This window comes from Nocardia sp. NPDC050799, from assembly GCF_040654015.1.
GTDB lineage: Bacteria > Actinomycetota > Actinomycetes > Mycobacteriales > Mycobacteriaceae > Nocardia.
The window spans coordinates 22,886-79,303 of sequence record NZ_JBFAHF010000002.1; the positions used below are offsets into that span (position 1 = coordinate 22,886).

General features: G+C 68.0%; 55 protein-coding genes and 1 other RNA gene (1 of these 56 running past the window's edge). 26 read left to right on the plus strand and 30 right to left on the minus strand.

The window, feature by feature from the left end:
• The 3 genes from AB0H42_RS02675 to AB0H42_RS02685 form a co-directional block, all read right to left on the minus strand.
• A partial coding sequence (locus tag AB0H42_RS02675) for a TIR domain-containing protein (RefSeq protein WP_357048770.1) occupies positions 1 to 2,820 on the minus strand: 2,820 nt, incomplete at its 3' end.
• Positions 2,821 to 2,929: 109 nt separating this feature from the next.
• Positions 2,930 to 3,391 carry a DUF4231 domain-containing protein gene (locus tag AB0H42_RS02680; protein WP_357048773.1) on the minus strand — a complete coding sequence of 154 codons (462 nt, stop codon included), beginning with the start codon at positions 3,389 to 3,391 and terminating at the stop codon, positions 2,930 to 2,932.
• 165 nt (positions 3,392 to 3,556) lie between these two features.
• Complete coding sequence (locus AB0H42_RS02685; RefSeq protein WP_357048776.1) at positions 3,557 to 4,444, minus strand: alpha/beta fold hydrolase; 888 nt, start codon at positions 4,442 to 4,444, stop codon at positions 3,557 to 3,559.
• 115 nt (positions 4,445 to 4,559) lie between these two features.
• Here AB0H42_RS02685 and rnpB point away from each other — a divergent pair.
• The 3 genes from rnpB (at position 4,560) to AB0H42_RS02700 (ending at position 6,554) form a co-directional block, all read left to right on the plus strand.
• An RNA gene (gene rnpB, locus AB0H42_RS02690) (RNase P RNA component class A) lies at positions 4,560 to 4,975 on the plus strand.
• A 154-nt stretch (positions 4,976 to 5,129) separates the two neighbouring features.
• Complete coding sequence (locus AB0H42_RS02695) at positions 5,130 to 5,666, plus strand: hypothetical protein (protein WP_357048778.1); 537 nt, start codon at positions 5,130 to 5,132, stop codon at positions 5,664 to 5,666.
• Between the two features lie 57 nt (positions 5,667 to 5,723).
• Entirely contained in the window at positions 5,724 to 6,554 is an 831-nt protein-coding gene (locus AB0H42_RS02700; RefSeq protein ID WP_357049526.1) for an NAD(P)H-binding protein, read from the plus strand.
• 115 nt (positions 6,555 to 6,669) lie between these two features.
• Here the strand turns inward: AB0H42_RS02700 and AB0H42_RS02705 are convergent, their stop codons facing one another.
• Complete coding sequence (locus tag AB0H42_RS02705) at positions 6,670 to 7,059, minus strand: hypothetical protein (RefSeq protein ID WP_357048781.1); 390 nt, start codon at positions 7,057 to 7,059, stop codon at positions 6,670 to 6,672.
• A 422-nt stretch (positions 7,060 to 7,481) separates the two neighbouring features.
• On the opposite strand from AB0H42_RS02705, the gene AB0H42_RS02710 reads away from it, so the two are divergent.
• The gene (locus AB0H42_RS02710; RefSeq protein ID WP_232330454.1) at positions 7,482 to 7,778 is read left to right on the plus strand and encodes a hypothetical protein; all 297 of its coding nucleotides are present in this window, start codon (positions 7,482 to 7,484) and stop codon (positions 7,776 to 7,778) included.
• Positions 7,779 to 7,919: 141 nt separating this feature from the next.
• Here the strand turns inward: AB0H42_RS02710 and AB0H42_RS02715 are convergent, their stop codons facing one another.
• From AB0H42_RS02715 to panB, 4 genes are all read right to left on the minus strand, one after another.
• A complete protein-coding gene (locus AB0H42_RS02715; protein WP_357048784.1) occupies positions 7,920 to 8,801 on the minus strand; it encodes a CHAD domain-containing protein in 882 nt (293 codons plus the stop codon).
• Entirely contained in the window at positions 8,794 to 9,765 is a 972-nt protein-coding gene (gene pip / locus AB0H42_RS02720) for a prolyl aminopeptidase (protein ID WP_357048787.1), read from the minus strand. The genes AB0H42_RS02715 and pip overlap by 8 nt, the downstream gene beginning before the upstream one ends.
• Entirely contained in the window at positions 9,765 to 10,172 is a 408-nt protein-coding gene (locus AB0H42_RS02725; RefSeq protein ID WP_357048790.1) for a hypothetical protein, read from the minus strand. Before AB0H42_RS02725 ends, pip begins: the two co-directional genes overlap by 1 nt.
• 129 nt (positions 10,173 to 10,301) lie before the next feature.
• Positions 10,302 to 11,174, minus strand: a complete 873-nt coding sequence (gene panB / locus AB0H42_RS02730) for a 3-methyl-2-oxobutanoate hydroxymethyltransferase (RefSeq protein ID WP_357048793.1) — start codon at positions 11,172 to 11,174, stop codon at positions 10,302 to 10,304.
• 156 nt (positions 11,175 to 11,330) lie between these two features.
• On the opposite strand from panB, the gene AB0H42_RS02735 reads away from it, so the two are divergent.
• From AB0H42_RS02735 to AB0H42_RS02745, 3 genes are all read left to right on the plus strand, one after another.
• Complete coding sequence (locus AB0H42_RS02735) at positions 11,331 to 12,872, plus strand: alpha/beta hydrolase (RefSeq protein ID WP_357048795.1); 1,542 nt, start codon at positions 11,331 to 11,333, stop codon at positions 12,870 to 12,872.
• 64 nt (positions 12,873 to 12,936) lie between these two features.
• Positions 12,937 to 14,274, plus strand: coding sequence for a type I glutamate--ammonia ligase (gene glnA / locus AB0H42_RS02740; protein ID WP_357048798.1), 1,338 nt, complete (start codon positions 12,937 to 12,939; stop codon positions 14,272 to 14,274).
• Positions 14,275 to 14,542: 268 nt separating this feature from the next.
• Positions 14,543 to 17,554 (plus strand): bifunctional [glutamine synthetase] adenylyltransferase/[glutamine synthetase]-adenylyl-L-tyrosine phosphorylase, encoded by a 3,012-nt coding sequence (locus tag AB0H42_RS02745; RefSeq protein WP_357048800.1) that lies wholly within the window; start codon positions 14,543 to 14,545, stop codon positions 17,552 to 17,554.
• Here AB0H42_RS02745 and AB0H42_RS02750 read toward each other — a convergent pair.
• Complete coding sequence (locus AB0H42_RS02750; RefSeq protein WP_357048804.1) at positions 17,497 to 17,838, minus strand: hypothetical protein; 342 nt, start codon at positions 17,836 to 17,838, stop codon at positions 17,497 to 17,499. The two genes, AB0H42_RS02745 and AB0H42_RS02750, sit on opposite strands and share 58 nt — an antisense overlap.
• Positions 17,839 to 18,057: 219 nt before the next feature.
• Between AB0H42_RS02750 and AB0H42_RS02755 the strand changes: the two genes are divergently transcribed.
• Entirely contained in the window at positions 18,058 to 19,494 is a 1,437-nt protein-coding gene (locus AB0H42_RS02755) for a metallopeptidase (RefSeq protein WP_357048807.1), read from the plus strand.
• A gap of 12 nt (positions 19,495 to 19,506) precedes the next feature.
• Here AB0H42_RS02755 and AB0H42_RS02760 read toward each other — a convergent pair whose 3' ends face one another.
• Together AB0H42_RS02760 and AB0H42_RS02765 are read right to left on the minus strand one after the other, a co-directional pair.
• Positions 19,507 to 20,367, minus strand: coding sequence for a lysophospholipase (locus AB0H42_RS02760; protein WP_357048810.1), 861 nt, complete (start codon positions 20,365 to 20,367; stop codon positions 19,507 to 19,509).
• A gap of 135 nt (positions 20,368 to 20,502) precedes the next feature.
• Positions 20,503 to 21,906, minus strand: coding sequence for a M20/M25/M40 family metallo-hydrolase (locus AB0H42_RS02765; RefSeq protein ID WP_357048813.1), 1,404 nt, complete (start codon positions 21,904 to 21,906; stop codon positions 20,503 to 20,505).
• A gap of 136 nt (positions 21,907 to 22,042) precedes the next feature.
• Here AB0H42_RS02765 and AB0H42_RS02770 point away from each other — a divergent pair, with 136 nt between their 5' ends.
• Positions 22,043 to 22,780, plus strand: a complete 738-nt coding sequence (locus AB0H42_RS02770; protein WP_357048816.1) for a DUF4191 domain-containing protein — start codon at positions 22,043 to 22,045, stop codon at positions 22,778 to 22,780.
• A gap of 143 nt (positions 22,781 to 22,923) precedes the next feature.
• Here AB0H42_RS02770 and AB0H42_RS02775 read toward each other — a convergent pair whose 3' ends face one another.
• A complete protein-coding gene (locus tag AB0H42_RS02775; protein ID WP_357048819.1) occupies positions 22,924 to 23,376 on the minus strand; it encodes an RDD family protein in 453 nt (150 codons plus the stop codon).
• A 495-nt stretch (positions 23,377 to 23,871) separates the two neighbouring features.
• On the opposite strand from AB0H42_RS02775, the gene glnA (AB0H42_RS02780) reads away from it, so the two are divergent.
• Complete coding sequence (gene glnA / locus AB0H42_RS02780; RefSeq protein ID WP_357048822.1) at positions 23,872 to 25,308, plus strand: type I glutamate--ammonia ligase; 1,437 nt, start codon at positions 23,872 to 23,874, stop codon at positions 25,306 to 25,308.
• Here the strand turns inward: glnA (AB0H42_RS02780) and AB0H42_RS02785 are convergent.
• Positions 25,293 to 25,565: a hypothetical protein gene (locus tag AB0H42_RS02785; RefSeq protein ID WP_357049598.1), complete on the minus strand. Its 273-nt coding sequence runs from the start codon at positions 25,563 to 25,565 to the stop codon at positions 25,293 to 25,295. The two genes, glnA (AB0H42_RS02780) and AB0H42_RS02785, sit on opposite strands and share 16 nt — an antisense overlap.
• Here AB0H42_RS02785 and AB0H42_RS02790 point away from each other — a divergent pair.
• On the plus strand, positions 25,552 to 25,887 hold the full coding sequence (locus AB0H42_RS02790) for a hypothetical protein (RefSeq protein ID WP_357049529.1): 336 nt from the start codon (positions 25,552 to 25,554) through the stop codon (positions 25,885 to 25,887). The genes AB0H42_RS02785 and AB0H42_RS02790 overlap by 14 nt on opposite strands.
• A 395-nt stretch (positions 25,888 to 26,282) precedes the next feature.
• Complete coding sequence (locus AB0H42_RS02795) at positions 26,283 to 26,501, plus strand: DUF4287 domain-containing protein (RefSeq protein WP_357048824.1); 219 nt, start codon at positions 26,283 to 26,285, stop codon at positions 26,499 to 26,501.
• 137 nt (positions 26,502 to 26,638) lie between these two features.
• Here the strand turns inward: AB0H42_RS02795 and AB0H42_RS02800 are convergent, their stop codons facing one another.
• Positions 26,639 to 26,929, minus strand: a complete 291-nt coding sequence (locus tag AB0H42_RS02800; RefSeq protein ID WP_357048827.1) for a hypothetical protein — start codon at positions 26,927 to 26,929, stop codon at positions 26,639 to 26,641.
• Positions 26,930 to 27,160: 231 nt separating this feature from the next.
• Positions 27,161 to 28,300 carry a CHAP domain-containing protein gene (locus AB0H42_RS02805; RefSeq protein ID WP_357048830.1) on the minus strand — a complete coding sequence of 380 codons (1,140 nt, stop codon included), beginning with the start codon at positions 28,298 to 28,300 and terminating at the stop codon, positions 27,161 to 27,163.
• 607 nt (positions 28,301 to 28,907) lie between these two features.
• Here AB0H42_RS02805 and AB0H42_RS02810 point away from each other — a divergent pair.
• Positions 28,908 to 29,216, plus strand: a complete 309-nt coding sequence (locus AB0H42_RS02810) for a hypothetical protein (protein WP_357049532.1) — start codon at positions 28,908 to 28,910, stop codon at positions 29,214 to 29,216.
• On the opposite strand, the gene AB0H42_RS02815 is transcribed toward AB0H42_RS02810, so the two are convergent.
• Complete coding sequence (locus AB0H42_RS02815; protein ID WP_357048833.1) at positions 29,198 to 29,560, minus strand: hypothetical protein; 363 nt, start codon at positions 29,558 to 29,560, stop codon at positions 29,198 to 29,200. The genes AB0H42_RS02810 and AB0H42_RS02815 overlap by 19 nt on opposite strands.
• A gap of 254 nt (positions 29,561 to 29,814) precedes the next feature.
• Between AB0H42_RS02815 and AB0H42_RS02820 the strand changes: the two genes are divergently transcribed.
• The 3 genes from AB0H42_RS02820 to AB0H42_RS02830 are packed head-to-tail and all read left to right on the plus strand — an operon-like array spanning position 29,815 to position 31,780.
• Positions 29,815 to 30,177, plus strand: a complete 363-nt coding sequence (locus AB0H42_RS02820) for a GntR family transcriptional regulator (RefSeq protein WP_357048836.1) — start codon at positions 29,815 to 29,817, stop codon at positions 30,175 to 30,177.
• Positions 30,174 to 31,091 (plus strand): ABC transporter ATP-binding protein, encoded by a 918-nt coding sequence (locus AB0H42_RS02825; protein ID WP_357048839.1) that lies wholly within the window; start codon positions 30,174 to 30,176, stop codon positions 31,089 to 31,091. Before AB0H42_RS02820 ends, AB0H42_RS02825 begins: the two co-directional genes overlap by 4 nt.
• A complete protein-coding gene (locus tag AB0H42_RS02830; protein WP_357048842.1) occupies positions 31,088 to 31,780 on the plus strand; it encodes an ABC transporter permease in 693 nt (230 codons plus the stop codon). Before AB0H42_RS02825 ends, AB0H42_RS02830 begins: the two co-directional genes overlap by 4 nt.
• 136 nt (positions 31,781 to 31,916) lie before the next feature.
• On the opposite strand, the gene AB0H42_RS02835 is transcribed toward AB0H42_RS02830, so the two are convergent.
• Entirely contained in the window at positions 31,917 to 32,459 is a 543-nt protein-coding gene (locus AB0H42_RS02835; RefSeq protein WP_357048845.1) for a TetR/AcrR family transcriptional regulator, read from the minus strand.
• Between the two features lie 116 nt (positions 32,460 to 32,575).
• Here AB0H42_RS02835 and AB0H42_RS02840 point away from each other — a divergent pair, with 116 nt between their 5' ends.
• The 9 genes from AB0H42_RS02840 to AB0H42_RS02880 all read left to right on the plus strand — a co-directional run bounded on the left by AB0H42_RS02840 (position 32,576) and on the right by AB0H42_RS02880 (position 40,301).
• On the plus strand, positions 32,576 to 33,247 hold the full coding sequence (locus AB0H42_RS02840; RefSeq protein ID WP_357048848.1) for a class I SAM-dependent methyltransferase: 672 nt from the start codon (positions 32,576 to 32,578) through the stop codon (positions 33,245 to 33,247).
• A gap of 169 nt (positions 33,248 to 33,416) precedes the next feature.
• Complete coding sequence (locus AB0H42_RS02845; RefSeq protein WP_357048851.1) at positions 33,417 to 33,809, plus strand: hypothetical protein; 393 nt, start codon at positions 33,417 to 33,419, stop codon at positions 33,807 to 33,809.
• A gap of 51 nt (positions 33,810 to 33,860) precedes the next feature.
• Entirely contained in the window at positions 33,861 to 34,193 is a 333-nt protein-coding gene (locus AB0H42_RS02850) for a hypothetical protein (protein ID WP_357048854.1), read from the plus strand.
• 69 nt (positions 34,194 to 34,262) lie between these two features.
• Positions 34,263 to 34,574 carry a hypothetical protein gene (locus tag AB0H42_RS02855; protein WP_357048857.1) on the plus strand — a complete coding sequence of 104 codons (312 nt, stop codon included), beginning with the start codon at positions 34,263 to 34,265 and terminating at the stop codon, positions 34,572 to 34,574.
• Between the two features lie 86 nt (positions 34,575 to 34,660).
• On the plus strand, positions 34,661 to 37,021 hold the full coding sequence (locus AB0H42_RS02860) for a hypothetical protein (protein WP_357048860.1): 2,361 nt from the start codon (positions 34,661 to 34,663) through the stop codon (positions 37,019 to 37,021).
• 106 nt (positions 37,022 to 37,127) lie between these two features.
• The gene (locus tag AB0H42_RS02865; RefSeq protein WP_357048863.1) at positions 37,128 to 37,721 is read left to right on the plus strand and encodes a DUF4178 domain-containing protein; all 594 of its coding nucleotides are present in this window, start codon (positions 37,128 to 37,130) and stop codon (positions 37,719 to 37,721) included.
• 52 nt (positions 37,722 to 37,773) lie between these two features.
• The gene (locus AB0H42_RS02870) at positions 37,774 to 38,202 is read left to right on the plus strand and encodes a DUF4247 domain-containing protein (protein WP_357048866.1); all 429 of its coding nucleotides are present in this window, start codon (positions 37,774 to 37,776) and stop codon (positions 38,200 to 38,202) included.
• A gap of 40 nt (positions 38,203 to 38,242) precedes the next feature.
• A complete protein-coding gene (locus AB0H42_RS02875) occupies positions 38,243 to 38,668 on the plus strand; it encodes a DUF350 domain-containing protein (protein WP_030523977.1) in 426 nt (141 codons plus the stop codon).
• Between the two features lies 1 nt (position 38,669).
• A complete protein-coding gene (locus AB0H42_RS02880; RefSeq protein ID WP_357048869.1) occupies positions 38,670 to 40,301 on the plus strand; it encodes a polyamine aminopropyltransferase in 1,632 nt (543 codons plus the stop codon).
• A 29-nt stretch (positions 40,302 to 40,330) separates the two neighbouring features.
• Here AB0H42_RS02880 and AB0H42_RS02885 read toward each other — a convergent pair whose 3' ends face one another.
• The 8 genes from AB0H42_RS02885 to AB0H42_RS02920 all read right to left on the minus strand — a co-directional run bounded on the left by AB0H42_RS02885 (position 40,331) and on the right by AB0H42_RS02920 (position 50,056).
• On the minus strand, positions 40,331 to 41,515 hold the full coding sequence (locus AB0H42_RS02885) for an FAD-dependent monooxygenase (protein ID WP_357048872.1): 1,185 nt from the start codon (positions 41,513 to 41,515) through the stop codon (positions 40,331 to 40,333).
• Between the two features lie 37 nt (positions 41,516 to 41,552).
• A complete protein-coding gene (locus AB0H42_RS02890) occupies positions 41,553 to 43,472 on the minus strand; it encodes a protein kinase (RefSeq protein ID WP_357048875.1) in 1,920 nt (639 codons plus the stop codon).
• Positions 43,473 to 43,569: 97 nt separating this feature from the next.
• A complete protein-coding gene (locus AB0H42_RS02895; RefSeq protein WP_357048878.1) occupies positions 43,570 to 43,830 on the minus strand; it encodes a hypothetical protein in 261 nt (86 codons plus the stop codon).
• Between the two features lie 9 nt (positions 43,831 to 43,839).
• Positions 43,840 to 45,150, minus strand: coding sequence for a S8 family serine peptidase (locus tag AB0H42_RS02900; RefSeq protein WP_357048880.1), 1,311 nt, complete (start codon positions 45,148 to 45,150; stop codon positions 43,840 to 43,842).
• Positions 45,151 to 45,392: 242 nt separating this feature from the next.
• Positions 45,393 to 46,703, minus strand: a complete 1,311-nt coding sequence (locus AB0H42_RS02905; protein ID WP_357048883.1) for an AAA domain-containing protein — start codon at positions 46,701 to 46,703, stop codon at positions 45,393 to 45,395.
• Entirely contained in the window at positions 46,700 to 48,178 is a 1,479-nt protein-coding gene (locus AB0H42_RS02910; RefSeq protein ID WP_357048886.1) for a hypothetical protein, read from the minus strand. Before AB0H42_RS02910 ends, AB0H42_RS02905 begins: the two co-directional genes overlap by 4 nt.
• Entirely contained in the window at positions 48,175 to 49,272 is a 1,098-nt protein-coding gene (locus tag AB0H42_RS02915; protein ID WP_357048889.1) for a hypothetical protein, read from the minus strand. Before AB0H42_RS02915 ends, AB0H42_RS02910 begins: the two co-directional genes overlap by 4 nt.
• A gap of 1 nt (position 49,273) precedes the next feature.
• The gene (locus AB0H42_RS02920) at positions 49,274 to 50,056 is read right to left on the minus strand and encodes a hypothetical protein (protein WP_357048892.1); all 783 of its coding nucleotides are present in this window, start codon (positions 50,054 to 50,056) and stop codon (positions 49,274 to 49,276) included.
• A 36-nt stretch (positions 50,057 to 50,092) separates the two neighbouring features.
• On the opposite strand from AB0H42_RS02920, the gene AB0H42_RS02925 reads away from it, so the two are divergent.
• On the plus strand, positions 50,093 to 50,251 hold the full coding sequence (locus tag AB0H42_RS02925; RefSeq protein ID WP_357048895.1) for a hypothetical protein: 159 nt from the start codon (positions 50,093 to 50,095) through the stop codon (positions 50,249 to 50,251).
• A gap of 131 nt (positions 50,252 to 50,382) precedes the next feature.
• Here the strand turns inward: AB0H42_RS02925 and AB0H42_RS02930 are convergent, their stop codons facing one another.
• From AB0H42_RS02930 to AB0H42_RS02950, 5 genes are all read right to left on the minus strand, one after another.
• Entirely contained in the window at positions 50,383 to 51,624 is a 1,242-nt protein-coding gene (locus AB0H42_RS02930; protein ID WP_357048897.1) for a cation:proton antiporter, read from the minus strand.
• A 27-nt stretch (positions 51,625 to 51,651) separates the two neighbouring features.
• On the minus strand, positions 51,652 to 52,944 hold the full coding sequence (locus AB0H42_RS02935) for a cytochrome P450 (protein ID WP_357048900.1): 1,293 nt from the start codon (positions 52,942 to 52,944) through the stop codon (positions 51,652 to 51,654).
• 372 nt (positions 52,945 to 53,316) lie between these two features.
• Positions 53,317 to 53,910, minus strand: coding sequence for a hypothetical protein (locus tag AB0H42_RS02940; RefSeq protein WP_357048903.1), 594 nt, complete (start codon positions 53,908 to 53,910; stop codon positions 53,317 to 53,319).
• 47 nt (positions 53,911 to 53,957) lie between these two features.
• Entirely contained in the window at positions 53,958 to 55,454 is a 1,497-nt protein-coding gene (locus AB0H42_RS02945) for an NAD(P)/FAD-dependent oxidoreductase (protein WP_357048906.1), read from the minus strand.
• Between the two features lie 463 nt (positions 55,455 to 55,917).
• On the minus strand, positions 55,918 to 56,418 hold the final stretch of the coding sequence (locus AB0H42_RS02950) for a hypothetical protein (protein ID WP_357048909.1). Its footprint extends 594 nt past the window's final position; the window shows 501 of its 1,095 coding nt (coding positions 595-1,095); its start codon lies off the right edge, out of view — the gene reads right to left on this strand; it ends in the stop codon at positions 55,918 to 55,920.

Sequence of the window (56,418 nt, forward strand, 5' to 3'; positions counted from 1 at the left end):
TTGTTCTGCACCGTCGGCTCGTACGATCCGCACATTCCCCTTGAAATCACCGACGACCGCGGTCGAACCGTCCGCGCTGACCCCCACACCGGTGATCCAGCCGTCCAGCAGGAAGGTTTGTTCTGCACCGTCGGCTCGTACGATCCGCACATTCCCCTTGAAATCACCGACGACCGCGGTCGAACCGTCCGCGCTGACCCCCACACCGGTGATGTTGGCGGGCAGGAGCGAAGAGTGTCCGGAATCGTCGGCTCTCACAATCCGCACATTTCCCATGGCGTCACCGACCACAACAGTCGAACCGTCCGCACTGGCCTCGGCCTCCGCGACCTGGTTAGGCATGTGGAAGGACCGTTCGGGAGCACCGGTCCGTATGACTCGCACATTCCCTATCTTGTCGCCGATCACAACAGTCGAACCGTCTTCACTGACACTTCGAACAGTGATGTCGCCGGGCAGGAACGAAAATTGTTCGGGAGCGCCGGCTCGTACGATCCGCACGTTCCCGCCGTTCTCGGGGATCACAACTGCCGGATCGTGAATCCTGCTACCGAGTCGACCCGGCTGTGGGAGATCCGGACCCAACTCGATGATGTCACGAAGCCGGTACTGCGCGTTGAGCAGCGCGTGCTGGGTGGCCGGGCTGGAGCCCAGAGCATCAGCGGCGAGGATTTGCCGGACGCCACGCACGGTACCTCCAGGTCTGTCGCCGACGAGCATGGGTGTGCCCTCGGAGATGAGGCGGGTGGCGATCGCTTCGCGGGCACGGGCATCGGCCCGCCGGCCGGCCTCGGCCTGTAAGAGAAAGCCGGTCCCGGCGAGTACCGCGGCGAGTGCTGTCACCACCATGAGAACGACCAGGGCCCGGGCGCGGCGGCGTAGTGCCTCGGCGTGCTCGCGGGCGCGGGCGAGCTTGGATGCGGTTCGCTGGTTCTCGTGCCGGCGTGAGGCGGTGAGGTACTCGGTGACGCCGGCGAGGCGGTCGCGGTAGCCGGGGCGGCCGGCGAGGGCTTGCGCGCCGCTCAAGCGGGTCCCGGTCAGCAGCCAGGCGTCGGCTCGGTGGTGACGTTCCCAGTCGGCGGCAGCGTTTTCGAGGGTGTCGGCGGTGCGAAGGTCGTCGGCCTGTTCGCGTAGCCAGGCCGCGAGGTCGTCCCATCGGCGCAACAGACTTTCCAGCGCGACCTCGACGGTGACACTCCTGCCGTCGTGGCCCTTGACGAGCAGACGCCGGTCGACGAACCGGTCGATCAGCGGTCGCGCCGCGGCGGGCAGATCGTCGTAGCGGGCGATGCGGCGCAGCGGTTGGTCGGTATCGGGGGCAACGGTCGCCAACCAGGGGACGAATGCCGTCCGTAATAGATCCAGCTGTTGTTCGCGGGTGGCGGTATCGGGGTTGAGGATCTTGTCGATCTCGGTGGATACCACATCGGCGACGCCGCCGATACCACGGTAGTGCTCGAGGGTGAGCCGGCCGGTGTGGCCGTAGTCGCGGTGCAGGGTGGCCAGGGTCAATGCCAGCAGCGGAAGTGTGTCGGCCCCGTCGTGGCAGTCGGACAGCAGTCGGTCGATCAGCTCGTCGGTGAACTCGACGCGGTGGCCGGCGGCCGAGGCACGTGCGGCGGGTCCGGTGATGATGTCGCGGAACCGATGCCGCGGCATCGGTGTGAGCTCGTCGAACAGTTCGGTGCCGATGCCGGCCAGTTGCGGTGCCGACTGCAAAACCTCATAGCGGTCGGTGCGGATGGTAGCGGCCACGATCAGCGGCACCCGTTCGCCGATCGTCGCGGTGAGCACCGCCGACAGCAGATCCAGCAGCTGCCGTCCCTCCGGCCCTGCATCCGCGGCGAACAGTTCTTCGGCCTGATCGACCGGCAGCAGCAGAGTCGGTGCGGCGGAATTCGAGTCGGGTAGGCGCCGGGACGCCACGACGTGGATCTCGGCCAGCCACTCGCGCAAGACGTCGGCATCGCCCCGTAGCAGGACCTTCTTGATGTCACCGAGTGCTGGCAACGGAAGTCCCAGACCGGCACGGGTGGCGTGCACGGTGGCGGCAAGCCCTAGTGATCCGGTTATCGCGAATCGTTCCGGCCGGACGATGTCGAGCATTGTGAACTCGTGGTCCTCGCGCGCGAGACGTGGTATCAGCCCGGCCCGCAAGAACGACGATTTACCGGTGCCCGAAGGTCCGAGAACGACGAAAAGCCTGCGACTGCCGGTGACTCGTATCCCGCGCAGCCGATCCAACGCGTGGAGCAGTTCGGTGTCGCGGCCGAAGTACACGGCCGCGTCCACTGGATCCAGTGGACGCCAGCCCCGATACGGGGACCGGTCGAGGTTGTTCGGCGGTGGCCACGGGAAGTGGATCGCGGCGATTCCCGCTTGTTGTAACCCATCGAGCAGTCGGGTCAGTCCCGCTGTGCGCAGCACCACCGGTTCGAGGCGGCCCGGCAATCGGATCTTGGTCGACGGACCGGAGCCGTACAGGTCGCTGCGCTGCCATTCCCGAGTGATATCTCCCTCGCCCACCGGCCCCAGCCGCGCGACGAAGATCCGTTTTCCGAGCATTTCCGCGGTCCGGTACTCGACCTGGCATTCTCGCGAATTCAGCCAATGCGCCGATACGAGGCACAGTACGGCCTCGCAGCGGGTAACCGCCGCGCGCAATTCCGCTTTCCACTGCCGTCCCGCCGCTATCCCCGTCGTCGGGTCCACATCCAGGAACACTTCGCGGTCCAGCGCCGGAGCCTGCTCGGCCAGCCACTGTTTCAACGCGATCGCCACCGCACTGTCCTTGCTGGAATGACTCAGGAAAATACGCATCGATGCCGATCCCCTCCGATGTAGAATCACGCAGGAGCCCGGGAATTTCCGCCTGTCCTATTGCTCGGTCCGCAGCCGACGATTGCTGTGCGTGGCGGAATTGTCCGCGCTACGCCGGTAGTTGCTTCGCCTCCTCCATTGGTTGATCACTTTGGGTCGCCCAGGTGGCATTCTCCTCGGCCATGACCGACTCGATGCGTTCGGCCAGCCTGATATGACGATCCGGCGAACCATAGGGGCCGGCTTGGGCGAGGTACAGGAAGCTCTCGTGTTTGAGCTGCTCCGCGGCCGAACGATACAGCAGCCAGTTGCTGTGCCACTGGAACAGCTGTTGCGCTCCCTCGGCCACCAGCACTGCCGCGGCAGCACTCGCGGTCACCCAACCCGGCACGCCGACCCCGGCGATGACAGGCACGATCGCGCCCACCACGATCTGGCCCAGCTTCACCCGTTTGTACATGGTTTGCGCATGTCGGCTTTTCGTCCGATACCACCGCAGCTGGTCTTCCAACCGCTGCCAGACCAGATCGGCAGTACCGGGACTCCCCGGAGGCTCGCTTGCATCCGCCACGCCCCAGATGTATCACGGAAACCGTTCCGGCACAGGCTTTGCGGCGAATGCATCCCACTCGGGTGCGTTTATTGCCCAGCAGATGTTCCCGGGCCGGCGGTCGACCGCCGGCCCGGGAACATCTACGCGGGTACCGGACAGGCGCAGTAGAGCCGGTACCGGCGGTCAGGGACGCAGCACCGAGATCAAGAACTCGGTCTGGTCGTAGACGGTCTGTTCGAAGAGTTCGTCGAAGTACAGATCGAAATGACCTGCGGGATACCGCTTCACCACCGCGTGTTTGGTCTTCTCGGCGGCCCGCAGCGCGGGTTTCACCGGGGTGATCGAATCCTTGTCGCACAGCGCGTACAGCACCGGCATCTTCAATTCCTTCACATGCCGGGCGGGACGGGCGAACAGGATCGAGAAGGCCGCGCGGGCCGCGATCTTGGGCCGGTAGTTCGCGCTCTCCTCGGCCAACCGGCCGAATCCGGCGGGTACATCCGAACCGGTCATCATCGCCGTGGCACGTTTACGTCCGGCCAGCCGGATCTGCACCGGCTTGCGCAAGATCGTGCCGAACACCAGGTCCGACGCCGCCAGGAAGCCCACCTTTACGAAACTCAGCAGTCCCTTCGCCAGTGCGGAGGAGACTCCGCTGACGAAGGGGACCTGCGCCACCACCGCCGCGATATAGGCGTCGTCCGGGGCGACGGCCAGGGCGTGGCCGCCGCCCAGCGAGGTGCCCCACAGGGCGATGCGGGTGGCGTCGAAACCGCGCATCGTCCGGGCATAGGCCACCGCGGCGATCCAATCCTCGCGCTGCCGGGCGAGATTCACCACCTGCCGGGGATCGCCGTCGCTGGCCCCGAAATGCCGGTAATCAAAGACCAGCACCCCCATTCCCGCCGCGGCGAACCGCCGCGCGAACCGATCCAGTCCCATTTCCCGGTTGGCCCCCAACCCGTGCCCCATCACGACGATGGGGCGTGGTTTGGGTGGGCCGGCCGGTAGGTACAACCAGCCGGCACATTTCTGACCTCCCGACGGGAAGCCGACCTCGACACGCTCCATGATCATCGACCGTACCGAGTCATCGGTCCGGACGAGTCATCCAGCCTTGGCAGGAGCGCGCGGCGACCGGGGGCGGGCGGCGGTCGACTGCCACCGAGTATCCTGATGCGGCGGATGAGTCGGCCGGGCGGTCGCGGCGCCGGGAACGGACACCCAAGTGGTGTCACGCTCGGCGCCGAGGAAAGTCCGGACTCCACAGAGCAGGGCGGTTGCTAACGGCAACCCGGGGTGACCCGCGGGACAGTGCCACAGAAAACAGACCGCCCACGGCTCGTGAGGGCCGTGCGGTAAGGGTGAAACGGTGCGGTAAGAGCGCACCAGCGCCCCGGGTGACCGGGGCGGCTCGGTAAACCCCGCCCGGAGCAAGGTCGAAGATCGCACCTCGCGGTGCGGTTGCGCAGGTGTTCGAGGGCTGCTCGCCCGAGCCTGCGGGTGGACCGCTCGAGGTACCCGGCGACGGTGTGCCCAGATGGATGGCCGCCCCCCGGTGCGAACCGGGGACAGGATCCGGCTTACTGGCCGGCTCGTCCGCACCCGTCCGCCCCGCCCCGGCAGCGCGTGCCGGATTCGCGCGGTCGTTCCCGACGGTGGCAGCGGGGAACTGGACGGAGGGGGAACCGGGCGTACGATCTTTGTTTCACAGCGGGGGCCACCGAGTGCCCCGTGCCGGCACCAGGGAAACACGATGAGAGCCAGACAATTCGCCGCCGCCGCAGTCGGGGCCGCCGTGTGCGCACTGTCGGCCTGCGCAGCCGATGACGCATCGACCGGCCAGGCCCCGCCCATGACCATCGTCGCCAGCGAGGAGACCTCGGCGGCGAGCGTGCCCCCCGCAACGAAAACACGCGGGCTGTACGATCCGGCCGAAACCGCGGTCGGCCAGTCCGGTTTGGCGGCGTTCATCGTGTCGGTGGAGGAGGTGAACTCGCAGGAGGGGCCGGTGACCGTGTTCACCCTGCAGATCGAGAACATCACCGACGATGTGTGGAACGGCAAGAACTGGACGACGCCGACCGTGGTGTACGGCGACGCGGGCACCGCGGCTCCCCACGTCAAGTCACCGCCGGAAGGATTCGGTGACGGCGTGCAGGGCTTGATCCCGCCCGGCAGCCGCCAGACGGTGAAACATGCGTACAAAGTGACCAAGGCGCAGCTGAATCCGGCGGTGGTGACCGCGGGCAGTGTGCTGTGGGAGGGCGACTTCTCGAAGTTCCACCGGTGAGCCCGTCTCGGCGGACGCCGGGTCGATGATCACCCCAGGTTCAGAGCGGAGATGAGTATGGCGATTCTGGTGACCGGTGCCACCGGGAACATCGGCCGCAAGGTCGTCGATCAGCTGCTGATACGAGGTGCGACCGATATCCGCGCGCTCACCGTCGACCCGGCGAAGGCCGCATTGCCGCCCGGCGTCGAAGCGGTTCGTGGATACCTGCGCCGGCCCGAAACGCTGCCCGCCGCGTTCGATGGGGTGGATCGCATGTACCTGGCATCGATCCAGGACGGGGTGGACGAGGTGGTCGAAGTCGCCCGCGCCGCCGGGGTGCGCCATATCGTCGATCTATCCGGCGAACCGGACAGTTGGTGGGGGGCGATCGCGACGGCGGTCGAAGCGAGCGGGATCGCCTGGACCCATCTGTGGCCCGGTGATTTCATGGAGAACACGGGAATGTGGGCGCAGCAGATCCGGGAGACCGGCGCGGTGCGCGAACCCGACCCCGGGGCCGGTAGCACGCCGATCGCGATGGACGATATCGCGGCGGTCGCCGCGGTCGCGCTCACAGAGGACGGTCACCGTGGGCGGGCGTACGAGCTGACCGGCCCGGAGAAACTGAGCCGAGCCGAACTGGTGCGGGAGATCGCCGCAGCGCTGGGCCGCACGATCGATTTCGTGCGTGTCACTCCCGAGGAGACCGTGCGTGCGCTGGGCCCGGCGATGGGGGACAACGCGCAATGGTATGTCGAGAATGTCCTCATCGGGCTGGATGGGCACACGTTGCCGCCGAACCGGGTGGTCGAAGAAATAATCGGTCGTCCGGCGACGACCTTCGCACAATGGGCCGCGCGATATGCGACCGAATTGTTCGGCGAGGACAGCGCCCGCGGGCGCTGATCGGAAAAACCACCGTTTCGCCCGGGCCGCTCGATTCGTGCCACTCATCCTTTTCCGGTGAATTCCGCGGCGGGTCGCGACGACGAAATTCACCGGGGTGCGGATCGGCGTGTGGCTATCGCCCCGAGCACATGACGGCGACCATCTGATACACGGCCTGTGTCTCGGCGTCGGTCGCTTCGGTACCGCCGGCTGCGAGCCGGCCGGACAGCGCGGAGACCACCTCGTCCTGCGGTTCGCCGGAGCGGATCTCGGCGCAGGTTTCGGTGAAGATCGCGGTGATCGCCGTATCGTCGCGGCCTTCGGCGAGACCGGGGAAGGCACCGCGGAAGCTGATCGCGAAGGAACCGGCCTTGACCTGGTCTATCTGCGCGGTATCGGGAGTCGCGGCGGTCGTTGCAGGGGATGCCGTTGGGGTCGATTCGGCGCCGTCGTTTCCGCAGGCGGTGACGGCGGGCAGGACCGCGAAGAGGACGGCGGTGAGTAAGGACAGAGGTCTGTGCACGTGCCGGATGGTAACTCCGCGAGATGGACACCGTCCCCCGCCCGGCGGGGGACGACGTTCATCCAGCGGCTACTCAGGCCGAGGGACCGATCACGAACATCTGCGCGAGGGAGGCAGCCTGCTGCGGACCGACGAGGGGGAGCAGATAGTCATAGATGAGAGTGGACATACGTGAGGAAACTCCAGCTCGGATGTAGTCGGATGCTTACGGTTCGCCACAGTATCAGTTGCCAGGTGGGCACGATCTTTTCCGGCGGGATTCGTGCAGAACTGGCATAAATGGTGATCGCCGTCATAAAGTATGCGGGGTCGGCAGGCTCGCCCGGTGCCCTGGAGTTCGCGGAACGAGCCGATTCATACCTATCGGAAGACAGGTCACAACACATATGCGGGTAGCACGTACCTTGGCAACCGGAGCTTTGATGGCCGGGGCCGCATCTGTTCTCGCTACCGTGGGCGCCGGCTCGGCCGGTGCCGTCGCGGTGACACCGCTGCCCGGTGGAGTGCGGGTGGACCTCAGCCCGGCGGATACCCGCTGGGTGGATCAGAACAATATCGGGCAGATGGTGGCGGGTGTTCCGCATCCGTCGGCTCCGTCGTTCGGTCAGGCGCTGGACGCGGCCGCGGCCGTTTCCTCCACCTACCCGAACGGCCGGGTGACTTTCACGGTGTTCGGTCCGCTGCACGAACTGAGCGGCTCGATGCTGGCGTTGCAGTAGTCCGTACGGATTTCCGTACTGTCGGGCCGGTACCGGGGCAACCCGGTACCGGCCCGGCTCGTTTCCGGCCGGGGCGCGACGGTGGCCGGCTGAGCCACGCCCTCGAAACCCGCTCTGCCACTCCGCTGTCGGAACCGGGCCTCAGGCCGTGTCGATGGCTGCGGCCGCCGCGGGATACTGCGCCAGGTGGCGACCGGCCGCGGTGTCCTCGGCATCGGCCAGTGTCTCGAACAGGGCGGTGTCCTCGCCCGCGGCGCGGGCTTCGGCGGCGCGGGCGCGCAGCGCATCGTAGGATTCGACCGCGTCCCGGTGATCGCCCAGCACGGTCTGCAGGTGTTTGGCGCGTTTGCCCAGGTCCGCGGCGGTATCGCCGAGGACCGCGGTGGCGGCTTCGCAGGAATACCGTAAACGCTTGGCACTTTTACGGATATCGTGCAGCAGTTCGACCCGGTCGGCGGGTGCCACGGTCGGCTCGGACCGCACCAGGCCCCGCACCCGTTTCCGGTCCTTGCGCAGTACCGTCTCGAACATTTCGCCGGCCGGTATCGCGTCGACCGATTCGCGCAACGGCGGAGCGTCGCGCCATTTCTTCAGTTCCCGCCGCATGGCGCGGTAGCGGTCGCTGTCCAGTGCCGTCAGGACCTCGCCGTGCGCGGCGGCGTACCGGTCGCGTTCGGCGCGGACCAGGCGGTCGCGGGTGGGTTCGAGGGCGGCCGATCCGGGATCGGCGTAGCGGTCGAGCAGCGCGATGAAACGTTCGGCGCGGACCTCCGCGTCGCGCGCCACTCCCAGCAGCCCGGCCAGCCAGGCGAGTTCGGTGCGCATCCGGCTGTCGGCGTCCGGGTCGATCAGCTTCTTGTAGGAGCGCAGCACACTGCGCAACCGGCGGGTCGCGACCCGCATCTGATGGACCGAATCGTCGGCGTCGGCCCGCACCTCCGGTTCGGCGGTGAGCAGGCGTTCGATATCGGCGCGTAGCGCGTCGGTGAGGGCGTCGGCCGCCGAGACCTGTTCGTCATTCATGGTGTTCCACCGTTGCGAAGGTACCGGTCGCCTCGACCAGATGATGGGTGATACCGGGTTCTGCGGCGGAATGCGCGGCGTCGTCGACGATGTGCAGGCGCGACCCCGGCCAGGCGCGGTGCAGATCCCACGCGCTGACCGCGGGGCAGACGATATCGTGGCGGCCCTGCACGATGACCGCGGGAATATGGGTGATCGCGCCGATATCGCGGAGCAGCTGGGCCTCCTCGAGGAAGCCGCCGTGCCGGAAGTAGTGGTTCTCGATCCGGGCGAAGGCGAGGGCGAACCGGGTATCGGAGGTTTCGGCCATCCGCTCGGGGTCGGGGCGCAGCGTACTGGTGGCGCTCTCCCAGGCGGTCCACGCGAGAGCCGCCGTGGTGACGACCTCCGGATCCGCGGAAGCGAACAACCGGTGGTAGGCCTCCACCAGGTCGCCGCCGCGCTCGGCCGCCGGAACCGGGGCGAGGAATTTTGCCCACTCGTCCGGGTAGACGTAACCGGCGCTGCCGTTGTAGTACCAGTCGATTTCCTTGCGGCGCAGCAGGAAAATCCCCCGCAGCACCAGTTCGGTGACCCGCTGCGGATATCGCTGCGCGTAGGCGAGCGCCAGGGTCGAACCCCAGGAACCACCGAAGACCAGCCACCGCTCGATACCGAGTGCGGTGCGCAGCGCTTCGATATCGGCGATGAGATGGGCGGTGGTGTTGACCGAGAGGTCGGCCCCGTCGGCGATATGCGGGGTCGAGTGGCCGCAGCCGCGCTGATCGAACAGCACGATCCGGTAGCGGTCCGGGTCGAAGAACCGGCGGTTGTGCGGGATGGTGCCGCCGCCCGGACCGCCGTGCAGGAACACCGCGGGTTTCCCGACCGGGTTACCGCTGGTCTCCCAGTACACCGCCTGGCCGTCGCCGACCTCGAGCATGCCTCGTTCGTAGGGTTCGATCGGCGGGTACGGCGGACGCATCAGAATGCCAGGCCGGAGGCCAGGTCGGGGAGTTCGAGTGCCTGGACGGCCTCGTCGTGCACATCGGAGCAGGCCTTGACGGTCACCCGGTCCACCACCGCCTTGTCGGCCAGGACCTGGGCGTTGATGCCGCCGTTGGTGAGCGCCCATTCGTGCACCATGGCGTTGAGGCCGATCCGGCCCAGCGTCGGGCCCTGGACCCGCCAGTTGGACAGCTCAGGGCGCATCATGTCGCACAGGTTCTGGGCCGCCCTGTCGGAGACCTCGAGCGGGGTGGCGGGTGCGGCACTGCTCGTGGTCGCCGAGGGGGTGGCGGAAGAGGTGGAGGCGGCCGGAGAGGTGTCCTCCGAACCCGTCTGCACACCGCCGCACGCGGTGAGCAGCGCCGCCCCGCACACTCCCGCCACCGTGAGGGCACCCCGTGTTGTCCAAGCGCGTCGCCGCATCAGTACCTCAGAACTCGAGAGTCGAAACCGTCGACACCGAGTTTGCCATCCCGCGCCGGACTGGGGACCCGTCACGAGCCCGGACCGGGGTCAGAAACTGTGTTCCGGACCCGGGAACGTGCCGCGGCGTACCTCCTCGGCATAGGCGGCGGCCGCCCCGCGCAGTTCGTCGCCGACCGCGGCGAACCGTTTGACGAACTTCGCGGTCTTCCCGCTGGTGAACCCGGCCATGTCCTGCCAGACGAGCACCTGGGCGTCGCAGTCCGCGCCGGCGCCGATACCGACGGTCGGAATGGTGAGCTTGCGGGTGACCTGACCCGCCACCTCGGCCGGGACCATTTCCATCACCACCGAGAACGCGCCTGCGGCCTGGACCGCGATCGCGTCGGCCAGCAGTCCCTCGGCGCCCTCGCCGCGGCCCTGGACGCGATAGCCGCCCAGGGTGTTGACGCTCTGCGGGGTGAAACCGATATGCGCCATCACCGGGATACCGGCGGCGGTGAGCAACCTGATCTGGTCGGCGACGCGCTCGCCGCCTTCCAGCTTCACCGCGTGCGCGCCCCCCTCCTTCATGAACCGGGTGGCCGTGGCGAGGGCCTGCTCGGGGGAGCCCTCATAGGTACCGAACGGCAGGTCGGCCACCACCAGGGCGTGCGGGGCGCCGCGCGCCACGCCGCGCACCAGCGGGATCAATTCGTCGGTGGTGATGGGCACGGTGGTCTCGTATCCGTACACCACATTGGCGGCAGAATCGCCGATCAGCAGTACGGGGATGCCGGCCTCGTCGAAGAGGCGGGCGCTGGAATAGTCGTAGGCGGTGAGCATCGCCCAGCGTTCACCGGTCGCCTTCATCTGTTGCAGATGCTGGACGCGGGTGGGCCGCCGGGCCGGTTTCGCCACCGCGGTGGCACCGTAGGCGGGTGTTTCCGAGGTGGAATCGGGCGTGCCTGATGATTCGGACATCATCGTCCCTTTCGTCTCCTCGAGGCCCTGATCGGGTCCCCGGGTCTGGTTGACGTCCTCCAGTGTGCACCCGCGGCCGAGCCCGGATTAAGCCCGCGACCAGGTGCGGTTGGTCACATCCCCGGGACCGGGCCGGGTCCGGCTAGCATGGCGGCGGTGCGGAGCGGGTGTGGAGTGCCGGCGGGTGTGCTGGCGGTGCTGGCTGTAGCGACGGTGCTGGTCGCGGGATGCGCGGACGAGGCCCGGGAACAACCGGACCCGCCCGCGCCGATCCCCGCCGAGCTGAGTCGTTTCTACGGCCAGACCCCGGCCTGGGAGCCGTGTGCCGGCTACACCGACCCGGGGGAAGCGCTGCCGCCGGCGGCGCAGTGCGCCCGGATCGAGGTTCCCGTCGACTACGCCGACCCCGCCGGCCCGACCGCGCAGCTCGCGGTGTCCAGGATGCGCGCGAGCGGCGACAAGATCGGTTCGCTGCTGATCAACCCGGGCGGTCCGGGTATGTCCGGGCTGTCCACGGTGATGCTGGCCGGTGGGACCGAGCTGGCCGATCGGTTCGACCGGGTGGGGTTCGATCCGCGCGGGGTCGGCGCCTCCACGCCCGCGGTCGACTGCCTGACCCCGCAGGAAGCCGATGCCGAGCGGGCCGAACTGCCGGAGCCCAACACGCCGGAGGGGATCGCCGAGGCCGAGACCGAGAACCGGGAATACGCCGACCGCTGCGTGACCCGCACCGGTACGGAATTACTCGCCCATGTCGGCACCCGCGAGGTGGTCCAGGATATGGACATCATGCGGGCGGTGCTGGGTGATCGGAAGCTGACCTATCTCGGTTATTCCTACGGCACCCGGCTGGGGACCGCGTACGCGGAAAAGTTCCCGGGCAATGTCCGTGCCATGGTCCTCGACGGCGCCATCGATCCCTCGCAGGACCCGGTCGCCGAATCGCTACGCCAGGCAGCGGGATTCCAGAAGGCCTTCGACGCGTATGCCGCGGATTGCGCCCAATCACCGGACTGCCCGCTCGGTACCGATCCGGCGCGGGCGGTGCCGCGGTTCCGGGCCCTGGTGGATCCGCTGTGGAACGCGCCCGCCGCCACCACCGACCCCCGTGGCCTCGGCTACGACGACGCGATCACCGGGGTGCAGCAGACCCTGTACGGCGAGGATTTCTGGCCGGTGCTCACCATCGGGCTCACCGAGTTGGCCCAGGGCCGCGGCGATACGCTGCTACAGCTCGCCGATATGTACAACGGCCGCCGCGACGACGGCACCTACAGCAATCTCACCGACGCCTTCGACGCGATCCGCTGCGTGGACGACCCGCGGGTCACCGATCGCGCGGTCGCCGGCCGGCAGGACACCGAATACCGCCGGGCCGCCCCGTTCCTGGACGACGGCCGTGGCACCGGAGCGGCGCCGCTGGAACTGTGCGCGCAGTGGCCGGTGCCGAACACCAGCCGGCCGCACGATATCTCCGTCGAGGGACTGCCCCGGCTGGTGGTGGTGTCCACCACCGGCGATCCGGCCACGCCGTACCAGGCGGGCGTCGACCTCGCCGACCAGCTCGGTGCGGCACTGATCACCCACGAGGGCGACAGCCATACGGTGGTCTTCAACGGCGGCGCCACCTGCGTGGACGATGCGGTCGTGCGCTATCTGGTGGACCTCGAGCCCCCCGCCGAGGGCCTCCGCTGTTGATCCGACACACAGCGCGGCGCGTCATGTAACACGGATTTAACGCCGGGTGCCTACTCTCGCGGTCATGGATCGCCAGAAGGAATTCGTGCTGCGGACGCTCGAAGAGCGGGACATCCGCTTCGTGCGTCTCTGGTTCACCGACGTACTGGGCTATCTCAAGTCCGTCGCCATCGCGCCCGCCGAGCTCGAAGGAGCTTTCGAAGAGGGCATCGGATTCGACGGATCGGCGATCGAAGGGTTCGCCCGGATCTCCGAGGCCGATATGGTGGCCCGGCCCGATCCGTCGACCTTCCAGGTGCTGCCGTGGTCCTCCAGCAAAGGCCACCAGCATTCCGCCCGGATGTTCTGCGACATCACCATGCCCGACGGGTCGCCGTCGTGGGCCGATCCGCGCCATGTGCTGCGGCGTCAGCTCAACAAGGCGGGGGATGTCGGCTTCAGCTGCTATGTGCATCCGGAGATCGAATTCTTCCTGCTGAAGAACCAGCCCGACGGCGTCGACCCGGTCCCCGCCGACAGCGGCGGCTTCTTCGACCAGGCGGTTCACGATTCCGCGCCGAACTTCCGGCGCCACGCCATCGATGCGCTCGAATCCATGGGTATTTCGGTGGAGTTCAGCCACCACGAGGGCGCGCCCGGCCAGCAGGAGATCGACCTGCGCTACGCCGACGCCCTGTCGATGGCCGACAATGTGATGACCTTCCGCTATCTGATCAAGGAAGTGGCCATCGACGAGGGCGTGCGCGCCACGTTCATGCCCAAACCGTTCGCCCGGTACCCGGGCTCGGCCATGCACACGCATATGAGCCTGTTCGAGGGCGAGGCGAACGCGTTCTCCGATCCGGACGATCCGGACAACCTGTCCGCGACGGCGCGCGCGTTCATCGCGGGCATCCTCGAACACGCGCACGAGATCAGCGCCATCACCAACCAGTGGGTGAACTCCTACAAGCGGCTCATCCACGGCGGCGAGGCGCCGACCGCGGCCTCGTGGGGCCGGTCCAACCGTTCGGCGCTGGTCCGGGTGCCCATGTACACCCCGAACAAGTCGTCGTCGCGGCGCGTCGAGATCCGCAGCCCCGATTCCGCCTGCAACCCGTACCTGACCTTCGCGGTCCTGCTCGCGGCCGGCCTGCGCGGTGTCGAGAAGGGCTACACGCTGCCGCCGGAGGCCGAGGACGACGTCTGGTCGCTCACCGCCGCCGAACGGCGTGCCATGGGCTTCAAGGAACTGCCCGGGACCCTGGACGAGGCACTGCACGCGATGGAGCGTTCGGAGCTGGTCGCCGAAACGCTCGGTGAGCATGTATTCGACTTCTTCCTGCGCAACAAGCGGCGCGAATGGTCGGATTACCGTGCCCAGGTGACGCCGTTCGAGCTGCGCGAATACCTCGGTCTCTGATTTCGTCCCTCGTCCGCCCGGTGGCCCCCCGCGGTCGCCCGGCGGGCGGGAGACCCGCGATCCGCTCGGGGCCGCAGGGTGTCGACGCGGACGCCGGTGACGCCGCGGTTCGGCCGGCGACGGTCACGGCCGCATTCTCCGGTTCGGTAACGGGTCGGCCCACCGCCCGGACCGGCCGGTTCCGTGACTCCGCGCCGGTGTGGCCGGCGACCGCGCGCGACCGAGGGGTCCGGCACATTCCGGCCCCGGTTATCGGTACCTTGAGCTCATGGTCCGCCCACCGTCCGCCCGGTCCGCCGTCCCCGGCGTCGGCCGCCTGGGATTGCTCGAACCGTCGGCCGCCGATTCGCTGAAAACGCTCGGCTGGGACAATATCGAGAGCATTCCGGTGCTGTGGTCGCTGTCGCGGTCACCGGACGCCGACCTCGCGCTGAACACGCTGATCAGGTTGTCCGAGGCGCTCGGGAACGAGTGGGCCGAGCTGGATTCGGCGATCCGGGCCGAGACGATGCTGCGCGGCCGGCTGTTCGCGCTGCTGGGTTCCTCCACCGCGCTGGGCGATCATCTGGTGGCCGATCCGGGGGCCTGGGTGCTGTTGCGCCGGGAGGAGTTACCCGACCGCGACGAGCTGATCGCCGATCTGCTCGCGGTCGTCGGCGGCGAACCCGAGTCCGGGCCCAATGCCGCGCCGATGCTGTACCGGGCCACCGAATCCGGACCGGAAGTGGTCGCGGCGCTGCGCAAGCGGTACCGCGATCAGCTGATGCTGCTGGCCGCCGTCGATCTGGCCGCCACCGTCGAGGACGAGCCGGTGATCCCCTACGAGCTGGTGGGTCGCCAGCTCACCGCGCTCGCCGACGCCGCGCTCACCGCCGCGCTGGCGGTGGCGGTGGCCCGGGTGTGCCGGGACGAGCCGTGCCCGGTGCGGCTGGCCGTGATCGCCATGGGTAAGAGCGGCGCGTGCGAACTCAACTACGTCAGCGATGTCGATATCGTCTTCGTCGCCGAACCCGCCGATGCCGTCGCCACCCGCCTGGCCGCCGAACTGATGACCGTGGGTTCCTCGGCCTTCTTCGAGGTCGACGCCGCGCTGCGGCCCGAGGGCAAGGCCGGCGCCCTGGTGCGCACGCTCGATTCCCATCTGGCCTACTACCAGCGCTGGGCGCGGACCTGGGAGTTCCAGGCGCTGCTCAAGGCCCGGCCGATGACCGGCGATCTGGACCTCGGCGAACAGTACCGGTCGGCCACCGACGCGCTGGTGTGGACGGCCTCCGAGCGGCCGGACTTCGTCCCGGATGTGCAGGCGATGCGCCGCCGGGTGGAGGATCTGGTGCCCGCCGACCTGCGCGAGCGCGAACTCAAACTCGGCAGCGGCAGCCTGCGCGATGTGGAGTTCGCGGTGCAGCTGCTGCAACTCGTGCACGGCCGGGTCGATCCGAAACTGCACGTCCAGGGCACCGTGGAAGCCCTCGCGGCGCTCGCCGCGCGCGGATACGTGGGCCGCGAGGACGCCGCCAACCTCACGGCCTCCTATGAATTCCTGCGTCTGCTCGAACACCGGCTGCAGTTGCAGCGGCTCAAACGCACCCATACGTTGCCCGCCGCCGACGACGAGGAAGGTATGCGCTGGCTGGCCCGCGCCGCGCATATCCGCCCGGACGGTAGACGTGATGCCGCGGGAGTGTTGCAGGCCGAGCTGCGTCGGCAGACGGGCCGGATCCGCCGGTTGCACACCAAACTCTTCTACCGGCCGCTGCTGGAATCGGTGGCCCGGCTGGACTCCGACGCGCTGCGCCTGAGCCCGGACGCCGCCGTCCGGCAGCTCGCGGCGCTCGGGTACGCCTCGCCCGAGCACGCGCTCAGCCATCTGCGCGCATTGACCAGCGGTGTCTCGCGAAAGGGCCGGATCCAGGCGGTACTGCTGCCGACCCTGCTGGAGTGGCTCGGTGAGACTCCCGACCCCGACGCCGGACTGCTCGCCTACCGGCGGGTGTCGGAAGGGCTGGCGGACCAGGACTGGTATCTGCGGGTGCTCCGCGACGAGGGTGCGGTCGGGCAGCGGCTGATGATGGTGCTGGGTTCCTCGGCGTATCTGCCGGACCTGCTGATCAACGCCCCCGAAACCATCCGCATGTACGCCGACGGTCCGCACGGACCGCTACTGCTGCGCACCCAGCCGGTGGAGGTGGCAGGCGGCATCCTCACCGCCGCCGACCGCTACACCGACCCCAAGCGGGCCGTGGCCACCGCACGTTCCCTGCGCCGGCACGAACTCGCCCGGGTGGCGTCGGCGGACCTGCTGGGCCTGCTGGACGTGCCACAGGTCTGTGCCGCCCTGTCCGCGGTGTGGGTGGCGGTGCTCGAGGCTTCGTTGCGCGCGGTGATCCGGGCGAGCGTCGCCGAACGGGGCGCACCCGCGCCCGCCGATTTCGCGGTGATCGGGATGGGCCGGCTAGGCGGCCGGGAACTCGGCTACGGCTCCGATGCCGATGTGCTGTTCGTCTGTGATCCGCGGCCCGGCGAGGACGAGCACGTCGCCGTGAAATGGGCCAACAGTATCGCCGAGCAGGTACAGAAACTGCTCGGCGCCCCCAGCACCGATCCGCCGCTGCAGGTCGATGCGGGCCTGCGGCCGGAAGGGCGCAGCGGCGCGCTCGTGCGCACCCTCGCCGCCTACGACGCCTACTACCACCAGTGGGCGCAGCCGTGGGAGGTGCAGGCGCTGCTGCGCGCCCACCAGGTCGCCGGCGATCAGCAACTGGGCCTGCGTTTCCTGCACACGATCGACGGGGTGCGCTACCCGGCGGGCGGTGTGTCCGCCGACGCGGTCCGCGAGATCCGCCGCATCAAGGCCCGGGTCGATTCCGAACGGCTGCCCCGCGGCGCCGACCCGGCCACCCACACCAAACTGGGTCGCGGTGGCCTCGCCGATATCGAATGGACCGTCCAGCTGCTGCAATTGCGGCACGCGCACGAGATCCCGGCCCTGCACAACACCTCGACGCTGGAATCGCTCGATGTGATCGAACAGGCGGAGCTGCTGAGCCCGATGGACACCGACCTGTTGCGTCAGTCCTGGATCACCGCGACCGCGGCCCGCAACGCGCTGGTTCTGGTGCGCGGTAAACCCTCCGACCAGTTGCCCGGTCCGGGCACCACGCTGTCGGCGGTGGCCCGGGTCGCGGGCTGGCCTACCGACGACGGCGGTGAGTTCCTCGACAACTACCTGCGGATCACCCGCCGGGCCCGAGCTGTGGTGGAGCGGGTCTTCGGCGTCTGACCAGCGTCCGGAGCGGTCAGGGCCCGGAACCGGGTGACGAGTTCCGCCAGCGCCCGGCGGTCCTCCCGATCGGCCGGGCGGTAACCGCCCTGCGCGGTGATCGTCACCCGGGTGTCCTTTCCGATCCCGAGTTCGGACCAGCACCAGGGGAGCACCGGCAGGTTCACCGAGCGGTCGTTGGCGGCGACGGTGACCCGCGAGCTACCGCCCGGTAGGCAGAACGCCAGTTCCTCGGCGGCCGCGGCCGTCAACGGGCCGGGCGAGCGGAATTCCTCGATGTACACCGGGCCTCCTCGGGACGGGTGGAGTTCAGTGTAGGACCGGACCGGGTGCCAACGGCCCTCCCGACGACTCCTATACCGCAGAGTGACCGAGCCGCCCGTACTTCAGCGCTGTACGCCGTTGCCCGCCTTGTGATTCGATATTCCTCGGCGCGGTCGCGGCGGTATCGCGATCGGGCGGCGCCGGGCCCGCGGGTCCGGGGCAGGAACGGGGAGGCGGAAATGGCCAGGACACGGTGGTCACGGCTGGTCGTCGCGGTGGCGGCGGTATTGACGGTTTCGGCGTTGTCGGCGTGCTCGCAGGCGAATTCGACACAGCGGGAGGCCGAGAATCCGTGGCAGATCACGGGGGCTACGACCAGCACGGGGCCCAGCGGTCCCCGGGAGGGCGTACCCGACACCGACCGGCAGGCCGAAAACGGTGACGGCGGCGAAATGGACCGGCTCGCGCTCAACGCGGTCGCCGATATCGAGGAATTCTGGACGGAGAACTATTCGGCCACCTTCCCGGGCGAGTTCCGCCCGGTATCGGAACTCATCTCCTGGGATGCCACTGCCCCCGAACGCGATTCGGTCGAGTTCTGCACGGTCAGCACCCACGAACTGGTGAACGCCGCCTATTGCGGAACGGACGAGACCATCGGCTGGGACCGCGGTGTACTGCTGCCGGAACTGGTCGAGCAGTTCGGCGACATGGCCGTGGTGATGGTGCTCGCCCACGAATACGGGCACGCCCTGCAGATACCCGCCGGGATCGCGACCGAGGACTCCCCGGGGCTGGTCACCGAACAGCAGGCCGATTGCCTGGCCGGCGTCTTCCTGCGGCATGTGGCCGAGGGCGATTCCCGGCATTTCACGCTCAACACCACCGAGGGTCTCAACGGTGTCCTGGGCGCCACCGTCGCGGTCCGCGACCGGGATCCCGACGACCCGGACAATGTGCACGGCAGCGCCTTCGAGCGGGTCACGGCGGTCCAGATGGGCTATACGAACGGCGCCGAGGCGTGCGCGCAGATCGACGAGCAGGAGATCGAGGAGCGCCGGTCCGGCCTCCCGGTGACCTTCGAGGAACCCGGAGAGGAGTACCTGCAGCTGGAGGTCACCGAGGATTCCCTCGCGGATATGGCCGCCGCGCTCGCGGCGATCCTGCCGGTCACCGGTTCACCCGAATACGACTACGACGGAGTGCCGGCCCGCTGCTCCGATACCACCCGCACCGTACCCGTCGCGTACTGCCCGGTCACCGATGTGATCGGCACGGATGTCGATGCGCTCGCCGAGCGCGCAGGCGAAACCGGCGGCGAGGACGGACCGCTGTCGGCCATCGTCGCCGGCGACTACAACGCCTTCGTGGTGTTCGTCTCCCGCTACACCCTCGCCTACCAGAACGACAAACAGCTCTCCCTGGTCGGCGCCGAGACGGCGGGATTGCGTACCGCCTGTCTTTCGGGTGTGGTCACCACGGCGCTGAGTAGGGAGAACAGCAATCCGCGCCTGTCCGCGGGCGATCTGGACGAGGCGGTCTCGGGTCTGCTCGCCGACGGACTGGCCGCCAGTGATGTCAACGGCGATGTGGTCCCCGAGGGCTATCTACGGCTGGACGCGTTCCGGCTGGGTGTGCTCGGAGGCGAGAACGCCTGCCTCGCGGAATACGAGTAGACGCACCGGCGCTCACCCTCTGGCGACCCGCGCATCCAGCCAGGCGACCACATCGGCGAGTACCTGGTCGCGTTCGGGCTCGTTGAAGATCTCGTGGTAGAGCCCGTCGTAGCGGCGGACGGTGAGATCGGTGGTGCCCGCGCGCTGTTCGATCCGGTCCGTACTCGCCGGGGCGGCGATGGCGTCGCCGGTTCCGTGCAGCGCGAGCGTCGGAACCCGTAACTCAGGCAGACGGTCGAGCACGGCCCCGGCGGCCGTGAGGATCTCGGTCGCCGTGCGGGCGGGCAGTTTCCCGCGGAACACCAGCGCGTCGCTGTCGTAGGCCGCCACGACCGCCGGATCGCGGCTGATCTGGGACGAATCGAGTTTCAGCACGCCGAGATTCGGTGCCAGCCGGGTGAGCACCGGGGCCAGCAGCCGCTGCGCCGGATTCCCGGCGGCGATGAGCAACGGCGGCGCCGAGACCACCACCCCGGCCACATCCAGCGGCGCCCTGGTCGCCAGGTACAGGGTGATCAGGGCACCCATGGAATGGCCGATCACGAACGCCGGTACGCCGGGGTGTTCCGTGCGCGCCAGATCGAGGAGAGCCGCCACATTGTCGGCGGCGTTGCCGATCGACCCGATATTGGCGCGCGAGCCCGCGTCGGCGGATTCCCCGTGCCCCACATGGTCGAACGCGTACACCGCGAACCCGGCGGTCGCCAGGGTCCGCGCGACATACTCGTAGCGGCCCGAATGCTCGGCCACACCGTGCACGAGGACGATCACCCCGCGCGCCGCCGTCGCGGGCGCCCAGGAACGCCGGCTCAGCCGGTGCCCGGCGTGCTCGAACTCCCCACGCTCTACCCGTATGTCCTGGTCGCTGGTCACAAGGCCTCCCTCGAGGTCGGTACGTGCGGTCGGCGGCGGCCGTAGCGGAGGCGAAGGTATCGCCTCATGGGGTCTCCTTCGGAGTTGGTGCGTGTCGTCGGCGGCGGCCGTAGCGAAGGTGGAGGTGTCGCCCCCTCAGCCGGCCTGTTCCGGCTCGGCGAGCGCGGTGAGCAGGCGCCGGTTGAAGTCGATGAGGCGAGCGTAGTTCACCCGGGACAGCCGCTCGTCGTTTCCGTGTATCCGTTCCAGATCCGCGGCCGTGAGCCGGATCGGGGCGAAATTGCAGCGGGTGGCGGCCAGATCGTCGTAGTGGCGGGAGTCGGTGGCGCCGGGAACCAGGCCGGTGGTCACCGCGACGCCGGGCACCACCTGCTCGGTGAGGCGCGCGATCAGGTCGAACTGTGGACCGGGGCCGGTCGCGGGGGAGGGTTCCGACGCCGCCCCCACCAGTTCGATCCGCACCCGGGGGTCGCGGACGGTCCGGCGGCAGTGCGCGAGTACCGAGTCGACCGTATCGCCGGGCAGGATCCGGAAGTTGATCAGCGCTTCGGCCTGCTGCGGCAGTACATTCGCCTTCACTCCGCCGCGGATCACCGTCGGTGCCGTGGTGGTCCGCACCAGCGCCTCCGTCTGCGGTGCCGCGGCCATGATCCGGGTGATCACCGGCGCCGCCAGCGTCGCGAACCCGAGCAGCCGGCGTTTGGTGGCGGGGAGATGCGGGCGCAGGCGGGCGAGCATATCGGTGACCACGGGAGTCACCCGTAAGGGCATCGGATCGTCTTGGATCCGGCTCACGGCGCGGGCCAGCCGCCCGACCGCGGTCCGCCGGCCCGGCATGGACGAATGCCCGCCCGTCTCCGATACGGACAACCGGACCGTGGCATAGCCCTTCTCACCGACCATGATCGTGGCCACCGGGACGGTCACCTCGCCCACGATCCCCTCGGTGACCACCCCGCCCTCGTCCAGCAGCAGGTCGGCGTGGCCGCCCAGCTCCCGGAGCCGGGCGGCCATCCGCACGGCGCCCCGGTCGCCGAACACCTCTTCGTCGTGGCCGAACGCCAGATGAACGGTGTGCCGGGGCCGCACCCCGTCGGCGAGGGCGGATTCGACCGCCTCCAGGATGGCCAGCACCCGGCTCTTGTCGTCGATCGCGCCGCGGCCCCAGATGAACTCCGCGTCCACGACGCCCGCGAACGGTGGATGGGTCCAGGGGGCCGGATCGTCCGCGGGCACCACGTCCTGATGCGCGAGCAGGATCGCGGCCGTTCGTGAGGGATCCACGCCCGGCCAGGTGTAGAGCCGGCTGTGCCCGAAAAGCTCGAGGTCGAGTGCGGCGTGCACCCGGGGAAACGACCGCTCCAGGTGCTCGGCGAGGCGCCGGAATTCCGCATCGGCCGCCGGGCCGGAGCCGTCGAGGCCCGGCTCGGCCTCCTCCCGGGACACCGTGACGCAGCGCAGTGCGGCGGCCAGGCGCTCCGCCGTCGCGTCGTCGACCGGTGCGCCGGCCGCCGGATCGGCCTCCAGTTCGGTGGACATCCCTGCATTCTCCTCGCCCGCGCAACCCCCGGCCCGGACCGTCCGGCGGTGCGATGCCGGTTTCCGGGCGCGGCCGCCTGTGGCCGGAGTCCGTCCCGTGGCCGGAGGTCGCGGGCCGGGCATTATTCTGGGAGCCATGGCAGCAGGCAAGCCCGACAAAGAGGCGAAGGCCGCGGCGAAAGCGGCGCGCAAAGCACAGTCGAAGGAACGTCGTCAGCAGATCTGGCAGGCGTTCCAGATGCAGCGCAAAGAGGACAAGCTGCTGCTGCCGCTGATGATCGGCGCGGTGGTCGTCACCACACTGGTGCTGGTCGGGATCGGCTTCCTCTTCGGTGTGCAGTGGTTCCTGCTGCCCTTGGGTCTGCTGCTCGGGCTGCTGTTCGCCTTCATCATCTTCGGCCGTCGTGTGCAGAAATCCGTCTACGGAAAAGCTGAGGGCCAGGCCGGTGCCGCCGCGTGGGTGCTGGACAACCTGCAGGGCAAATGGCGGGTCAGCAACGGTATCGCCGCCACCACCCAGCTCGACGCCGTGCACCGGGTGATCGGTCTGCCCGGGGTGATCTTGGTCGGAGAGGGATCACCGCAACGGCTGCGGTCGCTGCTGGCCCAGGAGAAGAAGCGCACCGCCCGGCTCATCGGTGACACCCCGATCTACGACGTGGTGATCGGCAACGAGGAGGGGCAGGTCCCGCTGAAGGAACTCCAGCGTTACCTGACCAAACTCCCGCGCAATATCGACACCAAGCGGATGGATCAGATCGAGGGCCGGCTCAGTGCCCTCAGCTCGCGCAGCGGGGGTCCGGCCATGCCCAAGGGGCCGATGCCGACGAACGCCAAGATGCGGGGCATGCAGCGCACCATCCGCCGCCGCTGACCCGGTGCGGCCGGTGGCTCAGCGTCGCCACAGCCAGAGCACCCGGTCGTAGGCGAGCAGGTGGTAGGCCGGCACGGAGACCGAGCAGTACCGGATTCAGTGACGCCGCGCGGGGGCATAACCGGGCGTCACGTGGTAAGAGGTCAGCGAGAACGCACCACCGCGGTGCCGGTCGCGCGATCGTGCATCCCGCGTCCGTCCGCGTCGGTGAACAGCGCGGGGATCACGAACACCAGCAGCACCTGGCGGCCGAGCGCCCGCAGGAACCCGACCGGTGCCTCGGCATCGACCCGGGCCACGCGGATGCGCAGGAAATACTGCCCGGGGGTGAATCCGAACAGCGTCACCGCCGCCACCCCGATCACGAACCAGAGCCCCAGGTTCACCGATGAGGCCGGCATACCCTGCGCGATCAACGCCGAGATACCGACCGCGATGAGCCAGTCCACCAGCATCGCGACCACGCGGCGGAACATCCCCGGTAACGACCCGGCGCCCTCCCGCGGCAGACCCAGGCCCGACCCGGCGTAATCGTCGCTGCCGGTACCGGGGGCGACAGGAGGTCCGGAGAGCCAGGAACCGGTGATACGTGCCATGCAACCCAGAATAGGCGTACCTCCGCGTGCGCTCCGGCCTGCGCTCCTGCGTACCTCCGCGTGCGCTCCGGCCTGCGCTCCTGCGTACCTCCGCGTGCGCTCCGGCCTGCGCTCCTGCGTACCTCCGCGTGCGCTCCGGCCTGCGCTGCCGCGTACCTCCGCGTGCGCTTCGGGCGTGTGCTGTCGTCGTATACCTGGGCATCCACTCGCCGGGCGCGGATCGTGGATAGGCTTCGCCTCGACCGCGCCTGCGGCGGTGTGCGGCGCCCGAGTGACGGCGGCCTCCGTTACATGGGGTTCTCGCGGGATTCCGGGCATAAAGGGCAGCCCGGACCGAACCCGCAGTTCGTGGCGTGGCCGAGGACACGCCGCCGACCCGACGTGTAACACTGGCGAAACACACTCTTGACTGGCGGGAAACACCCTGTCCATAGCGTCGGGTCGCGACGCCCCGCACTCGATACTGGCTGGGAATCTATCCGTAAGGAGAACCAAGTGACGTTCAGCACGGCCGACGAGGTCATCAAGTACATCGCGGATTCGGAGGTCGAATATGTCGACATCCGCTTCAGCGATCTGCCCGGTGTGCAGCAGCACTTCTCCATCCCGGCGAAGGCCTTCACGACCGATCTCGCCGAAGAGGGCCTGGCCTTCGACGGTTCTTCGGTACGCGGTTTCCAGTCCATCGACGAGTCCGACATGCTGCTGCTGCCCGACTACAGCACCGCGCAGCTCGACCCGTTCCGTGCGGCGAAGACGCTCAATATGAACTTCTTCGTGCACGACCCCTTCACCCGTGAGGCGTACTCGCGCGACCCGCGCAATATCGCCCGCAAGGCGGAGGAGTACCTGCGCTCGACCGGTATCGCCGATACCGCGTTCTTCGGCGCCGAGGCCGAGTTCTACATCTTCGACTCGGTGCGCTACGACTCCGCCATGAACGGCGCCTTCTATCAGGTCGAGTCGATCTCCGGCTCTTGGAACACCGGTGCGGCGACCAACCCCGACGGCAGCCCGAACCGCGGATACAAGGTTCGTAACAAGGGCGGGTACTTCCCGGTCGCCCCCTACGACCACTATGTCGACCTGCGCGACAAGATCTCCACCAACCTGCAGAACGCCGGTTTCGAGCTGGAGCGTGGTCACCACGAGGTCGGCACCGCCGGTCAGGCCGAGATCAACTACAAGTTCAACACCCTGCTGAGCGCGGCCGACGACCTGCAGCTGTTCAAGTACATCGTCAAGAACACCGCGTGGGCCGAGGGCAAGACCGTCACCTTCATGCCGAAGCCGCTGTTCGGTGACAACGGCTCGGGTATGCACGCACACCAGTCGCTGTGGAAGGACGGCAAGCCGCTGTTCCACGACGAGGCCGGCTACGGCGGCCTGTCGGATCTGGCCCGCCACTACATCGGCGGCATCCTGCACCACGCGCCGTCGCTGCTGGCGTTCACCAACCCCACCGTGAACTCCTACCACCGCCTGGTCCCGGGCTACGAGGCCCCGATCAACCTGGTGTACTCGCAGCGCAACCGCTCCGCGGCGGTCCGCATCCCGGTCACCGGCAACAACCCGAAGGCCAAGCGCATCGAGTTCCGCGCGCCGGACTCTTCGGGCAACCCGTACCTGGCCTTCGCCGCCATGCTGATGGCCGGCCTGGACGGTATCAAGAAGAAGATCGAGCCGCTGGCCCCCGTCGACAAGGACCTCTACGAGCTCCCGCCGGAGGAGGCCAAGAACATCCCGCAGGCCCCCACCAGCCTGGCCTCGGTCATCGACCGCCTCGAGGCCGATCACGAATACCTCACCGAAGGCAATGTCTTCACCGAGGATCTGATCGACACCTGGATCAGCATCAAGCGTGAGCAGGAGATCGCCCCGGTGAACCTGCGGCCGCACCCGTACGAGTTCGAGCTCTACTTCGACGTGTAAGCCGCTATAGCGGTCCGACCTGCGGCGGAGCATTTACGAACCACCTTCCGTCCGCAATAGGTCCGCAACAGCTGTAGCCGAGTCCACCCCTCCGCGATCACTCCACCGATTGCGGTCCGGGTGGACTCGTCGGCGTCCGGCCACAAACCACACATGGAGGTCTCCGAGGTGGTCTCCGCGCCGGTATGACGCAGCCGGGTGTGCACCGTCTCGATATCGGCGCCCTTCACGATCAGCGGCGACGTGAAATCGGCCACTGGCTACAGTGCGGCCTTGCTGCACACGGCCGAGGTCCCCGCGACAACCACGACCCCACTGCTCAATCACTGGATGTCGACCACGATCGCGTCGGTCATCGCCGACTACGCCGAACAGATAGACAACGGCCGGTACCCCGGTGACGAGGAATGGCTCGAACTCGATGCGCCCCTCATGGACCACCTCATCCAAGTCGCCCGAGTGCGGGGTGTGAACACCGACTTGCCCCAACTCGTCAAATCGCTCACGGACAGAGGCATCGAGGCCGGCCACGGCAGAGACAGCTTCGCAAGCCTGATAGAGGTCATCACCGGCTCCTGAGCCGTCGCCCGGACGGGCACCTCGACAAAGGTCGGGTCGTCCTCGCCGGTGTTGCCGATCCGGTGTGCCGTCCGGAGCGTCACGTCGACGGTGCCACCGGCTCGTGGACCGGTTGTGCGATGCGGAAGTCGCTCACCGCTGTTCGCGTAACGACGCTCCGCCCGGTTTCACTACCGCGGACAGCTCGTCGGGTACGTCCCGCACCGGAAAGCGCGGTCGGTATCGACATTGTCGACCTGATCTCGGCGTGCGTGAGCGTGAGATACGCCCAGTGTGTGTAGATCCGGCCGGTAACGATCGGTGGGTGATGTGCGACACACAGTCGGCGCGGGCGATGAGATCTCGACGAGCCTCCCGTCTCACTACCGAGTTCGTAATCAGCAAGGAGATCGAAGATGGCGACCACTCCGAAGGGACCCGCGTCCTACTTCCCGTCCATCGAGGCCGAATACGGCCGCAGTATCGAGAAGTGGAAGACGGTCCTTCGTGCGGCGGGGTCGACTTCGCACAAGGAACTCGTCGAATTGCTGAAGTCCGAGCACGGTTTCGGGCACGGGCACGCGAACGCACTCGTCCAGCATCATCTCCATCCCGGGAAATGGGCCGCTGCCTGACCTGATTCGTTCAGGTCCCGGTAGGAGCACCGACACGCACGAGGGGTGCTGCGGATCGATCCGCATCGTCGTCGGATGCTCCTGCCGGAACGGCCTCGGTCTCGAATTCGCGTGCGCCCGCGACAGTCACGCCGCGCTCAGGACTCCGGCGGGAGTATCGGTGGGCTGAACACCTCTTCCAGCGGGATGGGGCCGGTGTAGCGGCGGCAGTTGCAGCCGACCCATTCGCGCATGCCGTGCATACCTCTGCGGGAGAATTCGGCGTGGCATTTCCCGGTCTCGCGGTCGTGCAACGCCAGGTCGTGCCCGCAGCCGCAGCGCGCCGTGAGTTTCGGTGTCGAGCCGGACCGTCGCCGTGGCCCCAATCGGCCGCCTATCCAGCCGATCGCGACGAGGCCGGCGCCGACCGCAAGGCTCAGTGGATCCATGCAAGAAGTATACGTATACGCATAGAGCGGTGTGCCGGAAGTTCGAGGGTTGGTCTACGACCTGCGCTCACTTCTCGCGGTCGGCACGAAGTTGTGTGACGGCGGGGGCCGTGGTGATCCCGGCCCGGGCTCCTGCGCGACTACCTTCCGTGCAAGTCACGTCGACCGAGATCGGCGTATATCACTGAGGCTCGGATAGGTTGCGAAGGCGCGGTGAATTCGGTCCCGGGCCTACACCCGCATATCTGACCCAGCGGGTGCTCCTGTGGGCGGCGGTTTGATGATTCCGAAAATATTGCCCGCACTGATCGAGCGTTCTTTTCGCAGGACCCCGTCCGGGCCGTTCGGGTTCGTGGTGTTGCCTTCGATGGTGTGGATGGTTCCGCCGCTGACCGATTCCACGATCCCGATGTGTTGAGGGGTGCCGTCGAAATCCCAGTCGAACACGATCAAATCCCCCGGCTGCGCCTGCGTGACGCTGTCCCTCTTCAGACCCATACCGATGGCGTCGTTCCAGATATCGGGCACGAAATTCTTATTGGTCCAGTTCACGTCATACCCCGCCTGGTCCCACACCCAGCTGGTGAATGACGCGCACCATAGGCTGTCGATGTTGTACGGGGCGTTCACCCGGTTCCCGGAGCCCTCGGTGAGCCCGAGCTGACTCCGCGCCACCTCGAGGGTGCTGCCTACCGGATCGTTCGGGTTGGTGATCGCGTAGCTGGCTTTGCTGGGTGAGGCCTGGAAGGCGGTGGCGGTCACGGAACCGACACCGCCGCCGTTGGTGCGATAGCCCGCCGGGACGGTCGGCGCCGACCCATCGATCTGGCGGGCGTGGGTGTCGATGGTGTTCGCCGCGTTGTCGACTTCCTCGTGCACCCGGTCGACCGAGTTCAGCAGGGAGCGCAGCAGTGCGAACTCCTCGCCCCGAGGTAGGCGGTAGACGCCGTCCTCGCCTTTTGTCGGGTCGGGTGTGTCGGCGAGGTCGGCGCGAAGCTCTCCGACGATCGACATGATGTTCTGATACGTATCGTTCGAGGTCGAGAACGCGGCCACCTGAGAGTCGTTGATGCTCGCGTTCTGCTGGTCGAGGGTCCTCCGCAACGTCCGCGCGTCCTCTTGCCGACCTTTGTACTTGTCGATCATGACGGACTCTTGCTTCGGATCGTCCAAGTCGTCCTCACCCGGGAGCCCTTTGTCGTCGAGCCATTTGGCGAAATCCGGTGCGCTGCCCGGATCTCCCGAAGCCAATAGCAGTATCGACCGATTGATGTTCTCCTCGACTGCGCCGATGAGGGGGTGCAGGCGCTCGGCGCCCGCGGGACGAGGCAGGGGGTCGATCTCGAGCTGTTCGACGGTGGTCGGACTCATCGGATACTTCTCTCTGCGCCGGCCGTACAGCCACGACAACGAATACACGGTGTGAACCGGCTCCGGACAACCCTGCCCGGCTCGGAGCCGCACCTCAGTGCGTTATAGCACGATTTACGGACATTCCCGGCACCGAGAAAGCCCCTCGCACACCCACGTGACGCCCGCGCACGCTACCCCAACTTCGAACAGCGGGCGGCGAATCCGATCGGCGGGTGAGCCGGACCGGCACATGGTCTTGGGCCTGGTGTCGGGCAATCCGGCCCGAGAGGTCTCGTGAAGCAGCAGGCACACTGGAAGCCATGGCCGGTGCGGGGGTGCCGTGCTCGAACAGCCGACAGGCGGCGAGTTCGGCGGGGTGTTCAACGGCCATGTCACCCGGCCCCACACGGTGTCGTCCGGGAAATCGCGTACAACCCCGCGTGGCGGATCGACCCGGACGGGTCTGTCGTATCGAGTTGACGCCGGTGACAGCCGGAGCATGCGGTCGTCCCGGGTCGGTAAGGTGATCCGGATCGACTCCGGCATATGCGTCCGCGCCGTAGTCTTCCGGGTACCGCGGCACCGGTCACGGTGCACATCGGCATGAGGAATCGGAGTGGTGCATATGGTGATTCGGGAACGATCGGGTGCGGCCGCGGTCGATACCGCGCCGGTCTACGGCGAACCGTTCGAGACTGCGGACGGTGCCATCGTCATCACCGTCTCGTGCCGCGGTAGCTTTCCCGGATCACCCATGCGACCTGCGGGAATCTTCGTGGTTCGCGACAGCGCCGCCACCTGGGTTCCCGCAGTGGACGTCAACCGGATCGCGCTGCTGGGTGAATGGATCGGGTTGCTCGCCGCCGTGATCGCCGCTCTCGCGGTGTTGCGGCGACCGCCGTGGCCGGACCTTTCCTACCGGCGCACCAACTGAATCGGCGCGGCGGCTCGGCTCCGCCGCCCGCGTGAGTCGCTGTAGATCGCCTCGGCACGGTCTGCTACAGCGGCCGGAACCCATCTACCGGAACAGACGACGACACCCGGCGGCAGCACCCGAACCCGTGCAGTGCGGACCCCGGTTACGCGACCGCACCGACCGGCTCGGCGTGTCGCGGTGAGCAGGGCTATCGCCCGCGGTCCGACGCCGTGCAGCGGAAGCAACTCGTCGAGGCGTTCGGGTAGATCGTCGATCGTCCGGTATCCCGCGCCGATCAACGCGCCTGTCGCCGGTCTGCCGATCTTCGCCCCGTCGAAGACAGCTCCACGATCCTCGGTCACGCGGGCGAATCTACGCCGCTGTGCCGGTGGCACGCCCGAATTACGCCACCGCATCGCGGGTGCGCCGTGACGAGCCGCGGGGATCGGGCTACCTGTGCCCGGTGTGGGACCGCGAGCGCAGAAGCCACCGTGCGATATACGCGATCGCCCCACTGTGCCTCCACCTCCGACTCCCGTCTTGCGGAGTACCTGTCGCAGGCTCTATGGTTCATTACATGAGTAATGAACCACTCAACCAGGGAAGGTGAGGATCCGTGCTCGCGGACGGTAAGCCGCTCTTCCTGCAGATCGCGGAGATGGTCGAGAACTCGATCATCGACGGGTCGCTTCCCGAGGAGGCGCAGGCGCCGTCGTCGAACGAGCTCGCGGCCTTCCATCGGATCAACCCGGCGACAGCGGCCAAAGGCCTGAACCAACTGGTGTCGGACGGGATTCTGTACAAGAAACGAGGGATCGGCATGTTCGTCACCGCGGGTGCGCGCGGTGCGTTGCGACTGCGGCGCACGGAGCGATTCGCCCAGCAGTACATCGACCCGCTCATCGCCGAAGCCGACAAGCTCGGTATGGGCATCGACGAACTCAAGACCCTGCTCGACCAACGGGAGGGGACCCGATGACCACCACCTTCATCGATCCGGCACTCGACAACGCGGTACTCGCCCGGGCCCGCGGGGTGACCATGCGCTTCGGTTCGGTCACCGCGCTCGACGATGTGACCTTCGATCTGCGCGAGAAAACCGTCTACGGTCTGCTCGGCCGCAACGGTGCCGGGAAGACGACGCTCATGCAGGTGCTCACCGGCCAGATATTCCAAACCTCGGGAGAGGTCCGGATCAACGGCGCGGTGCCGCACGAGAACGCCGAAGTGCTGCGCTCGGTGTCCTTCATCAAGGAGAGCCAGGCCTATCCGGCCGATTACAAGGTCAAGCATGTGCTGAGCGCGGCCCGGCACCTGCTCCCGAACTGGGACGAGGATTTCGCCCGCGAGCTGGTACGCGATTTCGATCTGCCGACCGACCGCAAAGTGAAGAAGCTCTCCCGCGGCATGACCTCCGCGCTCGGCGTGATCGTCGGTCTCGCCTCCCGCGCCCCGCTGACCTTCTTCGACGAACCGTACCTCGGCCTGGACGCCGTGGCCCGGCAGCTCTTCTACGACCGGCTGCTCGCCGACTACACCGAATACCCCCGCACGGTAGTGCTTTCCACACATCTGATCGACGAGGTCGCCGACCTGCTCGAGCACGTGCTGCTCATCGACCGCGGCCGGCTCATCGCCGACGCCTCCGCCGACGAAATGCGGGACGGCGCGCTCACGGTCTCCGGACCGACCTCCGATATCGATCGTTTCGTCGCGGGCAGATCGGAACTGCGCCGCGAATCACTGGGTACCCAGAGCCGGGTGCTGCTGCGCACCAGCGACAACGCCACCGACACCCGGAACGCGAAAATACTGGGTCTGCTGGTGGAACCGGTCTCGTTGCAGCAATTCATCGTCGAAACCACACCCTTGCACGGCAAGGAAAACTCATGATCGCCCGCGCTCTCGCTGTGTCCCGGATCCACACGGTGGCCTGGCCGCTGCTGATCGCCTGGCCGCTGGGAATCCTCCTCGCCGCCTTCGCGATCCCGTGGGTGATCTTCGCCCTCATCGACGCCACCGACGCGAACACGACCGGCAGTATCTACTCCATCCTCGGCGTGACCATGGCCTTCTACATGGGTGCGATGACGCAGACCTTCCCCTTCGCCCTCGGCCTCGGCGTCACCCGCCGTGACTTCTTCAACGCCACCGCCCTGGTCGGTGCCGTGCAGGTATTCGGAACTGCCCTGCTGCTGTGGGTGCTGGCCATTGTCGAGGACCACACCGACGGGTGGGGTGTGCGGATGGAAATGTTCGGTCTGCCAGGTAATTTCACCGACAACCGGCTGACCCAGTTCGCCACCTACGCGGCATTCCTGGGGTTGGTCGCCTGTGTCAGTCTGTTCCTCGGCGCGGTCTACCAGCGCTGGCGGGTCACCGGCCTCTACACGGCCGGTGCGGGTTTCCTGCTCCTCGGTGGGCTCGCCGCCATCCTGGTGACCTGGCAGCGGTGGTGGCCCGCGGTAGGCGCCTGGTTCGTCGACACGCCCCGGGCGGTGCCGATGGTAGCGCTGCCGACCGCGGTCGCCCTGGCCGCGCTGATCGGTGCCCGGGTCACGATCCGCCGCGCCACGGCCTGACCGAGACGGGGATGAGGCGGGCGCGGTCGGCTCGGGAGCGTGGAGGAGCCGACCGGACCCTGCCCTGGTGATCCCCTCGCCGGAACGGGTCCCGACCGCCACTGCGGCCCGGACCCGTTTCTTGTTGCCGGCCCGATCACGAAAGCGAGCCCGGCGGCCGATTCAGGTAGTGCGATTCGAAATGCCGCCACGCCGCATCGGGTGCGACGGGAGCCGCGGGATCGGTGACCGCGGTGAGCAACCCGACCAGGGCCCACGACAGGGTCGTCACGGCGAGATCGTCGACCTCCGCGCCGGGCCGCCCGGCGAAATGTTCCCGCAGGATCGTGGCGACACTGTGCCGATAGCCGCGCAGCGCGGTACTGGATGCCTTGGGGCCGATCAGCGGCTGATACACCTGCGGGTATCCGGCGGCGAGCGCCAGCATTACCCGGACCGGCGCCCACCGCCCCCGATCAGGTGAGCGGGCGATCTCCGCACGGAGATGCTCGGCGCAACTCACCACCAGCAGATCGTCCTTGTCGCGGTAGTGGGCGTAGAAAGTGGACCGCCCGACATCGGCCCGCGCGATCACGTCGCTGACGGTGATGCGGTCGTAGGGCTGTTCGATCATCAGTTCGATGAGCGCCCGGTGCAGAGCGTTACGGGTCCGGCGGACCCGGCGGTCCGGTTCCTCCACGGCCTCTCCTCTCTGCCCGGTACGGATCGGACAGTATTCGCGGATCTGTGCGGAAACGGACGGATCCCCCGGTTCTGATCCTGGTCGACGCCGGGGCGACCGCGGACGATGAAACCATGACTTCTTCCACTACACCGGCCCGCACACCCATGTTTGTCGACGACCCAGGGACCGGCCTGGTCATCGCGGGTATGCGCCGCTACAACCTGTTCACCGCAGTATGGTTTCTCGGTCGGCATCGCGGACTGCTCGCCGAACTGGCCCGGACGAGCGGAGCGGGTCCAGGAGACGACGCCGTCGATATCGGCTGTGGGCCGGGTAAACTCGTCCGCGCCCTCGGCGCCCGGGTGGGATCGCGGGGCAGCGTGGCCGGAATCGACCCGTCCGCCTCGGCCGTCACCTACAACCAGCGTCACGACGACCGTTCGAATCACCGGTATATCCAGGCCCCGGCGCAGGATCTACCGCTGCCGGATGCTTCGGTCGACGTGGTGACGTGTACCTTCGTCATGCATCACATTCCCGAGGAGCACCGTGCGGCAGCGATCTCCGAGATGTGGCGGGTTTTGCGGCCGGGGGGCCGCTTGCTGCTCGCCGACGCTCACCCGACCCGGTGGATGCGGTTCCTGTTCAGCCGATCCGCACGTCGGCACGGCGACGGCGACCCCTTCGACGCGATCGACATCCGCCGCTACACGCCACTATTGCGCTCGGTCGGGTTCGTGCATGTCGGTCATGTCTCCAGTGGTTATATGACCGGGATCACGACTGCGACCAGACCGGATTGACAACGGTTGTCGACTTCTTATCCGTGTGAACGGTTCGGCCGGACGAGTGGTGTGCGCAGGGATCGGATAGTGAGCGCTCATCGCGCAGTGACCCGACCACTACCTGCCATCGATGGGTGAGATGTGGCCATGGGACACACGGAAGACCTCCCAGTGGTGAGAATCCTGGGTGGAATATGAAAGGTTTGATCTCCGACTGGTCGATGCGGGAGGAGGCGTTGTGTCGAACGGCTGGGGTCGCGCGCATATGCTGCATCCCGACACTGCCGCTGCGCTCGATTCTGCCAGGATCTTCGTCCATGCCGTCGATGACATGTTCGACGAAGTCGGCAAGATCCGCGCACGCCGCCCATCGCCCAGCGGGCGAGTGATCCCCGAGGTGGACGGGGAGGGTCGGTTGGTCGGCCTCTATATTGCTCCCGGTACTATTGCCGCCTCCGACCGGGGCGGGTTGATCTCGGAGATCATGTCGGCAGTCGAGGACAGCACGGTGGACGCTTTCCGGCAGCGGCAGAACGTGGTTCAGGAAACAACATGGCCGATGCCGCCCCGCCGGCCCTGACATGGCGCGGCGTGTGGTGGTGTCGATCACGAGGTCGTGAGAGGTCCGTGCATGTCGAGGCATGGTGAGTCCGAGCCGGTCCCGGTCCGGCATCCCGCCAGCTACGAAGTTTTCAATCCCGACTACTCCGTCGGCGTCGCGTGTGACCGGAGCGGTCTGATCGTCGGCTTGCACCTGGATGACGAGGTGTGGGAGAACACCGATGAGTGGCTGGCTCGCGAAATCGTCAGGGTCGCCAGGCTGGCCCACCTGAAATCACAGGTCGGCCGCCGCTCGGAGTTGATGGCCACTGCTGTCGGTGCACGCCTTGCCGATAGGATGAGTCTCCCTACTCAGATGGATTACGAACTGCTGGAGAAGTCCGAGTTCGATGTCGAGCCCTGAGCCCTCGCCATGTATGGGAATGGCCGAAAATGGGAGACAACCAGTCGGCATCGGAGAGGGTTCGTCGCTATGGCCAAGAAAGTTGCTCAAGACACCGACACGATGCGTCGGCAGGGCGGGGGCAACCACGCAGTCGGTGATGTCAACTACCAGCGCGCGCCGGGCGACCCCGAGTGGGAAGGTGGCCTCGAGTCCCGATACGGCAAGGCGGCCAATGCGTTCAATGTGTATGCGCGTGAGCATGTACGGGGGCGGGAAGCGGGCTTCAATACGGCGGGTGACAAGCGCTACGGTATCGGTGATGTGTCCATCTCGGGGGCCGGACACTTCGAAGCGTCTGATGCAGCGGGCGGTTCCGGGGTCGACTCTGCTTCGGCCTGACTGCGGATCTGAGATATGAAAATGGGCGGCTCATCCGTGCCGAAACACGGTTTCGACCATGTCTTATGTGATCGAGGTGAGGCCTGATGAGTGAGCCCAAGAGTGTTCTCAATCCAGGCGACAGCCTGGAAGAAGGCCAGTGGCTGACCTCTGTCAACGGTCAGTACAAGATGGGTGTCCAGGACGGCAAAATGGTCGTGTTGGACACCACGACGAACAGCGTCGTCTCAACGATTTCGAGCGGTAACTCGACTGGTAACCGGATCGAATTCGAGGAGGAGCACGGTTCTTGGTACACGCTCGGGGCCGGCCAGGCGGGTAACCACACGCTGGAGTTGCAGGACGGCGAAGATCGTGTTTGGGGAGCCGGCACCGATAACGGAACTCAGGGTAGTACCGCCGGCCGGGATTGGGATGACGACGATGATGAGAAGCCGGCCCAGTTCGTTCTAACGAACGACGGTCGCCTGGTTGCCGTCAAAAATCCGGTTGCCGATGGTTGGGACGGCAACCTCTCACTAACGGGCGATAATGTCGTTTGGTCCGACGGGGCCAATCAGGAGGAAATCGATCGGAGAACTTTCCTCGGTGACTCGGACTTCCAATCGAAGGAGCCTGGCAAGGGGGATAAGTTCACCAAATTCCCGTTGGAGTTCAGGGATATACCCGGGGATGTCTCCGATGAGCTGAAGGGCTGCATAGACACAGCGAACTTTCAGCTCCGCTATCTCATGGACCAGATGGGTTCGGTGGATTCCGACGATACCGATAACCCGAAGTTTCTCCAGTATCTGCGTAACCCGGATCAAAAGAAGCCGGATGGAAACGATGTTAAGCTGGATGACAATCTGGCCTCGGATTTCTTCGGTCCTCTGGCCAATGGTGTAGATGCGTCCGGGGAGGCTTCCGATGCGTACGATAACGCATCGATCGCGGCTGCTGCGCTGGAAGAGCAATGGATGGGCCTGGATTCCAAGCTCGAGGAGTTGACCGGGACGGTGACCAGGCTCAACGGTAACGTGTACCGGGACATGTACGACCATATCCAGACTGCACACGAAGATATTTGGGAACAGACCACCAAAGGCGTGACGGCCTATTTCGGCAGCTCTCTGGAAACGCAGTATGCAAAAGGCGGAATTCAGAATCTCGCAGAGGAAGGGCCGATCTACAAGATCGTTCGAGACGCTGTCGTCTACTGTGCGAAGAAAGTGTGGGATTTCGCTGAGACGGTGGCGGATCTCGATTATCCTATCGCTCCTGTCCAGTCGCAATATGAAGGGTTTGCCAACACCCCGGCGAATACGCCCGCCAATACTCCGGCGAATACTCCTGCCAACACGCCGGCGAATACTCCCGCCAACACTCCCGCCAACACGCCGGCGAATACTCCCGCCAACACACCCGCCAACACGCCGGTGAACACTCCGGTCAATACGCCGGTGAACACTCCGGTCAATACGCCGGTGAACACTCCCGCCAATACGCCCGCGAATACTCCGGTCAATACCGAGGATGCGCTGAAGGATTTGAACAACCAGTACGACAAGATCCTGGGCGACTCGACCAAGGACAAAACGGACGGTTCCGATACCACCGGTACCGATGGGGAGCAGTCACCGTCCGGTGTGACCGGGCAAAACGTGTCCGGCGGCCAGAACACCGGTGGCGCCACCCAGGCCCAGCCCGCTGTCCAGGCCCCCCCGCCGACCGCCGCTCCGGATATGAGCGGGCTCTTGATGGCGACCATGATGCCGAAAGTGTTCGAGAGCATGGGCGCGGACCAGCAGGGCAAAGACGGCAAGGACAAGGACGGCAAGGACAAGGACAAGGACGATCCCCGCGGCCAGGGTCGCGAGGTTCCCGCTCCCGGCCAGCCGTCGCCGGGTGTTGCTCCCGGAGCGACCGATCAGGGGCCCGGTGTGCAGCAGGTCATCGCGCCCACCGATACCGGTGCTCCGCCGGTGGTGACCACGCCCGGCGCGATGGTCGACTACAAGATGCCCGACGGTAAGACCACGATTCAGGTGCCACAGGCGGTTTCCGACGCGCTGACCCGACAGCAGGGGAACCCGGCGCTCAACGCGTTCACCGCTTACGAGGGCACGCAGGCCTCGCAGGACATGGGCGGTACCTGGGAAGCCGTTCAGGGAGATTTGAAGACGGGTGACGTGATCAGGTGGGAGAACCACAGTGCCGTCGTGATCAACGACGGGACGGGTCCGCAGTACTGGAAGGACGGGGTTCTCACCCGGCTGGACCAGAACGGCGATCTCGACAACCTGGGTCACGGCAAGTTCGTGCAGTTCCTCCGCCCACAAGGCCTGGGAGAGGCGGACGTGCAGGCTCCCGGCACGCCGACGGAGTTGCCGGAACCGAAGGTCACCCTCGAGACGCCGCAGGCGCCACCCGCGGTCCAGGCACCGCAGGAGCCCAAGCAGGCGTGATCCGATCGGCCGAGCGCGTCATTCGCGCTCGGCCGACCGCAACGCCGCGGTGGCGGGTGTTAGTCTCCGCTGAAATCATCAGAGGGAGGCCGCCATCAACGCGCTGTTGCTCGTCCTGCTCGTCGTCGCGCTAGTCGTGGCGGGGATCGCGTTGTTCCTGTTGGTACGGAAGAAGAACGAGCCTGCCGTCGCGGCCGGTCCCGTGGATCCGTTCGCCGACAAGGATTCCGATGCGTTGCGCGGTGATCCGCGGGCGCTGAAGGCGGGAGATATTGTCGACATCTTCGGCGAGACCTACACCGTCCGTGGCTCGCTACGCCTGAAAGAGGGCGGCTACCAGTGGAGTGAGCATCTGCTGGATACCGCGAGTGGTACCCGCAAATGGTTGTCGGTGGAAGAGGACCCCGATCTCGAGCTGGTGCTGTGGACCGAGACACCGGGAGTCCCGGCGGCGGGCGGGGAAGAGATCGAGCACGACGGGAAGACGTTCCGGCTCGACGAGTCGGGGCGCGCCCAGTACGTCGGCGAGGCGACCACCGGCCTCACCCCTTCGGGCACTGTCGCCTATCACGACTACGCCGCCGCGGACGGCACCCGGCTCTCGTTCGAGGATTTCGGCGAATCGGGCAAAAAGGAAGCCGCGATCGGACAGGTGCTGTATCGGAGTGCGATTATGATCTACCCGCAGTCGCCGAACTGAGCGATAGCTGCGGCACCGGAGGGACTGTGCGCCGGACGGGGGAAGGTTTGCTGTGAGTCGTAAGTCCTGGGTGGTCGCGGTGCTCTGCGCCGTCCTCGTCGTCGTGCTGTCCGGATGCGGATCCGATGACGATGACGACGACAACGGTGTCCGGGCCTACATCACGTCACACTATGCGCGTGCCCCGAAACTCGACGAAGCGAACAACGGGCTGGCGTACACGGCGGGCAAATCGCCGACGGCGATTGCCGACGAGATCACCAAAGCCGCGCGACCGCTGGACCGGCGTACTGCGGGCGCTACCACCTACCTGCAGTATCGCAACGATATCGTCGCGATCTCGCCGAACGGGTCCGGCGCGAAGATCCTGCTCGACGACTACCGGACCGGGCACCGCCGCCACCACAGCGCGATCGCCGTCTTCGGCTGGCCCAGCGACAACACCGGCTTCCGTGGCGGCGGCTCCGGCGACGGAAAGTAACCGCCGCCCGCCCGTCCGGATCCATTCCCAGGAGGAAACAATGCTCGAAGACCTGCCCGCGAACGCCGGCGCCGCGGCCGCCTACTCCGGCCTCGGGATCGTCCTGATGGTGCTGGGGTTCGTCCTGGTGGATGTGCTCACCCCCGGTAACCTGCGTCACCAGATCTGGGTGGAGCGCAACCGTAACGCCGCGCTGCTGGTCGCCGCGAATATGCTGGGTGTGGGCATTATCGTCGCCACCGCCATCTGGACCTCCGACGGCGCGATCGGGCAGGCGCTGGTCACCAGCGCGGTGTACGGGGTCATCGGGCTGGTGGCGATGGCGCTGGCGTTTCTGCTGCTGGAGTTCACCACGCCGGGCGAGTTCCGGGGCGTGGTGAACGAGCACGAACTGCACCCGGGTGTGTGGGTGAGTGCGGCGGTGCACATCGCGGTGGCCGCGGTGGTCGCGTCCGCGCTGACCTGAGTTGCCACCGAACGAATCCCCGGCCGACACCGTAGCGCCGGGACTCCCGCCGGTCGAGGACGCGTTCCGCGCCCGGCCGGCGGAACCGGCGGCGGGTGCGCCGCCCGTCCCCGGACGGTTCGCGCGATCAGCCCTGCTCACCACGGTTTTCGTCTGCGCCGCGTGCGGACTGGTGTACGAACTGTCCCTGGTGACGCTGGGCAGCTATCTGATCGGCGATACCGCCACTCAGGCATCGATCACGCTCAGCGTGATGGTCTGCGCGATGGGGGTCGGCGCCCTGGCCGCGAAACCGTTGCGACAGCGGGCCGCCGCTGCCTTCGTAGTCGTGGAGCTGGCGCTCGCGCTGGTGGGCGGCCTCTCGGTGCTGGGCCTGTACGCCGCCTACGCCTGGCTCGACCTGTACACGGCGGCGCTGGTGGCGGCGTCGTGTTTGATCGGGGCCCTGGTGGGTGCCGAGATCCCGCTGCTGATGGAGATGCTGCAGCGGATCCGCAAACAGGAGGCGGGCAGCGCGGTCGCCGACCTGTTCGCCGCCGACTATGTGGGCGCCCTCCTCGGCGGTTTGGCGTTCCCGTTCCTGCTACTGCCGGTGTTCGGGCAGATCCGCGGCAGTCTCATCGTCGGAGTGGTGAACGCGGTGGCCGGGCTGGTGCTGGTGCTCATCTGGTTCCGCGCCGATCTGTCCCGGCCGGTGCAGGCGGCTCTCGGCGCGGTGACCCTGCTGGTGGCGGCGGTACTGGTCGGCAGCTATGTCTACGCCGATCGATTCGAGGCCACCGCCCAGCAGGCCCTGTTCGCGTATCCGATCGTCTGGCAGCGGCAGACCGAATACCAGAAGATCGTGCTCACCGAATCGGTGTCGCCGTTCGGAACCCGGGACACTCGGTTGTTCCTCAACGGTGATCTGCAGTTCTCGTCGGTGGACGAGTACCGGTACCACGAGGCGATGGTGCATCCGACCCTGGCCGGGCCGCGCCGCGAGGTGCTGGTGATCGGCGGCGGCGACGGGCTGGCACTGCGGGAGATCCTCGAATATCCCGACGTGGAGTCGGTGACGCTGGTCGAACTGGATCCGGCCGTGATCGAGCTCGCCCGAACCGATCGGCGGCTCACCGAACTCAACCGCAATTCTTTCGCCGATCCGCGGGTGCGGGTGGTCACGGCGGACGCGTTCTCCTGGTTGCGGACCGCCGGCGCCGACTACGACGCGGTGATCGTCGATCTGCCCGATCCGGATCAGACCTCTATCGCCAAGCTCTATTCCACCGAGTTCTACGCGATGACGGCCCGGGTGCTGGCCCCCGGCGGCACCATGGTGGTGCAGGCGGGTTCGCCGTTCTTCGCCCCGCATTCGTACTGGTGTATCGCGGCCACTGTCCGCACCTCGGGTCTGAACATCCTGCCGTACCACGTGGACGTCCCGAGTTTCGGTGACTGGGGTTTCGTCCAGGCCACCCGTGACCCCGAGCCGCGGCTCGCGCTGGACCCCCCGGCGCCGCTGCGGTCGATGGACGAGCTGAGTCTGCGGGCCGCGACGATCTTCGCGCCGGATCGCCGGGACACCGGCGAGCAGCCGTCGACACTCATGCATCCGACAATTCTCGAACTGGCGCGTAAGGAATGGGTCTGACGTCCTCCTTTGTCTGAAGGAGAGGATTCTTACCAGCGCTCTGTCGGGGGCTCCCAGCCGGGCGGTGCCCAGGACAGCACCGGTCCCAGCGCCCGCAGCGCGGCGGCGTCCGGGGCCAGGCGCAGCACGGTGTTGCGTACCGGCGTCACCGCCGGCAGCGCCAGTTGCAGCGCGGCGCCCAGCCGGTGCGACAGCCGGGCCAGCGGTTGCACGCGGGCCCGGCGGATCCGGTCGTATTCGGTGAGGGCCCCGGGGATATCGGGGGTCCGGTCGAGCACGGCCGCCAGGGTGACTGCGTCCTCGACGGCGAGATTCGCGCCCTGGCCCAGGTTCGGGGTCATGGCGTGGGCGGCGTCGCCCAGCAACGCCACCCGTTCCCGCACGTAGGTCTCCAGCGGCGGCAGTTCGTAGATATCGTGCCGCAGGATCGCCGCCGGGTCGGCCGCTGCCAGCAGCGCCGGAATCGGGTCGTGCCAGCTGCCGAACCGGCGGCGCAGTTCGTCGAGTTCCCGGCCGGGTTCACGCTGCCCGGCCGGCAGGTTCGCGGTGCCGAACATGTAGACACGTCCGTCGCGCAGCGGCGCGATACCGAAACGCTGCCCGCGGCCCAGGGTCTCGCCACCGGCGAGTACCGGTTCGGCCGGGGTGACAATGGTCCGCCAAGCGGTGTACCCGGCATACGCCGGGCGCCGGGCGCGCGGCCACAGGGTGGCGCGGAGCGTGCTGTTGATCCCGTCGGCACCGAGTACGAGGTCGGCCTCGGCGGTCCCGTCGCTGTGCCGCACCCGCACGCCACGACCGGTGAACTCGACGGCCTCCACCGCACACCCGAACCGCAGGAGGCCGGTGTACAGCGCGGTGCGCAGGATATCCGACAGCTGGTTCCGGTGGATCACCACCAGGTCCCCGTAACGGTCGCGGAGGGCGGCGATATCGGTGCGGGACAACCAGCGCCCGGCGGTATCGCGCATCCCGCCCTCGGTCGCCGCCAGTGACTGTTCGCGGATCGCGGCGCCGACACCGAGCACATCGAGACCACGCAGACCGTTGGGCCACAGGCTCAGTCCTGAACCGGCCGGTTCCGCCCCGGCGGCCCGTTCCAGGACCTCGACTTGCCAGCCGCGCTGCCGCAACGCGATGGCGGCCGTGAGCCCCGCGACGCCGGCACCGACGACCACCGCCCGGCGCTCGGCACTTACCGGTTCCGCGCTCATCGCTACCTCCGGTTTCGAACTCCGCTGCTCGCGACGATTATTGCCGGGGCCCGGTGGCGGCCGGGCCGGGGGTGGAGGTGGCGGGAGGCGAGGCGGGGGCGGTGGCGGGAACGTGGCCGGAGGAAGTGGAGATCGCGCTGCCCCGGGTCCGGGGCTGCTCGGTGGTGGCGCTGCTCGCGGCGGCGCTCGTCTCGTCGCCGGTACCGGTGGTTTCCGGCGGGGTCGCCGTCGTGGTCTCGCCGGCGGAGGGAGTGGTGGTGCTGGTCCCGGGGCCGGTGGTCGTGGTGGGGGAGGTCGACGTGCCGGTCGGTTCGGCGGTGGTGGTGGTCGGCGGCGCGGCGACACTCGTGGTCGGCAGCGGAGGTTCGGGAGGTGTGGGCTGTTGCTGGTCCACCGGGTCGCCCGCGGGTGCGGTGGGTGCCGGCTCCGCGACCGTGGTTCCCGGCCCGGCCGGGGGGTCGGACGGAACCACCGGCATCGAATGAGTTGCCGAAGGAGGCGGCTCTTGTCCGGGGAGCCCCGGCGCGGGGGTGGGCGTGATCTCGGCTGCCCGATTGCCGGGCACCGCGGTGGCCGGCACGTCAGACGGTGCCGTGGGTACCGGTGCGTCGGTGACCGTGGTGGTGTCCTCCCTGGTCAACGCCAGTGCCGACACGCTCACGACCGCTGTCACGAGCGCGGCCACCGCGGCCGCGGTCCTGGCCCGGGCATGAGATCGCGTCGCGGGCGGGATGTCGTTCGGCGTACCGAGGGTGGATGGGCGGTCGGGGGGTGGGGATGCGGCGGGTGAGAAACCGGGGGCGGGTGGGTGGTTGCCCGGTGAGAAACCGGTGCCGGGAGGGTTTTTACCGGGCGAGAAACCGGCCCCGGGAGGGTTGTTGCCCGGCGCGAAGTCGGCGAGTGGGTCGTCACCCGGCGAGCGGCCGGCGAGTGGGGTGGCGGCGGGCGGGAAGAGAGCGGGTGGCGTGGCAGCGGGGGCGGTGGCCGGTCCGCTGTCCAGCGACCAGAGGGGACTCGGTGGGTCGTCGACCGGCGAATTGTCCCTTCGCGAATCGACGCCCGGTGAATCGCTGTCCACCGCATTGTCGTCCGGCGGGTCGTCCCCCGCCGGGATGACGGCGGCCGGCGTGCCCGTTCGCGGGGCGTCGACCGGTACCAGTGCCTGCTGCGCCGCTGCCGCCAATTCCCCGGCCGACCCGTAGCGTTGGTCCGGATCCTTCGCCAACCCGCGCGCGACCACCACGTCGAAGGCGGGCGGCAGACCGGCGGCCGAGGGCAGCGGCGGACGTTCGGTGAGATGGGCGGTGATCTGCCGTTCCACGCTCTCGCCGGTATACGGTTTCGTGCCGGCCAGGCATTCGTAGAGGACGCAGGCCAGGGAGTACACATCCGAGCGCGCGTCGACCTGGTCCAGGGTGAGCCGTTCCGGCGCCATATAGGCGAGCGTGCCGATCATCGTGCCGGCGCGGGTGAGGGTGGTGTCCTGACTGCCGCGGGCGATTCCGAAATCGATGAGGTAGGCGAAACCTTCCGCGGTGATCAGGATGTTCGACGGTTTCACGTCCCGGTGTACCACCCCGCTCGAGTGTGCGGCATCGAGGGCCGCGGCGATCTGGGCGACCACGGCGACGGCTTCGGCGGCGGGCAGCGCTCCCTTGTCCGCGAGTAGTGAGGCCAGATTGGGGGCCTCCACCAGGCGCATCTCCAGGAACAGGCGGCCGTCGATCTCGCCGAAATCGTGGATGGGCACGATATGCGGTTCGTGCAGCCGGGCCACCAGCTGGGCTTCGCGCTGGAACCGCCGGCGATAGACGGTGTCCTGCGCGAATTCCCGCGACAGCACCTTTACCGCCACCATGCGCTCGGTCCCGGTGTCGTAGGCGCGGTGTACTTCCCCCATGGCGCCCGCCCCCAGTGGATCGAGCAGTCGGTAGCGACCGAACTCTGTACCTTCCACACCTTCCACGAGCTACGGATACCACATCCGGTGACCGATCACCGCACCCCGGCACCGGGGATGAGGCTGGAATCACGCTGGGACCAGGGGTTTTGGGTCAACGGCCCGGTTCGTCGCGTCCCATGGACCCGGCATCGTCCAGCGGTTCGACGGGCGGGTCCGCGAAGACCGTGGCCGCGCTACCGGTGGCCAGCCGCGCGGCCGCATTCGCGGCCACCCGGAGCGCGAACCGGCCGGTATCCGGATCGACCGCGATCAAACCGTATTCGCGGTCGACCTCGTCCTCGGCCAGGCCCAGCTCCCGCAGGGCGTCGGCCAGTACCGAGCCAGGGGGCAGCGAGACGGTCAGCAGCGGCATTTCCCCAGGTTACGCGCGGGCCGCGGCTTTCTGTAGCTCCGCGAGCAGGGCTCGGGGCTCGACGATGCCGTAACCGTAGTCGTAGTCGAATCCGGCGCCCGCCCGGTCGCCCGCGGTGCTGCGCAACAGTTCCCGCAAGCGGGCCGGCGGCACCTCGGCCGCCGTCCACCGGGTGCGGAAGGCGGCGACGACGCCGGCGAGAACCGGGCAGGCGGTGGAGGTGCCGGTATCGGGTGCGTCGGCGCCGAAGGCGGTGGAACCCAGGAAATGAGAGTAGGCGCAGAGATCGGGTTTGCGATCGGCGAGCCGGCCGGGACCCTGCGACGAATACCCGATCCGGTGACCGCCGGTGTCGACGCCACCGACCGACAGCACGTTCGGATGCGAATTCGCTCCGGTGATGGGCCGCTCGGGGTAGGCGCAGCGTCCGTCGGGGCAGTCCCGGCCGCAGTTTCCGGCAGCGAAGAGAATATCGGCGCCCGCCGCGTCCAACGAGGCGACGATGACGTTGAACGGGTGGGCGGGATTGTCGGAGTAGTTGCCCGGGTCGCCGACCGGAAAATCCCACTGCGGCGCGAACGAACCCCAGCTGTTGCTGATCACCAGGGCACGGCGGTCCTCTGGTTGCGCGGTCAGCACGGTACGCAGATGGGCGAACGCGGCGAGTGCGTCGGAGAGCAGACCGTCCATCCGGCTGCCGCCGGAGCGCGTGCTCTGCAACAGCGGGATATCGAGGAAGGTGGCCTGCGGCGCCGCGATGAGCGCGTCGAAGGCGCACATGGTGCCGTGGTCGACCGGGAATTCACCGGCGGCGCCGCGGACCCCGGCGGGATTCCAGCTCCGGGCGGCGTCGATCGCTATCGCGGCACCGGCGGCCCGCTGGACCGCCGCCGCATTGATCCCGGTGTCCAGTACGGCCACGGCTACGCCCGTACCCGTCAGCCCGGCGCCGGTGAGTTCGGCGCGGCCGAGCCGGTCGGCGACATCCGTCCAGGTGCCGACCGGGCCGGTGTCGCCGCAGGTGAGCACCGGTTCGATCACCGGGTCCGCGAAGATACCGGTCACGCCGGGGGCACCCGCCACCGCGGCCCGGGCGGCCGGGTCGTCATCGGGGATCTCACCGCGCACCAGGTACGAGCCGCCGTCCCCCCGTGAATCGCTGGCCGCCGTGGCAACGGGGACGGACACGGCGCCGTAGCCGGTGTCGACGGTGAAACCGGGGACCTCACCGGTGAGCGCGGTGGCGGAGATTCCGGCCGCGGAATCCGTTGCGGCGGAGATGAGTTCAGGGGAGGGGCGGAGCTCGATGAGGACTCGCATCCCGCCATAGTGCCCCGGTTACCGGCGGACGGCAATCGCTGCGCAACCGGATGCCCGGCAATGCGGTGTGCCGGACCGGCGCTTCCCGCGGGGCGGGCGCCGACCGCATGTGTCACCTTCTCACCGGCGCGAGCCGCATCGGACGAGTCGGCCCCTCCCGGGGCGACCGGGCCGGCGGGACCGTGGTCACCGGGTCGGCGCGGGCCCGCCGGTTCTACCGGTGTCGCGAGTCGTGGCCTCGCTCACCGGGCGTGGACGGGCGCGGCGATGCGATGCTCGGCCAGTCTGCCCAGCACGGCCTGGTTGGCCTCCCAGCCGTCGGGGAATTTCACCGGCACCCCGAGATAGACCGGTTCCGCGGAGGGGTGCGCGTCGAGGAGTTCGCCGATTCCGGCGCGGCCCACGACGATACAGGCGTGCCGGTGCCGGGACGCCAGCACGCACAACCGGCCGGCCTCCAGATGGAACGCACCCGCGTCGCGGCGGCCGGAGAGCGGGTGCAGGATGACGGTGACGTCGTATTCGCGGCCCTGCAGCCGGTTGGCGGTATCGACGGTGACCGTCTCCGCCACCGTTCCCGCCAGTGCGTCGCGTACCGCCTGGGCCTGGTCGCGGTGCGCGGTACCGACCGCGATACGGGTCGCGTCGATCTCGCGGCTACCGTGTTCGGAATGTGCGACGCCGCCGCGTTCCAGCAGCCGGCAGGTGAGATCGGCGATGGCGGTTACCGCTTCTCCGTCGGTCCGCAGCGTATGACGGGCGGGCAGTTCGTAGTACGCCCAGCCGTGCGCGGCGGCTTCGTCCAGGACGTCGTCCACCGGGCCACGCAGGCCGCGAGTGGTGAATTCGAGCCGGCGCTGTTCGGGGCGGGTTCCGGCGGCGAACGGCGCGAACGGATAGAAGGCCGAGGACACCACCGAGGCCGCCGAGGGCGGCAGCCGCCACGACACCGGCAGTGTGTGCACCGGGATACCGGCGTTGTGATTGAGCATCACCGCCACCGCGCTCATGGTCGGATCCCAGGACAGGCCCGCCCAGCGGTCGCCGTCGACGGTGGCGAACGGGTCCAGCTGGCCGGGGTCGCCGACGAAGAGCCCGCGTTCGAACCGGTTGGCGATCCGCAGCAACATATCCGAGCGCATCTGGTAGGCCTCGTCGACGATCGCATACGACCAGCGCCCCTCGTCCAAGGTCGCCCATTTCGCGGCGGTGCCGATTACGATCGCGCATTTCTCCAGATCGGCGGGCCGGTTGGCCACCTCGACATTGTCGCGGTCGATCCGGGCGCTGCGGCGGTAGTCGCCGGCGGACAACCGCCCGATCAGCAGGGCGGGGTCGGCGGTGGCGAGCCGATCGATGAGGTCGTCGACCTGTTCGTTGGTCTGCGCCACGATCATCCGCTGTTCGTCGTCGGCCGCGGCCAGCTGCCGGGCCGCGCGCACCACCAGGGTGGATTTACCGGCGCCCGGCGGGGAATCCACGACCAGGGCGCGATGGGCGGCGTTGTCGAGGTCGGCGAGGATCCGGCCGACCACCTCGTCCGCGGTGCTCATGACCAATCCTCCGCGAGTTCGAGGGAGGGTTCCGGCGGCGGGCCGCCGTGGGTCCACGGGGTCTCCTCCCGGGGCGGGAGTTTGGCGGGCGGCCCGCCGAAACCGCTGGGGGAGAAGCGGGCGAAGCCGATCGCGTCGCCCTCCTCGGGGACACTGCCGGCGGCGGGGTTCTTGCCCTGCCCCATCCCGCTGACCAGTTCCAGCTGGATCATATCTTCCTCCACCGCGACCACCTCGGCCTTCTGCGCGGGCCGGTCGATCCGGATCAGGGTTTCCCCGACGCGGGCCCGGAACGGGTCGGCGGTATGTACCCACAGATAGGGGCGCGGTACCTCGCGGGATTTCGGTTTTGCCCGCCGCTCCGGTTCGCATCCGCTGACCGTGCCCTGGAACGCTTCCCCGACGAGCCGGTATTCGATCAGGACCCGGGGGTCGTCGAAGGCGCGCTGTGCCTGGAAGGTGTCCAGTGCCTGTTCCTGTTTGAGCAGCCGGCGGGTCGCCGATACCGCCGAATCGCGGCGGGCCTGCGGATATCCCTCCGGGATATCGGCCACGAACCAGGAGAACGCGCCGCGGTCGTCGGTCCACCGTTTGGCCACGCTCGCGCCTTCCGGCAGGGCACGCAGCAGTTCCACCGCCCGCCACATCAACTGCCAGGTCGGCTCCAGTTGTCCGCGCAATGCCTGTTCGAGCCGTTCGGCGGCCACGACCTTCGCCCATTCGTGCTCGGCGCCGTCGTAGGCGGCGATCAGGGGTGCCAGCTCCTCGTTGTCGAAACCGGGGTCGGTGGCCGGGCCGGCGGGCGGATAGGCCAGCGGATCCTCGGCCAGCGCGGCGGCCTCCGGCCCCGTCATCCCGGCGGGCGGGTCGATCCAGCCGAGCAGGGCGGCGAGGTTACCGTCCTCGAGCGCGGACTGCCCGGAGGCCCAGTGGGTGGTGAGTACGGAGGTCATCGCCAGGCACACACTGGATCCCGGGAAATCGGACCGGTCACCGAACCAGGTGAGCCAGCGGCCGAGCAGCGGAAGAGATTCCGGGACCGCGTTCTCCCCCTCGGTGCGATGAAATCGCACCGACCGGCCCAGCAGACGCAGGAATTCGGCGCCACCGGGATTGGGCACCAGCAGCTGCGGTGCGTCCAGGTAACGCAGGTAGGCCTCGCCGGTCGATTTCACCGTCAGTTCCTCGGCGTCCTCGCAGAACGACGAGATATAGGGCAGCACCCGGTCGGCGAAGTGTTCGATGAACCGCAGGCGCAGCACCCGGTCGCGGGGCTGGGCCACGATCAGCACGGTCATCTCGTGCGGGGACGAGCCGAGCGCGACCGCCAGTGGCGCCGCGGCCTCACCGGCCAGCCGTAGCGGCACGAGTACGAGGGGACGGTCCGAGAGGTGGTAGTGCCGCCGGTCGGCGATGGGTTCGGCGCGACCGCTGCGTACCGCGGTCACTTTCGCCAGCGCGCTGAGCACGCTCATCGGGCAACCTCCAGGCGCAGTGCCCGCGCCCGGCGGAGCATCTCCGCGATATCGGCGTGTTCGGGGGCCGGGTCCAGGGTGCCGTCGGCCAGGGCGAGCACCGTATCGAGGTTGTCGATACCGCCGAGGTCGTCGCATACGCCGCGGCCGAGAGTGTCCACCGAGCCCTGGGTCCGGGCCTCGGAGCGGCAGGCGAAAGCCAGTTCACAGCTGGACATGCATTCCGGGGCATAGCGCGACGGTATCGCCGCGACGGCGCCCGGCAGCCCGTCGCCGGGTGTGAACGAGGCGCCGGGCGGGACCAGATCGAGCAGGGTGTCGATCGAGGTGAGCCGGGACAGCTGGCGTCCGATCACCGCGAGCTGTTTACGCAGATCCACCAGTGCGGCGGTCGGGCGGTTGGTGAAGTCCCGGGCACACACCAGGATCGAATTGTGCGCAACCAGCTCCGGGGACTGCCCGAGTTCGCGCAACAGCTCCCGCATGGCCAGGACGTAGACCGCCGACTGCCGGGCCGCCGAGGCCACCTGCGCGGGATCGGCCTGTCCGTCGACGACGGCGAACGATTTGATCTCCACCACGTGGAACAGCCCACCGATCTGCAGGGCCACCACATCCGGTTCCAGATAGGCGGTGGCGCCGGCGATCTCCAAGCGCAGCATCGGGTGATCGAACAGGGTGCCCTGGCCGGAGCTCAGCGCTTGGCCGAGGAGCTGTTTGGTGCGCTGGTAGCGCACCGAATTACTCGCGTTGTCGCCGACGGTCTCCAGATCGTGGTAGCCGACCTCCGGGATGGTCAGCCCGAGTTCTTCGCGCAGCAGCCGCAGCAGTTCGGCGCAGCCGTGCGCCTTCACCATGGCCTCGAAGCTGTTGCCGCGAGTGATCGCGAACGGCGACTGACCGAATTTCGGCGGGAAGCCCAGTTCCCGGGCGATCACGGTTTTGTCCACCGCCGCGGCGTCCAGCAGCGCCCGGCGCGCGCAGCCCGGATTGGCGGTGAGCGCGGCGATGGTCCGGGCATTGTGCCGGGTGACCGGGGCGTCGCCGCGCAATTCGTCGAGCCGGTTGGTCAGTGTCTTCTCGGCTAGCGTCATCTCAGGCCCCGTTCCGTCGCCGGTCGGCTACCGCGAGCCGAACGCCGAACAATTGCGCCGCGGGATCCGCCAGTTGCCGCACCGCCCGCTCCGCGGCGTCGGCCCGCTGCTGTGTGTCGTCGTCTCTGTGCACCTCTAGTTCCCGTTCCGCGGCCGCCCGTACGATCTCCGGGTCGATGCTCTTCCCGTCGGTCGCGCCGGGGATGGACACCGCCAGCTGCCACAGCACGCGTTGCCCCGCGGGTGTGCTCCCGTGGTCGATCATGTGCCGGGCCAAGCGGATGGCTCCGCTGAGCAGGTCCACCCGTGGACTCAACGGCCCGACCATACGCTGGGCCGGCGACCATGTGCTCACGGCCAGCAGGCCGCGGGCCGGGGCCAGTAGGTCGGTGGTCATGGCGGCGCAGATGTAATACGGGCGGGCGTAGGGCGCCGCCCGGAAGGACCGCTCCTCGTCGCGGCGCAGGCTGGTGAGCCGTGCCGGGACCAGTTCCCCGGAGAAGAACGCGTCGTGCACGGCGAGTACCAGTTTGGGGGCGGCGGGCACCGACAGCAGGGTGAGCGCGCGATGTACGTGCTCACGGACCGGTACCGCCGCCGTCGACTGCCGGGCCGGCGCGGGTGTTTCCGGGGCCCCGAGAACCGCGGCGTCCCATTCCGTTTCGGCGGCCCGGAGTTGGGCGCGTAACCGGCGGGCCGCGGTCCGGTCGCCGGATCCGGCGGCCCGGCGCACCTGCGCGCGTAACTCGGCTATGCGCGCTTCGAGCGCCTCGGCGGTGGGCATGGGGTGAAATGTAGGGGGCAATTCCAGGGAAGTCCAGTGAATGCCAGTATTTGCCGGTATATGTCGCTGCGCGGGCGGGTTCTCCGGGCTCCCCGCGAAATACTTTTGGGTGTGGGCTTCGACTATGACACCGCCCGCGAACTCGCCGGGGCGGCCGCGATCGGGCTGAAGGTCCCGCGCGCCGCCATGCTCTGACCGGCCCGACGAGGTCGCTCGGCGGCGGGCCGCGCCGCACCCGTAGGTTCCGGGCGGACCCGGGCGGGCCTTCGCGCGGCCATGTGCCCGGCTGCCCGGTAGCGGACCAGAAGAACCGGCTCACGCGCTTCTCAGGCCGGTGCCGCGGGCGTGGTCCGGCCTTCGCTCGGTGGTGTTTCGGGGCGTTCCCGGCCGAGCTCCGGCGGTGGGGGCCGCCGTACGCCGAACACGGTCAGCAACGGTCCCGTCATCGCCGTGGTGACGAGGGCCATCAGCACCAGGACGGAATACAGCTGGGTGTCGATGACGCCCAGCGTCAACCCGACATTGAGGATGACCAGTTCGGTCAGGCCGCGCGTGTTCATGAGCGCCGCCAGCGCACCCGCGGTGCGGCGGTCCAGACGACACAGCCGGGCGGCGAGATACGTTCCGCCGATCTTGCCCGCGACGGCCGCGGCCACGATCACCACGGCCTCGCCGATCGCGGCCCGGTCCAGGCCGCTCAGATCGACGCGCAGCCCCGCGACCACGAAGAACGCCGGCAGGAAAAGGCTGCTCACCAGCTGGGCGCCCGGTTCGGCCCGGGGGCGTTGCGAGCGGGGGAAGATCACACCGAAGAGGAAGGCGCCGAAGATCAGGTGCAGCCCCATCCATTCGGTGACGGCGGCGGCGGTCATGGCCCCGCAGACCGCGAACAGGACCGTCGCCGTCTCACCGCGTTCGGCGGTGACGGCGCGCGCCAGCACCGGGCGCACGACCCCCCACAGCACGGCCACCAGCGGAACGACCAGCAGCAGCCGCCAGTGATCGTCGAACTCCGGCCGGGCGGACGCGAAGACCAGGGCCAGCGCACACCACGCGAAGATATCCACCACGGCGGCGCCGGCCAGTCCGAGCTGGCCGAGGCGCGTGGTGAACAGCCCGCGGTCCTGCAGTATCCGCGCCAGGACCGGGAAGGCGGTGACCGCCAGCGCGCATCCGAGGAAGAGGGGGAACGCGAGCCGGTTGCCGTCGTGGTGGCGTGCGAGCGGCCCGAGCGCGAGTACGCACCCGAGCAGGAACGGCGTGGCGAACGCGGCGACGGCGATTCCCAGGATCGACCGGCCGCTCCCGGCCAACCGGTCGCGGTCGATTTCCAGGCCGGCCAGGAACATGAAGATCACCACGCCGATATCGGCCAGCGCGGTCAGCTGCGGCTGCACCTCTACCGGGAAGATCGCCTCCGACAGGCCGGCGCCGAGGATGGTGGGCCCGGCCAGGATGCCGGCCGCGATCTCGCCGATGACAGCGGGCTGACCGAGCCGCCGGGCCAACCCGCCGAGCAGGCGGGCGGCCACGATGATGAGGACGAGATCGGCCAGCAGGAAGATCATGGGAGCGGCTCGGCAATCCTGGCAGTGCTACATCGCGGGCAGCGGGGGAGCGGGCTCGAAGACCACGGGCAACCCGGCCAGTGCCCGGTGGAACGGACCCGGCCGCCACACCAGTTCCTGCCGGGTATCCAGGCCCAGATCGGGGATGGCGTTGAGCACGACATCGATCGCGCTGCGTACGGCGGTGCGGGCCAGTGATTGCGCCGGGCAGGCGTGCGGTCCGACACTCCAGGCGAGGTGGGACCGGTTACCGACGAAACTGCCACCGGGGGTGTCCAGGTCGTTGCGGATCTCGGGGTCGTTGTTACAGGCGGAGAGGCTGATGACCACCGGCTGGTGGGCGGGCAGCCAGGTATCGGCGACCGGGATGGGCTGGCGCGGGTAGGTCGTGCAGAAGTTGGCCATCGGCGGGTCGTTGAAAAGGACGTTGTCGATGGCGTCGTCGGTCGACAGGTTGCCCCCGAAGGTGTCCCCGGGCCCATACTGCGGCTCGGTGATCATCAGCAGCAGCGCGTTGGTGATGAGGTTGCGCTGCGCCTCGAAACCGGCCCCGTAGAAGCTCATCAGTTGCGCGAAGACCTCGACGTCGTCGAGCGCGGTGGTGTGTTCGGCGAGCCGCGAGGTGGCATCGTTGCCCGGCCGATCGCGCTTGAGTTGGATCAGTTCCATCAGCGCGGATTTGAGGATCCCCATACCCTCCTCGGCCCGCACGGTGTCGAACCGCGCGGCCATACCCGCCGCGATCCGCCTGCCGATATCGTCGGGGCAGCCGCAGATGTGATTGATGATCTCCAGCGCCAAGGGGAAGGCGTACTGATTCATCAGATCGGCGGTGCCGTTCTCGCAGAAGTCGTTGATCAACGGCGTGGCGATACGCTCGACCGTATACGGCAACGCGTTGAGGTCCACGCCGTCGATGCTGTCGGCGGATGCCTGCCGATAGCGGGCGTGGACGTCACCGACGTTGTACCGGGCGGCCGGGAACCATTTCATCATCGGCAGCACCGGAGAATCCTGCGGCACCGTTTCCTGCCAGTACCGGGGGTCTGCCGGGAAGTGGTCGGGGTCGTTGAGGATACGCACGGCGATCTTGTGGTTGATCACCAGTGTGGCCGGCACACCGGGGGCCAGATCCACCGGAACCAACGACCCGAACTGTTCCCGCATCGCGCGGTACGCACGATGCGGGTCCGTGGCGAATTCTTGCGTGTACATCGGGTAGCGCGGGCTCGGGGGTTCGGCGACCGGTCCGGGAGTTGCGGGATACGCCCCTGTCGTCATCGACGACTGCGACAGGGGGATATGGCGTGGTGTGGACAAGGGTATGACTCCAGTTACGAGACTCGAACGAGATGTGATTCGGCGCGAGCTCGTCGTGCGGACTCGTGCGCCCTGGCTGTTTGTTCCCCCACAAATTTCACTGACTACAGCACGGGCAAACGTGTCGCACGGCCGCGGCAGTTTTCGGTGAGGTCGAGTCGTTCGCCATCCCGTTCATGCACCGGTCGATCGGTGGTCGGGTATCGCTGTTCGGGGCAATTCGCCATGGTTTGCGGCCGTCGGGCACGGCCGGGCCCATGGAATTGTCACAGCGACAGCGTGTTTCATGCGTGCCTCTCGTCAGTTCGGGCAAAACTATAGTCCGTGCAGGCGATATCGCAATCGCTGGGTGGATGCTGGGCGCGGGTCCGATCACTCCGCGCCGGGGCGCACGGAATCGGGTTCGTCATTCCAGTCCAGACCTTCGCCGAGGTCGGAGTCGTGCTCGGGGGATACGATCCCAGGGTTGAATGTTTCGCGGATATAGCAGAGCGGCTGATCGAGGAGCAGGACGTAGGCCCGTGCCGCGCACAGGCGCCCATCCGGCCACCGCGCCAGGCCGACCCGCAGGATGCGGCGCCGCTGTGCGACGCCCCGCGACATCAGACTGCGTCCGATGGGACTGCCGAGATCGTCCACGCCGTAGATATTCGCCCGCCCCCGCGCGGCGACGACATAGTTCACGGAGACGGTCAGCTCCCCGTGTACCAGCCGGGATCTGCGGACGAGGACCCGGTCCTGCCCCGACAGGCGGAGCGCGTCGAGCACCGTGCCGGGTAGCCCGGCGGCGCTCGCGTCGTGCTGGCACACGACCCGGACGCTGAGGTCGGCGTCGACTATCGCCTCCAGCGCCGGAGTGGTGTAGCCGTCGTGGGCGAGCAACGCCCGGGTGAGTGGATTTCGGAAGCCCGGACCACCGGGCGGGACGGCCCCCGGTGGTCCGGGAAGCAGGGGCGCAGCGGTCACTGCGGCCCCCGCACTCGGGTACTCATGAGATCGTTCCGAGCCTTCGATCAGTCGGCCGCGCCCGCGGCGGTGAGGGGTGGCAGGACCGGACGGGTGACGGCGTCCTTCTCGGCGGCGCTGCGGGCACCGCTGGTGAGACCCAGGACCGGCGCGGTGGTGATACGGATATCGCCCATCGTGGTGTCCGCGCCGAGCGGATCGCGCCAGATGTTCCAGACCGGAGACATATCGAGATGGCCCATGTACTCGATATTGGCGCCCTCGGCGTACTCACCGTCGCGGAAGCCCTCGGCTTCACCGACGATGGTGCTGGTCGCCGTGCGGGTCTGCGTGCCGGAAGTCTCCTCCACGTCGGTCAGGCCGGCCATGATCCTGGTGAAGGACTGCTCGTTGGTATCGCTTTCGTGTTCCTCGGTGAGGGTGCTCGCGTGCGCGAAGTATTCCTTGGATCCGATGTAGTCCTTGTACATACGGGAGACCAGGGTCAGGAACCGCTCGTAGGCCCGTCGATAGGTGTATTCGTGGAAGGCCAGGGCGTCGGCTTCGCTCATCTCGCCACGCAGGTAGGTCGCGATGGACGCGGCCGCGGTGAGCCCGCCGTAGGTGGCCAGGTGCACACCCGTGGACAGCAGCGGATCGAGGAACAGCGCGGAGTCGCCGACCAGCGCGTAGCCGGGACCCCAGAGCCGGTCCGAGACATAGGAGTAGTCCTGCTCGGCGCGCACCTCGGCGATCTGTTCCGCACCGTCGACCAATTTCTGCATCGCCGGAGTGTCGCGGATGATGGCGTGGTAGTAGGCCTCCCGTGAGCCGTATTCGCGGACCCGTTCGGCGGCGATCTTGGTGGAGATCACGTAGCCGACGCTGTGTTTCCCGCTCGCGAGCGGAATGTTCCAGAACCAGCCGCCCTCCGGGGTGGATACGACGTTGATCGCGCCTTCCGGACTGTCCGGATGCAGCCGGGCGCCCGTCCAGTACGACCAGATCCCGATATTGCGGAACCCGTTGTGCACGCGACGCATCTTGAAATGTTTCGCCAGCAGCCCGGCGCGGCCCGACGCGTCGACCAGGAAGTCGAACTCGGTGGTCCGGACCGTGTCTTCGCCGGCGAGTACCCATTCGACCGCGGTGGGGCGTTCGTCGTCGTCGAAGACAACGCGCTTCACCGTGGCGCCCTCGATCACCTCGGTGCCCTGGTCGGCGGCGTTGCGTAGCAGAATCTCGTCGAATTCGGCACGGTCGACCTGCCACGACCAGGCCTCGGCATCCACCAGTGCGGCCCAGTTCAGCAACCAGGTGTCGTCCTGCCACTGGAAATACCCGCCGCGTTTCACCTGGAACCCGTGCGCCGCCACCTTGTCGTAGGCGCCCGAGAGGCGAAGCGTCGACAGTACGGAAGCCAGCAGCGACTCTCCGATGTGATAGCGGGGGAACGTATCCCGCTCCAGGAGGGTCACCCGAATTCCCGCCCGGGCGAGCAGTGCTGCCGTGGTCGACCCGGCCGGGCCTCCGCCGATGATCAGAACATGCGGATTGTGCGCCATAGCTGACTCCTGGATCAACTGAACGAACCATGAGGTCCGCCACCGGCGGCCGGACCGACCGGGGTCCATGGCCCGGAATCGCGATGCCGCAAGTGGTTTGAACAGAATGGCGCCTAGGAGAGTGTATCAGCGCACGCACAATTGTGCGTGCATCCGCACCACGTATCTGCACGAACAATAAAGAGCTTTAAGCCCCGTCGGCCCACCGCAGGACCCCGGCCGAGTCGCCTGCACAGCCTGTCCCTGCGGCCGCCGCAGGCCGCGGCTGCACACGCGGTCCGGTGGGGGCTGCGGCGAGGGTCGGAGTCCGAATGTGCGGTCCGGCGGAGGCTGCGGCGAGGGTCGGAGTCCGTACATGCGACCCGGCGGAGGCCGAAGCGAAGGCGAAGGTATCGCCCCACCTGGCGGTATGAACACCCGCCGGGTGGGGCGTGTCGGGATCGAACGGCGCTCGGCCGGCGGATCAGCCCCGGCTGCTGCCCTCCGGTGCCCGGACGAGCGACGCGATGGTCGCGGCACCCTGTTCGGCCTCCTCGGCCTTGTTGCGGCCGAAACCGCACGCGGCGGCCACCCCGTAGGCGGTGGTTTCGCGGGCCTGCTCGAATAGCGACAGTGCCTGCGCGCTCCGGTCGGGGTCGTCGGTGGAGACCACACCCGCGATCACTCGCCATTCGGGCCCGAGTGCGCGCAGCGGCGCGTAGAACTCGGGGTCGACCGGCGCGGGGTGGGCGCCGTACGCGCACGGGATGTGCACCCGGGGAACAGGCACTCCGCGTTCGGTGAGGCGGCGTCCGGTACGGCTGAGCAGGGCGACGGCGGGTGCCAGGTTCTTCGGGCTGAGCAGGCTCTCGTGCTGATAATCGCCGTAGCACAGGTGCACGATGGTCTCGGTCTCGATACCGTGCTCACGATCGACCTCGTGCACCTTCTCCAGAAACCCGGCGAGTTGTCCCGCGACCGCCGG

Coding starts and splice junctions, on each gene's coding strand:
- AB0H42_RS02685 (WP_357048776.1), bottom strand. CDS start 4,444: ATGGAGCGTGTCGAGGTCGGCTTCCCGTCGGGAGGTCAGAAATGTGCC.
- AB0H42_RS02695 (WP_357048778.1), top strand. CDS start 5,130: ATGAGAGCCAGACAATTCGCCGCCGCCGCAGTCGGGGCCGCCGTGTGC.
- AB0H42_RS02700 (WP_357049526.1), top strand. CDS start 5,724: ATGGCGATTCTGGTGACCGGTGCCACCGGGAACATCGGCCGCAAGGTC.
- AB0H42_RS02710 (WP_232330454.1), top strand. CDS start 7,482: ATGGCCGGGGCCGCATCTGTTCTCGCTACCGTGGGCGCCGGCTCGGCC.
- AB0H42_RS02715 (WP_357048784.1), bottom strand. CDS start 8,801: ATGAATGACGAACAGGTCTCGGCGGCCGACGCCCTCACCGACGCGCTA.
- pip (WP_357048787.1), bottom strand. CDS start 9,765: ATGCGTCCGCCGTACCCGCCGATCGAACCCTACGAACGAGGCATGCTC.
- panB (WP_357048793.1), bottom strand. CDS start 11,174: ATGTCCGAATCATCAGGCACGCCCGATTCCACCTCGGAAACACCCGCC.
- glnA (WP_357048798.1), top strand. CDS start 12,937: ATGGATCGCCAGAAGGAATTCGTGCTGCGGACGCTCGAAGAGCGGGAC.
- AB0H42_RS02745 (WP_357048800.1), top strand. CDS start 14,543: ATGGTCCGCCCACCGTCCGCCCGGTCCGCCGTCCCCGGCGTCGGCCGC.
- AB0H42_RS02755 (WP_357048807.1), top strand. CDS start 18,058: ATGGCCAGGACACGGTGGTCACGGCTGGTCGTCGCGGTGGCGGCGGTA.
- AB0H42_RS02765 (WP_357048813.1), bottom strand. CDS start 21,906: ATGTCCACCGAACTGGAGGCCGATCCGGCGGCCGGCGCACCGGTCGAC.
- AB0H42_RS02770 (WP_357048816.1), top strand. CDS start 22,043: ATGGCAGCAGGCAAGCCCGACAAAGAGGCGAAGGCCGCGGCGAAAGCG.
- AB0H42_RS02775 (WP_357048819.1), bottom strand. CDS start 23,376: ATGGCACGTATCACCGGTTCCTGGCTCTCCGGACCTCCTGTCGCCCCC.
- AB0H42_RS02795 (WP_357048824.1), top strand. CDS start 26,283: ATGGCGACCACTCCGAAGGGACCCGCGTCCTACTTCCCGTCCATCGAG.
- AB0H42_RS02800 (WP_357048827.1), bottom strand. CDS start 26,929: ATGGATCCACTGAGCCTTGCGGTCGGCGCCGGCCTCGTCGCGATCGGC.
- AB0H42_RS02805 (WP_357048830.1), bottom strand. CDS start 28,300: ATGAGTCCGACCACCGTCGAACAGCTCGAGATCGACCCCCTGCCTCGT.
- AB0H42_RS02810 (WP_357049532.1), top strand. CDS start 28,908: ATGGTGATTCGGGAACGATCGGGTGCGGCCGCGGTCGATACCGCGCCG.
- AB0H42_RS02825 (WP_357048839.1), top strand. CDS start 30,174: ATGACCACCACCTTCATCGATCCGGCACTCGACAACGCGGTACTCGCC.
- AB0H42_RS02830 (WP_357048842.1), top strand. CDS start 31,088: ATGATCGCCCGCGCTCTCGCTGTGTCCCGGATCCACACGGTGGCCTGG.
- AB0H42_RS02840 (WP_357048848.1), top strand. CDS start 32,576: ATGACTTCTTCCACTACACCGGCCCGCACACCCATGTTTGTCGACGAC.
- AB0H42_RS02850 (WP_357048854.1), top strand. CDS start 33,861: ATGTCGAGGCATGGTGAGTCCGAGCCGGTCCCGGTCCGGCATCCCGCC.
- AB0H42_RS02855 (WP_357048857.1), top strand. CDS start 34,263: ATGGCCAAGAAAGTTGCTCAAGACACCGACACGATGCGTCGGCAGGGC.
- AB0H42_RS02860 (WP_357048860.1), top strand. CDS start 34,661: ATGAGTGAGCCCAAGAGTGTTCTCAATCCAGGCGACAGCCTGGAAGAA.
- AB0H42_RS02875 (WP_030523977.1), top strand. CDS start 38,243: ATGCTCGAAGACCTGCCCGCGAACGCCGGCGCCGCGGCCGCCTACTCC.
- AB0H42_RS02885 (WP_357048872.1), bottom strand. CDS start 41,515: ATGAGCGCGGAACCGGTAAGTGCCGAGCGCCGGGCGGTGGTCGTCGGT.
- AB0H42_RS02895 (WP_357048878.1), bottom strand. CDS start 43,830: ATGCCGCTGCTGACCGTCTCGCTGCCCCCTGGCTCGGTACTGGCCGAC.
- AB0H42_RS02900 (WP_357048880.1), bottom strand. CDS start 45,150: ATGCGAGTCCTCATCGAGCTCCGCCCCTCCCCTGAACTCATCTCCGCC.
- AB0H42_RS02905 (WP_357048883.1), bottom strand. CDS start 46,703: ATGAGCACCGCGGACGAGGTGGTCGGCCGGATCCTCGCCGACCTCGAC.
- AB0H42_RS02910 (WP_357048886.1), bottom strand. CDS start 48,178: ATGAGCGTGCTCAGCGCGCTGGCGAAAGTGACCGCGGTACGCAGCGGT.
- AB0H42_RS02915 (WP_357048889.1), bottom strand. CDS start 49,272: ATGACGCTAGCCGAGAAGACACTGACCAACCGGCTCGACGAATTGCGC.
- AB0H42_RS02920 (WP_357048892.1), bottom strand. CDS start 50,056: ATGCCCACCGCCGAGGCGCTCGAAGCGCGCATAGCCGAGTTACGCGCG.
- AB0H42_RS02930 (WP_357048897.1), bottom strand. CDS start 51,624: ATGATCTTCCTGCTGGCCGATCTCGTCCTCATCATCGTGGCCGCCCGC.
- AB0H42_RS02945 (WP_357048906.1), bottom strand. CDS start 55,454: ATGGCGCACAATCCGCATGTTCTGATCATCGGCGGAGGCCCGGCCGGG.